General features: G+C 68.7%; 43 protein-coding genes, 1 tRNA gene and 4 pseudogenes. 18 read left to right on the top strand and 30 right to left on the bottom strand.

Annotated elements, in window-relative coordinates:
- Positions 1-120: 120 nt before the first annotated feature.
- The 4 genes from ACIQHQ_RS35835 to ACIQHQ_RS35820 form a co-directional block, all read right to left on the bottom strand.
- Positions 121-936, bottom strand: a complete 816-nt coding sequence (locus tag ACIQHQ_RS35835) for an SRPBCC domain-containing protein (RefSeq protein WP_402620500.1) — start codon at positions 934-936, stop codon at positions 121-123.
- A 110-nt stretch (positions 937-1,046) separates the two neighbouring features.
- Positions 1,047-2,702 carry a polyamine aminopropyltransferase gene (locus tag ACIQHQ_RS35830; protein WP_402620497.1) on the bottom strand — a complete coding sequence of 552 codons (1,656 nt, stop codon included), beginning with the start codon at positions 2,700-2,702 and terminating at the stop codon, positions 1,047-1,049.
- A 131-nt stretch (positions 2,703-2,833) separates the two neighbouring features.
- The gene (locus ACIQHQ_RS35825; RefSeq protein ID WP_402620494.1) at positions 2,834-3,361 is read right to left on the bottom strand and encodes a DUF2617 family protein; all 528 of its coding nucleotides are present in this window, start codon (positions 3,359-3,361) and stop codon (positions 2,834-2,836) included.
- A 575-nt stretch (positions 3,362-3,936) separates the two neighbouring features.
- A complete protein-coding gene (locus ACIQHQ_RS35820; RefSeq protein ID WP_402620491.1) occupies positions 3,937-4,188 on the bottom strand; it encodes a hypothetical protein in 252 nt (83 codons plus the stop codon).
- Positions 4,189-4,316: 128 nt separating this feature from the next.
- On the opposite strand from ACIQHQ_RS35820, the gene ACIQHQ_RS35815 reads away from it, so the two are divergent.
- Positions 4,317-5,555: a pyridoxal phosphate-dependent aminotransferase gene (locus ACIQHQ_RS35815; protein WP_402620488.1), complete on the top strand. Its 1,239-nt coding sequence runs from the start codon at positions 4,317-4,319 to the stop codon at positions 5,553-5,555.
- A gap of 11 nt (positions 5,556-5,566) precedes the next feature.
- On the opposite strand, the pseudogene ACIQHQ_RS35810 reads toward ACIQHQ_RS35815, so the two are convergent.
- From ACIQHQ_RS35810 to ACIQHQ_RS35780, 7 genes and pseudogenes are all read right to left on the bottom strand, one after another.
- Positions 5,567-6,436 (bottom strand): annotated as a pseudogene (locus ACIQHQ_RS35810) (hypothetical protein).
- Positions 6,437-6,533: 97 nt separating this feature from the next.
- Positions 6,534-6,644 (bottom strand): annotated as a pseudogene (locus ACIQHQ_RS35805) (transcriptional regulator); the annotation flags it as partial.
- 45 nt (positions 6,645-6,689) lie between these two features.
- Positions 6,690-7,151: a hypothetical protein gene (locus ACIQHQ_RS35800; RefSeq protein ID WP_402620486.1), complete on the bottom strand. Its 462-nt coding sequence runs from the start codon at positions 7,149-7,151 to the stop codon at positions 6,690-6,692.
- A 17-nt stretch (positions 7,152-7,168) separates the two neighbouring features.
- Complete coding sequence (locus tag ACIQHQ_RS35795; RefSeq protein ID WP_402620484.1) at positions 7,169-8,014, bottom strand: serine hydrolase domain-containing protein; 846 nt, start codon at positions 8,012-8,014, stop codon at positions 7,169-7,171.
- A gap of 5 nt (positions 8,015-8,019) precedes the next feature.
- Complete coding sequence (locus ACIQHQ_RS35790; protein WP_402620675.1) at positions 8,020-9,033, bottom strand: HTTM domain-containing protein; 1,014 nt, start codon at positions 9,031-9,033, stop codon at positions 8,020-8,022.
- Between the two features lie 5 nt (positions 9,034-9,038).
- Positions 9,039-9,707 carry a DUF5819 family protein gene (locus tag ACIQHQ_RS35785; RefSeq protein WP_402620482.1) on the bottom strand — a complete coding sequence of 223 codons (669 nt, stop codon included), beginning with the start codon at positions 9,705-9,707 and terminating at the stop codon, positions 9,039-9,041.
- A 2-nt stretch (positions 9,708-9,709) separates the two neighbouring features.
- Positions 9,710-10,072 carry a hypothetical protein gene (locus ACIQHQ_RS35780; protein WP_402620479.1) on the bottom strand — a complete coding sequence of 121 codons (363 nt, stop codon included), beginning with the start codon at positions 10,070-10,072 and terminating at the stop codon, positions 9,710-9,712.
- Positions 10,073-10,541: 469 nt separating this feature from the next.
- Between ACIQHQ_RS35780 and ACIQHQ_RS35775 the strand changes: the two genes are divergently transcribed.
- Entirely contained in the window at positions 10,542-11,993 is a 1,452-nt protein-coding gene (locus tag ACIQHQ_RS35775) for a phytoene desaturase family protein (RefSeq protein WP_402620476.1), read from the top strand.
- Between the two features lie 470 nt (positions 11,994-12,463).
- Here ACIQHQ_RS35775 and ACIQHQ_RS35770 read toward each other — a convergent pair whose 3' ends face one another.
- The gene (locus tag ACIQHQ_RS35770; RefSeq protein WP_114254409.1) at positions 12,464-12,991 is read right to left on the bottom strand and encodes a YbjN domain-containing protein; all 528 of its coding nucleotides are present in this window, start codon (positions 12,989-12,991) and stop codon (positions 12,464-12,466) included.
- Between the two features lie 165 nt (positions 12,992-13,156).
- Here ACIQHQ_RS35770 and ACIQHQ_RS35765 point away from each other — a divergent pair, with 165 nt between their 5' ends.
- Positions 13,157-13,621, top strand: coding sequence for a hypothetical protein (locus ACIQHQ_RS35765; protein ID WP_402620472.1), 465 nt, complete (start codon positions 13,157-13,159; stop codon positions 13,619-13,621).
- 12 nt (positions 13,622-13,633) lie between these two features.
- On the opposite strand, the gene clpB is transcribed toward ACIQHQ_RS35765, so the two are convergent.
- Complete coding sequence (clpB, locus tag ACIQHQ_RS35760; protein WP_402620468.1) at positions 13,634-16,231, bottom strand: ATP-dependent chaperone ClpB; 2,598 nt, start codon at positions 16,229-16,231, stop codon at positions 13,634-13,636.
- Positions 16,232-16,334: 103 nt separating this feature from the next.
- Between clpB and ACIQHQ_RS35755 the strand changes: the two genes are divergently transcribed.
- Positions 16,335-16,751 (top strand): pyridoxamine 5'-phosphate oxidase family protein, encoded by a 417-nt coding sequence (locus ACIQHQ_RS35755; protein WP_402620465.1) that lies wholly within the window; start codon positions 16,335-16,337, stop codon positions 16,749-16,751.
- A 167-nt stretch (positions 16,752-16,918) separates the two neighbouring features.
- Here ACIQHQ_RS35755 and ACIQHQ_RS35750 read toward each other — a convergent pair whose 3' ends face one another.
- Positions 16,919-17,254, bottom strand: a complete 336-nt coding sequence (locus tag ACIQHQ_RS35750) for a hypothetical protein (protein WP_283968140.1) — start codon at positions 17,252-17,254, stop codon at positions 16,919-16,921.
- Positions 17,255-17,624: 370 nt separating this feature from the next.
- Here ACIQHQ_RS35750 and ACIQHQ_RS35745 point away from each other — a divergent pair, with 370 nt between their 5' ends.
- Positions 17,625-18,584, top strand: a complete 960-nt coding sequence (locus ACIQHQ_RS35745; RefSeq protein WP_402620461.1) for a helix-turn-helix transcriptional regulator — start codon at positions 17,625-17,627, stop codon at positions 18,582-18,584.
- Positions 18,585-18,614: 30 nt separating this feature from the next.
- Here ACIQHQ_RS35745 and ACIQHQ_RS35740 read toward each other — a convergent pair whose 3' ends face one another.
- From ACIQHQ_RS35740 to dnaK, 7 genes are all read right to left on the bottom strand, one after another.
- Positions 18,615-19,658, bottom strand: coding sequence for a LuxR C-terminal-related transcriptional regulator (locus ACIQHQ_RS35740; protein WP_402620458.1), 1,044 nt, complete (start codon positions 19,656-19,658; stop codon positions 18,615-18,617).
- Positions 19,659-20,193: 535 nt separating this feature from the next.
- A complete protein-coding gene (locus ACIQHQ_RS35735) occupies positions 20,194-20,574 on the bottom strand; it encodes a DUF4288 domain-containing protein (protein WP_402620455.1) in 381 nt (126 codons plus the stop codon).
- A 536-nt stretch (positions 20,575-21,110) separates the two neighbouring features.
- Positions 21,111-22,217 carry a sugar ABC transporter substrate-binding protein gene (locus ACIQHQ_RS35730; RefSeq protein ID WP_402620452.1) on the bottom strand — a complete coding sequence of 369 codons (1,107 nt, stop codon included), beginning with the start codon at positions 22,215-22,217 and terminating at the stop codon, positions 21,111-21,113.
- A gap of 269 nt (positions 22,218-22,486) precedes the next feature.
- A complete protein-coding gene (locus ACIQHQ_RS35725) occupies positions 22,487-22,939 on the bottom strand; it encodes a heat shock protein transcriptional repressor HspR (RefSeq protein WP_402620672.1) in 453 nt (150 codons plus the stop codon).
- A gap of 5 nt (positions 22,940-22,944) precedes the next feature.
- A complete protein-coding gene (gene dnaJ / locus ACIQHQ_RS35720) occupies positions 22,945-24,132 on the bottom strand; it encodes a molecular chaperone DnaJ (RefSeq protein WP_402620450.1) in 1,188 nt (395 codons plus the stop codon).
- A 33-nt stretch (positions 24,133-24,165) separates the two neighbouring features.
- Positions 24,166-24,831: a nucleotide exchange factor GrpE gene (gene grpE, locus ACIQHQ_RS35715; protein WP_402620448.1), complete on the bottom strand. Its 666-nt coding sequence runs from the start codon at positions 24,829-24,831 to the stop codon at positions 24,166-24,168.
- Complete coding sequence (dnaK, locus tag ACIQHQ_RS35710; protein ID WP_402620446.1) at positions 24,828-26,684, bottom strand: molecular chaperone DnaK; 1,857 nt, start codon at positions 26,682-26,684, stop codon at positions 24,828-24,830. Before dnaK ends, grpE begins: the two co-directional genes overlap by 4 nt.
- Before the next feature lie 1,251 nt (positions 26,685-27,935).
- Between dnaK and ACIQHQ_RS35705 the strand changes: the two genes are divergently transcribed.
- Positions 27,936-30,254: a (Fe-S)-binding protein gene (locus tag ACIQHQ_RS35705; RefSeq protein ID WP_402620443.1), complete on the top strand. Its 2,319-nt coding sequence runs from the start codon at positions 27,936-27,938 to the stop codon at positions 30,252-30,254.
- Between the two features lie 448 nt (positions 30,255-30,702).
- Entirely contained in the window at positions 30,703-31,056 is a 354-nt protein-coding gene (locus ACIQHQ_RS35700) for a cupin domain-containing protein (protein WP_402620440.1), read from the top strand.
- A gap of 436 nt (positions 31,057-31,492) precedes the next feature.
- On the opposite strand, the gene ACIQHQ_RS35695 is transcribed toward ACIQHQ_RS35700, so the two are convergent.
- Positions 31,493-31,687, bottom strand: a complete 195-nt coding sequence (locus ACIQHQ_RS35695) for a hypothetical protein (RefSeq protein WP_402620437.1) — start codon at positions 31,685-31,687, stop codon at positions 31,493-31,495.
- Positions 31,688-32,079: 392 nt separating this feature from the next.
- Between ACIQHQ_RS35695 and ACIQHQ_RS35690 the strand changes: the two genes are divergently transcribed.
- The 5 genes and pseudogenes from ACIQHQ_RS35690 (at position 32,080) to ACIQHQ_RS35670 (ending at position 36,620) form a co-directional block, all read left to right on the top strand.
- On the top strand, positions 32,080-33,528 hold the full coding sequence (locus tag ACIQHQ_RS35690) for an FG-GAP repeat protein (protein ID WP_402620669.1): 1,449 nt from the start codon (positions 32,080-32,082) through the stop codon (positions 33,526-33,528).
- Positions 33,525-34,988, top strand: a complete 1,464-nt coding sequence (locus ACIQHQ_RS35685; protein WP_402620434.1) for a hypothetical protein — start codon at positions 33,525-33,527, stop codon at positions 34,986-34,988. The genes ACIQHQ_RS35690 and ACIQHQ_RS35685 overlap by 4 nt, the downstream gene beginning before the upstream one ends.
- Positions 34,985-35,194: pseudogene (locus tag ACIQHQ_RS35680) on the top strand (FG-GAP repeat protein); the annotation flags it as partial. The gene ACIQHQ_RS35685 and the pseudogene ACIQHQ_RS35680, both read left to right, overlap by 4 nt.
- A gap of 75 nt (positions 35,195-35,269) precedes the next feature.
- On the top strand, positions 35,270-35,461 hold the full coding sequence (locus tag ACIQHQ_RS35675) for an FG-GAP repeat protein (protein ID WP_402620431.1): 192 nt from the start codon (positions 35,270-35,272) through the stop codon (positions 35,459-35,461).
- A 142-nt stretch (positions 35,462-35,603) separates the two neighbouring features.
- On the top strand, positions 35,604-36,620 hold the full coding sequence (locus ACIQHQ_RS35670) for a Yip1 family protein (protein ID WP_402620428.1): 1,017 nt from the start codon (positions 35,604-35,606) through the stop codon (positions 36,618-36,620).
- Between the two features lie 166 nt (positions 36,621-36,786).
- Here the strand turns inward: ACIQHQ_RS35670 and ACIQHQ_RS35665 are convergent, their stop codons facing one another.
- The 3 genes from ACIQHQ_RS35665 to dcd all read right to left on the bottom strand — a co-directional run bounded on the left by ACIQHQ_RS35665 (position 36,787) and on the right by dcd (position 38,857).
- A complete protein-coding gene (locus ACIQHQ_RS35665) occupies positions 36,787-37,596 on the bottom strand; it encodes a hypothetical protein (protein ID WP_402620426.1) in 810 nt (269 codons plus the stop codon).
- Between the two features lie 164 nt (positions 37,597-37,760).
- A complete protein-coding gene (locus tag ACIQHQ_RS35660; protein ID WP_402620423.1) occupies positions 37,761-38,270 on the bottom strand; it encodes a phosphoribosyltransferase in 510 nt (169 codons plus the stop codon).
- A gap of 11 nt (positions 38,271-38,281) precedes the next feature.
- A complete protein-coding gene (gene dcd / locus ACIQHQ_RS35655) occupies positions 38,282-38,857 on the bottom strand; it encodes a dCTP deaminase (protein WP_402620421.1) in 576 nt (191 codons plus the stop codon).
- Between the two features lie 534 nt (positions 38,858-39,391).
- Here dcd and ACIQHQ_RS35650 point away from each other — a divergent pair.
- Positions 39,392-39,465: transfer RNA gene (locus ACIQHQ_RS35650), tRNA-Gly, on the top strand.
- Positions 39,466-39,544: 79 nt separating this feature from the next.
- Here the strand turns inward: ACIQHQ_RS35650 and ACIQHQ_RS35645 are convergent.
- Positions 39,545-40,176 (bottom strand): annotated as a pseudogene (locus ACIQHQ_RS35645) (tyrosine-type recombinase/integrase); the annotation flags it as partial.
- 182 nt (positions 40,177-40,358) lie between these two features.
- Between ACIQHQ_RS35645 and ACIQHQ_RS35640 the strand changes: the two are divergent.
- Positions 40,359-41,183 (top strand): M55 family metallopeptidase, encoded by an 825-nt coding sequence (locus tag ACIQHQ_RS35640; RefSeq protein WP_402620418.1) that lies wholly within the window; start codon positions 40,359-40,361, stop codon positions 41,181-41,183.
- Between the two features lie 489 nt (positions 41,184-41,672).
- On the opposite strand, the gene ACIQHQ_RS35635 is transcribed toward ACIQHQ_RS35640, so the two are convergent.
- Positions 41,673-43,463 carry a DUF262 domain-containing protein gene (locus ACIQHQ_RS35635; RefSeq protein ID WP_402620416.1) on the bottom strand — a complete coding sequence of 597 codons (1,791 nt, stop codon included), beginning with the start codon at positions 43,461-43,463 and terminating at the stop codon, positions 41,673-41,675.
- Between the two features lie 616 nt (positions 43,464-44,079).
- On the opposite strand from ACIQHQ_RS35635, the gene ACIQHQ_RS35630 reads away from it, so the two are divergent.
- Positions 44,080-44,253: a hypothetical protein gene (locus tag ACIQHQ_RS35630; RefSeq protein ID WP_402620413.1), complete on the top strand. Its 174-nt coding sequence runs from the start codon at positions 44,080-44,082 to the stop codon at positions 44,251-44,253.
- A 3-nt stretch (positions 44,254-44,256) separates the two neighbouring features.
- Entirely contained in the window at positions 44,257-44,523 is a 267-nt protein-coding gene (locus ACIQHQ_RS35625) for a hypothetical protein (protein ID WP_402620410.1), read from the top strand.
- A gap of 670 nt (positions 44,524-45,193) precedes the next feature.
- Here ACIQHQ_RS35625 and ACIQHQ_RS35620 read toward each other — a convergent pair.
- Positions 45,194-45,952, bottom strand: coding sequence for a DUF6338 family protein (locus ACIQHQ_RS35620; RefSeq protein ID WP_402620407.1), 759 nt, complete (start codon positions 45,950-45,952; stop codon positions 45,194-45,196).
- A gap of 480 nt (positions 45,953-46,432) precedes the next feature.
- On the opposite strand from ACIQHQ_RS35620, the gene ACIQHQ_RS35615 reads away from it, so the two are divergent.
- Positions 46,433-47,230, top strand: a complete 798-nt coding sequence (locus ACIQHQ_RS35615) for a hypothetical protein (protein ID WP_402620404.1) — start codon at positions 46,433-46,435, stop codon at positions 47,228-47,230.
- A 204-nt stretch (positions 47,231-47,434) separates the two neighbouring features.
- Here ACIQHQ_RS35615 and ACIQHQ_RS35610 read toward each other — a convergent pair whose 3' ends face one another.
- Entirely contained in the window at positions 47,435-48,037 is a 603-nt protein-coding gene (locus tag ACIQHQ_RS35610) for a hypothetical protein (RefSeq protein WP_402620401.1), read from the bottom strand.
- A gap of 328 nt (positions 48,038-48,365) precedes the next feature.
- On the opposite strand from ACIQHQ_RS35610, the gene ACIQHQ_RS35605 reads away from it, so the two are divergent.
- Positions 48,366-48,542 carry an HGGxSTG domain-containing protein gene (locus ACIQHQ_RS35605; RefSeq protein WP_402620398.1) on the top strand — a complete coding sequence of 59 codons (177 nt, stop codon included), beginning with the start codon at positions 48,366-48,368 and terminating at the stop codon, positions 48,540-48,542.
- 188 nt (positions 48,543-48,730) lie between these two features.
- On the opposite strand, the gene ACIQHQ_RS35600 is transcribed toward ACIQHQ_RS35605, so the two are convergent.
- Positions 48,731-49,393, bottom strand: coding sequence for a formylglycine-generating enzyme family protein (locus ACIQHQ_RS35600; protein WP_402620396.1), 663 nt, complete (start codon positions 49,391-49,393; stop codon positions 48,731-48,733).
- Positions 49,394-49,591 lie beyond the last annotated feature (198 nt).

Below are 49,591 nucleotides of genomic sequence, written 5' to 3'. Positions count from 1 at the left end.
CCCGTCCGACTGCCGAACGGCTCAGCGGCGCCTGCGCAGCGCCCGAACCGCCACGACGGCCGACGCCAGCGCCGCCGCCGGGGCCACCCAGCACGCGGGCCCGTCCGACTACCGAACGGCTCAGCGGCGCCTGCGCAGCGCCCGAACCGCCACGACGGCCGACGCCAGCGCCAGCGCCGCCGCCGGGGCCGCCCAGCGCAGGGGGGCCGCGGGCGTCACGGTCTGCGGCGCCGGCACGGGAGCGTACCGGCCGCGCGGCGGCGCGTGGTCCACCTCCTCGGCACTGCGCCCGATCATGGTCCGCCGCGCGTGCGCCGCCTCGGCGACGTCCTCCTCGTCGTCCTCGTCGTCCTCGTCCGCGGGTCCGGGCGGGGAGGGCGGGACATCGGCGCCGAAGACGGAGGGGCGCTCCGGGGCCGGGGGTTCCTCGGTGAGACCGGCACCGGCAGGGGCCTGCGCCCCTTCCCCCGCGTCGGCCCCGGCCGGGGGCCGCGGCGCCCGGTCGTCCGCGTCCGCGGCCGTCGCGGCCAGCTGCTCCGCGAAACGGTTCAGCAGCCGGACGACGGCCCCTTCCACCGCGTCCGCGGGGAGGTCCGTGATCCGGCCGTCCGCGGAGGCGGTGGCGTCGTACACGAGGGTGCAGCCGTCCGCCGCCTCGCGCAGGGCGATCCGCAGGGCGAACCGGACCGAGCCGCTGCCGCGCGCCTCCTGCACCTCGCCCTCGACGGCGTACGCGTCGTCGTCCCGCCGGAGCACCCGTACGGCACCCCGATACGTGACGGAGTGGCTGCCGACCCGGATCTTCAGCCGCCCGGCGACGGGCTCGGCGCCGGCGTCCTGCTGGAGCCCGGGAACGGCCCGGGCGACCCGCGCGGGGTCGTCCAGCACCTCCCTGAGCCGCTCCGCCGGAACCGGAACGAACACCTCGTGCTCCATGTCGACGGACTCTACCCAGCGGAGCCCGAAACGCACCCCCGCCTGAGGGATTCGCCCCCGATCCACCCCCGCCAGGCGTATCCTCGCGGCCCCTTGCGGGCGCGGCTTCCTCAGTACCGCGGATGCACCAGCGTCGACGCCGGCAACCCCTCGATCCGCGTCGCCCGCGCCGCCCGCTCCCCCGCCGCCAGCAGCTCCTCCGTGAGGACGCTCGGCCGTGGACCGTCCGGGTCGAGCCGCGGCCGCGGGTCCGTGCGGGCGGCCAGGACGAAACCCCAGTCCCGGGGCGCCCGGGAGCGGCCGGCGGGGGTGCGGTCGGGGCCGGTGGCGAAACCGGTGCGGCGGCCGCCGGTGCCGTAGGGGGCGGTGTCGAAACCGGCCGCGCGCAGCGTCGCCTCGACCGTCCAGTACACCCGGGGGCCGGACGCGACCGGCCCTGCGTGCACCACCAGCCTCCCGCGGGGGGCCAGCACCCGCCGGGCGAGGCCGTAGAACTCCTGCGAGTACAGCTTCGTGCTCGCGGTCATGCCCGGGTCCGGCAGATCCGAGACGACCACGTCGTACGTCGCCGGGTCCGCTCCGCGCAGCCGGCCGAAGGCGTCCTCGGTCGTCACCCGCACCCGCGGGTCGCCGAACGCGTGCTGGTTGAGCGCGGACAGGCCCGGGTCGGTGCGCGCCAGCCGGACCACCTCCGCGTCCGGTTCGACGACGTCGACCCGGTCCACGCCGGGGTGGCGCAACACCTCGCGTGCGGCCAGGCCGTCGCCGCCGCCGAGAATCAGCACACGTGCGTGCGGCCCGCTCATCGCGGGGTGGACGAGGGCCTCGTGGTAGCGCGGTTCGTCGCGTCCGCTGACCCGCAGGCGGCCGTCGAGGAACAGGTCGAGGGGCCTGCCGTGCGTGCCCCCGGTGAGGACGACCTCCTGCGCCCCGCTCCGGAGCGCCACGCGGACGTCCCCGCCGTACACCGCCCGCCGCGCGGCCTGTTCGAAGTCGTCGACGAGGACGGCCGCCGAGGCGAGGATCGCGAGGACGAGGGCGTTGCCGAGCAGCAGCAGCCACCGGGCACGCCGGGTCAGGTCCCGGCGGAACAGGCCGAGCACCAGCGCACCGCCGACGACCGCGTTGACCGCGCCGGTGAGCAGCGCGCCGGTCAACTGACCGAAGAAGGGCAGCAGAAGGAAGGGAAAGGCGAGGCCGCCGACGAGGGCACCGACATAGTCGGCGGCGAACAGGTCGGCGACCGCGCCGCCGGCGTCCTGGCGCCGGATGCGCTGGATCAGCTCCATCAGCAGCGGGACCTCGGCGCCGATGAGCAGGCCGGTGGCCAGGGAGAAGGCGACGAGCAGGCAGCGCGGCCCGCTGGCCCACATGCCGCCCCAGTCGCCGGACCAGGCGAACACGGCGTACAGGGCCATCGCGCTGCACCCGCCGACGAGCGCGAGGGTGGCCTCGACGGCGCCGAAGCCGGCCGCGGCGAGCCGGCGCAGCCGCTTCGCGGCGAGGGAGCCGATGCCCATCGCGAAGACCATGACGGAGAGCACGACGGACGCCTGTGTGACGGAGTCGCCCATCAAGTACGAGGCGAGCGCGACGAGTTCCAGCTCGTACACGAGTCCGCAGGCCGCGCAGACGAACACCCCCGCGAGGACCATGAACCGTCCGGTGCCGGGCCGGACGGGCAGTCGCGCCGGGCCGCCGGGACCGCCCGGCGCGCTCCGGGGCGGCGGGCAACCGGGCGGGGCGGGCGCGTGCGGCTCGATCACGCTGTGACGTTACGTCACACCTCGAGCGCGGTTCGTCACCCACACGTGTGGTGCTGGTTTACAGACGCCGGACATCGGTGCGAGATTCGGCTCGCCGCCCGCGGTTCGACCGGCCGGGCAGCGGTCGGCCGTCAGTCGGCGGAGGTAACCGCGGGAACCCGCATGCCCACCTTGGTGCGTGTCGCCACCAACTGCCCGTCCTGCGGATAGGCGTGCCAGGTCCGCCAGTGCACCTGCCCCTCGTGGTACTGGGCGAGCAGGGCCGTGAAAGCGTACGGGCTGCCGGGGAAGACGCCGACGAGGCCGTGCGGATGGTCGGAGACGAGGGCCAGCAACTCCTGGGCGCGGCCCGCGAAGGAGCCGGGCGAGAGCACCTCGACACGGGCCGCGAACTCGTAGTCCCAGTCGCCCACCCGTTCGGCGACGCCGAGCGGCAACGGAGTGCTGCTGCCGGCGATGCACGCCACCGTTTCCGAGCAGACCCCCCGCTCCTCTTCCAGCAGGACTTGGTGGGACGCACCGAGGAGCCGCAACTGCACTTTGATGCCCGCCAGTTCGAGATCGAGCGTGGCCAGCGCGGGGAGCGGCTCGCGCCCCAGGGCCCAGGCGAGATCGGCCGCGCGCGTGTCGGTGTAGGAGGTGTTCAGGGTCGTGAGCATGGATCGGCTCCGCAAGCACACAAAAGGAGAGGGAGAGGGAGAGGGGTCCGCTGCGCCCCGGTCGCACTGGGGGATGTCGGCCCGGGTCAGCCCGGTCGGCCGGTTACAGGAAGGTGTCCGCAGGACGTCCGAGGGGCTGCGTCGGTGACTTAGAGGGAATCATGAACGGTGGCGCCGCCACAGCGTTTTTACCCAAGTTCGTAGGGTTTCCATCCCTCAGAGGGCTCCACAGCTCAACTGTTCAACTACGGCGTGCGCTGGCACCGGGGAGGCGTGCGCCGGTGCGCCGTGGTTCACGCCCGGCGCCGCGACGGACGCGAGCCCGGGATGGGGCCGGCCCCCCGAAGGGGCCGCGCGACGCGCGCAGTTGCCGGGTCACCCCCGAACCGGCCACCACACGACGCGAGTTGTCCTACAGGCAGGGAACGTTGCCGGGATCCACCGGAGCCACTCGACAGACATTCGAGCGGCCACCCGTCCGAGGCGGCACCGATCCGCACATGACAACGCGGGGTCCGGGTGCGGACCCCGCGTTCGGTGGATGCGGCTTCCCGTCGTGAGACGGCCGACGTGGGTCAGCTGCCTCCGCCGCCGCAGCCACCGCCGCCGCCCCCGCAGGACGATCCGCCGCCGCAGGAGTGCCCGCCGCCGGAGGAGCCGGAGTCTCCCCCGCCGGCCCACCAGCTGTTGTGGCTGCTGCCGCTCGAACCGGTGGAAGCCCACGCCCCGCGACGCGCCGTCCGTCCGGAAGAGCCCCTGCGGGCCTTGGAGACCAGCGCCCCGACCAGGACGACTCCGACCACCGCCAGGATGATGCCGACGATCATGGCGTCACCCCTCCTTTCATTCCCCCGAAGCGGCCCCCCGTGGGCGCCTCGCTCTTGCGTGAAGCGGTGATGCCCTCCCCGCGCGCGGCTGAAAGCGGAGTTGAGGAACTCCAGAGCTTCGGCGCAGGATGACCGGCATGACCTCCAGCGCGCGCCCCCTCCTGAACCGCCGGCTCGCCGAGTTCGGGACGACGATCTTCGCCGAGATGTCCGCCCTGGCCCTGAGCACCGGTGCCATCAACCTCGGGCAGGGCTTCCCCGACACCGACGGCCCCGAGGAGATCCGGGAGGCCGCCGTACGGGCTCTGCGGGACGGCCGTGGCAACCAGTACCCGCCGGGCCCCGGCGTCCCCGAGCTGCGCACGGCGATCACCGCCCACCAGCAGCGCCGCTACGGCCTGTCCTACGACCCCGACACGGAGGTCCTGGTCACCGCGGGCGCCACGGAGGCCATCGCCGCCGCTCTGCTGGCCCTGGTGGAGCCCGGGGACGAGGTGATCGCCTTCGAGCCGTACTACGACTCCTACGCGGCGTGCATCGCCATGGCCGGCGGGCGCCGGGTGCCGGTCACCCTGCGGGCGCACGAGGAGGAGGGCCGGTTCCGTCTCGACCTCGACGAGCTGCGCGACGCCGTCACCGACCGCACCCGGCTGCTGCTGATCAACACCCCGCACAATCCGACCGGCACCGTCCTCACCCGTGAGGAACTGGCCGCGATCGCCGAGCTGGCGGTGGAGCGCGATCTGCTGGTGGTGACGGACGAGGTGTACGAACACCTGGTCTTCGACGACGCCGAGCACGTGCCGCTCGCGACGTTCCCGGGGATGCGCGAGCGCACGGTCACCATTTCGAGCAGCGGCAAGACCTTCTCGTTCACCGGCTGGAAGGTCGGGTGGGTGACGGCGACCCCGGAGCTGGTCACGGCGGTGCGCTCGGCGAAGCAGTACCTGACGTACGTCTCGGCGGGCCCGTTCCAGTACGCGGTCGCCGAGGCCCTGTCCCTCCCCGACTCGTACTTCACGGACTTCCGCGCCGACATGCTCACCAAACGGAACCTGCTGGCGGCGGGCCTCGCGGAAGCCGGGTTCCGGGTCTTCCACCCCTCGGGCACCTACTTCATCACCACCGACATCCGCCCCCTCGGCGAAACCGACGGCGTCGCCTTCTGCCGGAGCCTGCCGGAACGCGCCGGAGTCGTCGCCATCCCCAACGCGGTCTTCTACGACCACCGTGAGCAGGGCGCGCCCTTCGTACGGTTCGCGTTCTGCAAGCGGACGGGAGTGCTGGAGGAGGCGGCGAAACGCATGTCAATCGGCCTCGGACGACCCAGCCCCCATCTCGGGGGTCACTCACCTACTCATCCATGAGCCCCACCGGCTCAGCCCGCCGCACGCAGACGTTGCCCGGCGAGACGGTCCGGGCAGCTCCGGCAGTGTCCGGGCTGCGGGGCGCGGAAGCCACGCTCGCAGCCGTCGCAGGTCTGGAAGGGCAGCAAGCCCGGGCGCTCGACCGCCGGGGGCAGCGGGGGAGGCGTCGGCAGCGGAGTTTCCCTGAGCCGGAAGGCGAGGTCGCTTGCCGGCCGGGCCCTGAAAATGGTCGGGGAGCCGTACGGTCAGCAGCTCCGTGATCTCCCGCGGCCCGACTCCGGCCCCCAGCCACTCGGCGACCGCCGGTGCCAGGCGGGCGGCCTCCTGGGCGGACAGGACGAGGCGGGGGTCCACCCGGCGCAGGGCGGTGAGTACGGCGACCGCCTCGGGGTCGGCGTCGGCGAGTGCGGGTGCCTGGCCGCCGGGCTCCTCAGGAGCGGGCGCGGGCGCCGCCGCCCGCCGGGTCTCCGGGACGGTGGGCTGCTTCCGTGGCCGGGGCTTTGGCGGCTCGGGCGGGTCGTCCGGGCCTTCGCTCCGGGGCACGTGTAGAAGTACGTCCGGGTACGCACCGCCCCGGTGGGCGTCCGTTCGCGGCGGCGCTCCAGGTGCCCGGCCGCTTCGAGGTCCCTGAGCGCTCGCGAGATAAGGATCTCGCCCTCGCTGAAGTGCTCGCACAGGGCGGTGATGGTCACGGGGGAGCCGTCGGGCAGGGAGGCGATGTACGCCGTGACGCCGATCGTGACCGCGCTGCCTCGTCGCTGGGCGAGGGCGTTGGAGATCACCGTGAAGTCGGCCGTGAGGCGGGTGCGTACGTGGATCACGCCGGAAGTCGGAGCTCCGGCGTCGGCACGCAGGAGCGCGTGAGACTGCGGGTCAGCCATCGGGAAGGGCCTACTTCCGTCCGGATCCTCGATGACTTGACTGTATTGCGCGCCCTCGGTGTAGACGATCTCCGAGCCGTCCGGCATGGTGAGCAGCGAGCAGATCCTCCGCACCGAGCGCCACATCCAGCGCACGCGCCAGCTCCAGCGTCGGCTTCGCTCCGGACGCCCGCTCGATCTGCGTGATCCGCGTGCTCACCACATGCGTGTCTCGACGCTTCGACTCCCAGCCGCGTTCAGCGTCTCGCTGACGTCACCCAGTCGGCTTGGTGACAGGCCATGAGGTCACACTCTGCCAGGGGCCGCACTGACTGGTGTTCTGTGTGCCCTTGCACACGGTGAGGCTGCCGGTGGTCGTGAACGAGTAGGACCGTCGCACCTCGACAGGGACACTGCCCGGACCGCACAGCTCTGCCTGCTTGCGTGGAACGCCCGGCACGAGGTCGGCATTGAACTTCGTCCACAGCGAGTAGCAGCCCTCGGCGGAGTTCGACAGCTTCCCTTTGATCACCAGGGTCGGCGTGGGGCCTGTCCCTTCGGTCCACCGCTCACCCGAGGCGGAAGCGGTGGCGTACGCGGCCGACCAAGGGACAGGGCCCGACGCTCTGGCGCTCTGCGCGGCGACAGCCGTGGCCGCCGTGGCCGCCGTGGCCGCCGTGCCGAGCAGAACGGCGCTGATGCCCGTGATGACAGCGGATCGGATACGTGCATGCATCGTGACCCCTTCTCGATTCACTGGGAATGCGCTGTGCGCAGGTATTCCAGGCCGGTGCGGTCCGTCGCGTCGGGCGAGCCGCTCAGACGGTGGACCACCGTCCAGCGGCCGTCAGGCACGGCGCCGGCGAAGCAAGACGCCGTACCTGTCGCTCCGTTGTGCCAGATCAGGGGCAGTGGCCCCGAACGTTGCCATCCGAGGCCTGGTTCCCCGAGCGTACGGTCGAGTACGAGACCGGTCAGCACACGTGACAGCGTGCGAGGGCTCGCCCACAGGCCGCCTGCGGGCAAGATGGCTCCCGTCATGGTCCACGGTTTCACCCTGCGGCCGAACCATCCGGTCGGCAGCAAGCTGCTGTGCTGTGGCGGTCGGGCCGTCATGGCCTCTCGCGGCAGGCCGAGCGGGGACAGCACGTGCACGGCGACGAGTTCGTCGTATTCCTGGCCCGTTGCTGCGGTCAGTGCCGCCCCGAGCACCGCGTAGCCGAAGTTGGAGTACTCCTCGTGCGCGCCGGCGGGGCCATCGGCGAGCCGGTCGAAACCGGCGAGCAGTTGGCGCAGCCGGTCAGCGGTGAAATTCCGGTACGGGTCGAGACGAGAGGTACCCGGGGGCAGGCGAGGCAGACCCGAGGTGTGCTCGGCGAGGTGGCGCAGGGTGATGCCGGTTCCTGACGGGACGTCGAGCCATCGTTCGACGGGGTCGTCAACCGTGAGGACACCTTGCTTGGCCAGCTGCTGCAGGATGGTTCCGGTGATGACCTTGGTGAAGGAGCCCACCTCTGCGTACTTGTCGGGATCGTGTTTGCCGGTGACGATCGGAGCGGTGTGGGAGCTGCCGATGATGCAGGTGGGGACGCTGCGCATGGCCCTCACCTCGCAGCTTGGGGAACGGGGGCAGCGGCCGGGGTGTCACTTTCCGGTGCGTCCCGGTCGGTGACCGTCGGGATGCTCCCGGGCTGCTTCTGTGTCCAGCGTTCGCGGGTGGTCCGTGCCATCTGGCGAGCGCGGGACAGCGCAGAGGAGAGGAAGATGAGGTCGCAGGCGATCATCGTGAGGGCGAACGCGGTGAGGCCCATGAACACGCCGATGGACACATGGAACGCGATGGAGGCCGCCGCAGTCCACGGGCGCAAGCCGGGCACCAGGATCCCCATAGGGAAGTACACCAGGAACAAGGTGGTGCTGTAGGTGCCGAGGAAGACGAGCAGGTCGTTGTTGTAGACGAGGTTGGACAAACCTGGCAGCTCGAACTCGGGAACGCGCATGATGTAGAAGAGCGCGGTGCCGTCCTGCCACACCTCTCCCTGCACCTTGTACAGACCACTCACCACGTACACGAGACACATCTGTACGGCGATCGCCACTACGCCGAGGTTGTGCAGCGGCACACCGAGAGAGCGCACGCTCCCCGGGAGTCGTCCGATGACGCGGTCGGCGACTCCGCTCGAGAACGAGAAGTTCTGGTAGCAGTTCGTCAGGAGCAGCATCGGGATCACGAGTTGGGCGAGGTTGTCTCCCCCGTCCAGGAAGGCCGATTGCCGTTCGTAGAGCGACCAGATGAGGATCCCGTGCGCCGCGAGAACCGCTCTGCCCCCCACTCCTACGGTCACAGCCAGGGCGGCGAGCACGCCGAGGTGGAAGACCGCTTCGAACCAGACTTCGGACGTGCTCCAGGCGTAGAGGCTGAAGCTTCCCTTCTCCTGGATTTGTTCTAGGAAGAGGCGGTGCGGAAGGACCGAATCGGCTCCCGGGCCGAAGAGGTAGCTCCGATCGCCGTAGTGGCTCAGGTAGTACATGAGCCCGACGAAGCCGAGCAGGGCGCGGGCGCCTGAAACTCCCAGTGCGGCTACGGGGCGACTGGCAGCTGAGTCAATCGTTTTCATGATGCTCACTGCAGTTCAACCGCCTTTTTCCACGGCAAGTCGTAAATATCCAGCACGCTCTTTGCTTTTGAGTTGTTTCGCTGTGACCACGGGGGCAGTTTCTTGATGTACATGCGCGCCTGGACGGCGGTCGGGCTCGCGCCATCCGGGCAGACGTTGCGTATCTGGGTCAGCGCGAAACGGGACAAGGAGCGCTCTGCGTCCTTGTGCTGACTCTTCTCGTAGGGCGTCAGAGGGACGTCATGTTTTCCGTCTTTCGCCTCTGAGTCTTCGTCATTCTCTTCTTTCTGCTTCTGACGGAGACGCCACAGCAGGTCATCTGAATCGTTGAGTTGATTGAGTCCGTTGCTTACGAGCCGTACCGTACGAGAAGGGAAGAATCGATCTTCCTGAGTCTCCTTGATCAAGGGGCCCGTCACATCGTAGTAACGCGTGACCGCACCGTCGGCGCACTTCGCGCGCGCGACTATCCCTTGGTCGTCTTTGGTCGGATCCGGAGCGAACAGACTCCAGTTCTGCGTGAAGTACGGCTCCAGATAGCCGCTGATAACTCCATGCAGCTGAATTTTGGCTGGGCTGAGTGGCGCCTGAGAAAACGCCGCGATAGAGAAGTGGGCGCCCAGGAGGGCGGCACCAGCCAGCAGTGCCGCCCTCTGGATGCGCCGATGGCGCATTGTCACCTGTCGAAAACAGTCGCCGCAGCGGAGGCGCCGTCACCCGACACCTTCGCAGGCGGGGCGAACAGGCTGAAGTTGTTGGCAACCTGTCCCGCCTGGCTCGCGACCGATCCCGCAGCGGCCCGCGCGTGAACGCCGGCCCGAGCGGCAGCTCGGCCGACGGCCCGGCCGGCCGCCACGGCAGCCCGGCCGGCAGCGCGGGCCTGAGGCGCCTTCGGAGCGTCCTCGGTAGTGGCCTGAGCGCTCAGGGCCGCGGTCGCCTGCGGCGGCGTGGAGGCCTGAGCGGAACCCTGCATCGACACGGTCAGGAACGTGCCGGCGACGGCCACGCCGATGACGGCAGCGGCATTCTTCTTCTTCATGTTTTCCCCTCTATTGTTTACTGCCTGATCGCCTGAGGGGAGAGCAGCGACGCACCCGAGATGTTGGTCAGACATCAACAGCGGCATGTTTGAAGATACTGGTCAGGCATCTTCGACCGCTCGTCCCCCGTAGACGAATCAGCCTTCCGACGAAGTCGGAAGATTTCTTGCGACACGCGCTCCGTAAGTCAACTTGTTTTTGTAAGTTGATTCCTCACGCCCGTCGCGATTCCTGATGATCTTATGGAGATTGGCGCAGGCATCTCAAGGAGTAGGCGCGTGATGATCATCACAGCGATATGGAATTAAACATTCCGGAAGTTCCCGCTCCGGCGGTCGCCGCGGTCTGCACCGGGTGGCCACTGCGACATATCGCCAAGCGCCCGCATAAAGTCGCCGTCGATGACTTCCGGCGTCGGGCGGCTCCCATTTGCCGCCGGCCCCGAGTGGCAAAACTTACGGAGGATGCATGGAACCCGATGCGATTGTGGTAGGAACCGGCCCGAACGGCCTTGCCGCTGCGGTCACTCTGGGGAGGGCAGGCCTCAAGGTCGCCTTGTACGAAGCCCGCACAACCATCGGAGGCGGGCTGCGGACGGAACCACTCTTTGATGCCGAAATAGGACACGACATCTGTTCCGCCGTTCACCCTATGGCCGTTGTGTCCCCTTTTTTTCGTCAGTTCGACCTGGCGTCCCGAGGGGTGAACATGGTGTACCCATCCGTCAGCTACGCTCACCCCCTGAAAAACGGACTCGCCGGCCTTGCTTACCGGGATCTGGAAGCGACCTGCGCCCATCTCGGTCCGGACGGTGAGCGCTGGCGTCGTCTCATGCAGCCGTTGGTCGACCACTCCCAGGAACTGGTGGACTTCGTCCTGTCGGGGCAAAGAAGACTCCCGCGAAGCCTTGCCGTCCCAGCTCTCCTGGGTTCCCGCTTGCTTGCCCACGGCACTGCGCTGGCGCCCCACCGCTTCAGCACCGAGGTAGCCCGCTCGCTCCTCACCGGGGTGGCGGCGCACGCAGTCGGCAGACTTCCGTCCCTTGCCTCGGGCGCAGTCGCCATGCTCCTCGGACACCTCGCGCACGCCAGCGGCTGGCCGATCCCGGAGGGAGGCAGCGCTCGCATCGCCGACGCGCTCGCCGACGACATCACCGCCCACGGCGGAACCTTCCACACGGATCACCATGTGACCAGCCTCGATGAACTCCCCCGGGCGAAGCTGGTGCTTCTCGACACAAGCCCCAAGACGTTCACGGAGGTCGCAGGTGACCGGCTTCCGGCCGGTTACCGGCGAGGCCTGGCACGATTCCGGTACGGGCCGGCAGCAGCCAAGGTGGACTTCCTCGTCTCAGAGCCGATCCCCTGGGCCAACCCTGCCGTAGGGAAAGCCGCAACCGTTCATCTGGGGGGAACCCAGGCAGAGATGTTCGAAGCCGAGACCAAGACTGCCGCCGGCATTCGACCTGAGGAACCGTTCGTTCTGCTGGTCGACCCCGCCTCGGCCGATCCGGGCCGCGCCAAACCGGGGCGACGTCCTGTGTGGGCCTACGCGCACGTCCCCAACGGTGACGCGATGGACCCGACCGCGATGGTCACGGCGTGCATCGAGCGCTACGCGCCCGGATTCGCCGACACGGTGATCCATCGACGCGGGATCAGCGGTGCCGAGTACCAGGCATACAACGCGAACTATGTGGGCGGGGACATCGGGGCAGGTGCTATGACTCTCTGGCAGTCCGTGATGCGCCCTGTTCCACGTTTCGATCCATACCGCACACCGCTGACCGGTGTCTACATGTGCTCTGCGTCCACGCCGCCCGGCCCGAGCGTTCACGGCATGTCGGGTTACCTTGCCGCGCTGTCAGCTCTCCGCCGTGAGTTCGGCATCCGTACTCCTCCGCACCTCGGGCCACGGTGAGGAGCCGCCGGGGTGGTGAGCGGGTCTCCCGCTCGCCGACGCCGGCCATTTCGTCCGGCCAGGACAACACCCGTCTGGGCCTGCATCCTGGCCGGTGTACGGGATTACCCTGCGACCTCGGTCGGCTCGTCCTTGGATTTGTCGGGGTAGATCAACCGCACGCCACCGCCGATCACCAGGAAGCAGCTCAGCAAGAGGGCGAAGCGCACGAACCTCACGCCGCCCTCCCAGTCAGCGGAAGGACCCAAGACCAACCAGAACGCGACACCCATCCCCGCAATCACAACCGCTACGCCCAGTAACCGGCGCACCCTTGCTCCCTTCTTTGCGATCTTCAGTCAGCCGTTCACTCTACTCATCGGAAACAACGGCGCAGGGTTGGGTACGCCCGTGTGCGAAAAGGCAAACGGCGCGTACAGCACGTACCTGCTCGTACGCGCCGACGCGCCGTGCGAGGCCCTGCGGAGGGCCTACTCGTCGTCCTCGGGCTTCTCCGCCTCGTTGATCTCCTCCTCGAGGCCGAGCTGCTCGATGAGCCACTTGTCGAACTCGATCGCGGCGCGCACCCAGCTGACCGTGGAGGAGACGAAGTGCTCCAGGCTCACGCCCATGCCGATCAGCATCTGGGCCTCGCCGATGAGGCGGACCGTGCCGTCGTCGTGGGTGTGGCTGTAGACCTTCGGCCACAGGGTGCGGCGGTTCCAGTCGTCGATGGACTCGAGGATCTGCGGCTTGGCCTCGATCTCGTGGGGCCGGTCGTAGAACGTCCGCACGGAGAAGACCTGCTGGTCTCCCTCTCCACGGAACATGAAGTAGGTGCGGAACTGCTCCCACGGCGCCGCGAGGTCTCCCTCGTCGTCGACGACGTACTTGAGCTCCATCTGGTCGAGGAGCTGCTTCACGAGGTCCTGATCCGGGACGACGGGGCCCGCCGGTCCTTGCGGCTGCGGCTCGGGCTGGCCCCCGAAGTTCGGAATCGAGGACGGGTCGATGGTCACCGTGATTTTCCCTTCGTACGGATCCCGCCATCCTCCCCCATGCGGGGAGGGGGGTGGCAAGCCCCGACTACCCCGCTAAGCCCATGGCTGACACGATCCGGTCAATCGCAACCCCCGGGTGCCCCGAACCGTCCTCCTGAACAGCGACCGGAGGGGGCGACGGACATGCGGGAAGCAGACAGGGGCCGTACCCGGTGGGGGCTCGTAGCCGCGCCGGTGCTGGTCCTCGGTCTCCTGATTGTCGGTCTCGCCCTGTGGGCCCACTCGGACGAGGAGGAACCTCGCGCGGGCGCGGCGGCGACCGTGCCCTGCGCCGAGGCCCTGGCTTTCGGCGCCGCCGGGCGCCCCGCGACCGCCGGCACCGGCGACTGCGCCGTGCAGCGGGGCATCGACATCGCGTACACGGCGGTGCTGCGGATGCCGCGCGAGGACGTGCGCGGCTGGCTGCGCGAGACGTACCCGGACGCTCCGGAGCCGCGCACGGGCGGCGGCTCCTGCGGGGCGCTGTGCCTCGACGTGACGCACGAGAACGGACTGCCCGGCACGGCGGAGGCACACGTGGTGCAGGTGAGGGTGGAGTACGTGAACGCCGAGACGGCGCTGGTGCGCTTCTCGGCGTTCACGATGTGACCGGGGACGGTCCTACAGCGTCTTGCCCGGCGCCGGTCCCACCAGCAATCCGTCCTCGAAGCGGTCCACCCGGACCGTGTCGCCGTCCTTGATCTCCCCGGACAGGATCTCCTTGGCGAGCCGGTCGCCGATGGCGGACTGGACGAGCCGCCGCAGCGGCCGGGCGCCGTACGCCGGGTCCAGGCCCTCCTCGGCGAGCCAGGCCAAGGCCTCGGGCGTGATGTCCAGGGCGAGGCGCCGCTCGGCGAGCCGCTTGGCCAGGCGGTCCAGCTGGAGCTTCGCGATGCGCTCCAGCTCGGGCTTGGTCAGCGCGGCGAAGACGACCAGGTCGTCCAGGCGGTTGAGGAACTCCGGCTTGAAGGAGCTGCGTACCACCTCCAGGACCTGTTCCTTCTTCTCCTGCTCGCTGGTCACCGGGTCGACCAGGTACTGGCTGCCCAGGTTCGACGTCAGCACCAGGATGGTGTTGCGGAAGTCGACCGTACGGCCCTGTCCGTCGGTCAGGCGCCCGTCGTCCAGCACTTGGAGGAGGATGTCGAAGACCTCGGGGTGCGCCTTCTCCACCTCGTCCAGCAGGACGACGGAGTACGGCCGCCTGCGCACGGCCTCCGTGAGCTGGCCGCCCTCCTCGTAGCCGACGTATCCGGGCGGGGCGCCGACCAGCCGGGCCACGCTGTGCTTCTCGCTGTACTCCGACATGTCGATGCGGACCATCGCCCGCTCGTCGTCGAAGAGGAAGTCGGCGAGGGCCTTGGCCAGCTCGGTCTTGCCGACGCCGGTCGGGCCGAGGAAGAGGAAGGATCCGGTGGGCCGGTCGGGGTCGGCGATCCCGGCTCGGCTGCGGCGTACCGCGTCGGACACCGCGCGCACGGCCTCGGTCTGGCCGATGAGCCGCTTGCCCAGCTCGTCCTCCATGCGCAGCAGCTTCTGCGTCTCACCCTCCAGCAGCCGCCCGGCGGGGATGCCCGTCCAGGAGGCGACGACGTCGGCGATGTCGTCGGCGCCGACCTCCTCCTTGACCATGGTGTCCTTGGCGACCTCCTCCTCGGCCTCGGAGGCGGCCTCCAGTTCCTTCTCCAGGGCCGGGATCTCGCCGTAGAGGAGCTTGGAGGCGGTGTCGAAGTCGCCGTCGCGCTGGGCGCGTTCGGCCTGGCCGCGGATCTCGTCGAGGCGTTCCTTCAGTTCACCCACGCGGTTGAGGGACTGCTTCTCCTTCTCCCAGCGGGCGGTGAGGCCGCGCAGCTCCTCCTCCTTGTCGGCGAGGTCGCGGCGCAGCTTCTCCAGGCGCTCGCGGGAGGCCGCGTCGGTCTCCTTGCCGATCGCCAGCTCCTCCATCTTGAGCCGGTCGACGGCGCGCTGGAGTTCGTCGATCTCGACGGGCGAGGAGTCGATCTCCATGCGCAGCCGCGAGGCGGCCTCGTCGACGAGGTCGATGGCCTTGTCGGGCAGGAAGCGGGAGGTGATGTACCGGTCGGACAGGGTCGCCGCCGCGACCAGGGCGCTGTCGGCGATCTGCACCTTGTGGTGGGCCTCGTAGCGGCCCTTGAGCCCGCGCAGGATCGCGATGGAGTCCTCGACGGTCGGCTCGGCGACCAGCACCTGCTGGAAGCGCCGCTCCAGGGCCGGGTCCTTCTCGATCCGCTCGCGGTACTCGTCGAGCGTGGTCGCACCGACCATGCGCAGCTCACCGCGGGCCAGCATCGGTTTCAGCATGTTGCCGGCGTCCATGGCGGAGTCGCCGCCGGCACCGGCCCCGACGACGGTGTGCAGCTCGTCGATGAAGGTGATGATCTGCCCGTCGGAGTCCTTGATCTCGGCGAGGACGGTCTTGAGCCGCTCCTCGAACTCGCCCCGGTACTTGGCGCCCGCGACCATGGCTCCCAGGTCGAGCGCGACGAGCCGCTTGTCCTTCAGCGATTCGGGCACGTCACCCTTGACGATCCGCTGGGCGAGCCCTTCGACGACGGCGGTCTTGCCGACGCCGGGTTCGCCGATCAGCACCGGGTTGTTCTTGGTCCGCCGGGACAGCACCTGCACCACGCGCCGGATTTCCTGGTCCCGGCCGATGACGGGGTCGAGCTTCCCCTCCCGCGCGGCGGCGGTGAAGTCGGTCCCGAACTTCTCCAGGGCCTTGTACTGGCCCTCGGGGTCGGCGGTGGTCACGCGTCGCTGTCCTCGTGTCTTCTGGAAGGCGGCCTGGAGCTTCTTGGCGTCGGCCCCCTGCTGGGACAGCACCTCGCCGGCCGCGCCGCCCTTCGCGGCCAGGGCGATGAGGAGGTGCTCGGTGGAGAGGTACTCGTCCCCCAGCTCCTTGGCGCGGGCCTGCGCGTCCGCGACGACGGCGAGCATCTCGCGGTTGGGCTGGGGCGGCGCGACGGTCGACCCGGTCACGCTCGGCAGCCCGGCGAGCACGCGCTCGGCTCCGGCGCGTACGGCCGCCTGGTCGGCGTCGACCGCGGCGAGCAGGTCGGTGATGTTCTCGTTGTCCTGTCCCTGGAGCAGCGCGAGCAGCAGATGGGCCGGGGTGAGGTCGGGGTGCCCCTCGGTCACGGCCCGGTTGCTGGCAGCGTTGATCGCGTCCCGGCTCCGGTTGGTCAGCTCGGCGTCCACGTTCGCGTTCTCCTCCTTGCACTGACCCGAACGGCTTGCACAAAGTTGAGTCTAGTGCACTCAAGGACGGTTCCGGGAGGGCCGGAGGGTCTAAGTTCCGAGCATGGCGACCAAGTACTCCGTGGATCCGGGCGCTCCGGACCCGTCGTTTCTCGGCTTCTGGCGGGAGCGGCACCTGTGCACCCTGACGACTCCCCGCCCGGACGGCACTCCGCATCTGGTACCCGTCGGGGTCACCTACGATCCCGAGGCCCGTCTGGCTCGGGTGATCACCAACCGGGCGAGCGCGAAGGTGCGGTACGTGCGGGCCGCCGGGGACCAGGGGGCGGCCGTGGCCGTGTGCCAGCTGGAGGGCCGCCGCTGGGCGACACTGGAGGGCCGGGCCTTCGTGAGCGAGGAGCCGGACCGGGTCGCCGAGGCGGTGCGGCGCTACGCGGAGCGCTACGGCAGGACTCCGTCGCCGAACCCCGCGCGCGTGGTGATCGAGATCCACCTGACGCGGGCCATGGGGCGGGGTTGAGCGAAGTGAATATCCACACCGGTGATCGATTGAATCCGGCCACCCCCGAACTCGGACGATGCCCGGAAATATCCCGGAAAACTGCAGCGGCGTCACCGTGTTCAGGTCACGGTGACGCCGCTGCGGGGGGAAGCGCCTGAGCGATCTGTTACGACGGGGGAATCGCGTCAGGCACTGCGGGGGGTGGCAGAGATGGTCCGCGGGACAGGGGAGTCGGCCTCCACCTGCTGATGGTCCCGCTGGTCCAGGTTCACGAAGATCATTCCGTACCGTACGGCACATCGCACTGGCTGCGGCGCCCCCCGAGGCCGCCGCAGACACCGGTACGCCCGTACGTCCTCGTCGTCGTCCCGCGTGACGACCACCGGCTCGCCGAAAACAGTCACCATCAACGAGTCACCGCTGTGGGGGATGGCGGTGACCAGGTCGATGAAGTGCCAGCCCGACCGGTAGGCGGTGGCCATTTCACGACGGAAGGAGCGGTCGTCGGGTGGAGTGGTCACGGTCAGCTCCCGGATCCGGCTGCTCCGGGGCTCGGCCAGCTGCTGTTCTCCGCTCCGTGAGCGCTGTTCACGGCGACGGACGGCCAGCTGCTGTTCGCCCGAACATCGTCCTTCACATCGGAGAAGCCACTCAGCGTACCGAGGGCCACAACGGCGGAGAAGGCGGCGACAAGCACCGAGCGAAGCATTCTGTTACGCATAGTCGGCTTCGTCCTCACTTGAAAGTCCCCTTTTCCCCCGTCGAGTACGACGATGGCTCATTCGGGCACGTCATGGCCACACAATCGATGCATCATGTTCCTGCATGTTCAGGACCCTGGGGGGTGGAGATTTGACATCAAATCAGACAAAGGAGACACATCCCCATGCGATGACCGAGTGGTGCGATGAGGGCGGCCGTCTGTATGCCGCCGCACTGCGCGCCGGACGCATCGCACGTGAGGACGTGGAGCCCGCTCCGTGCCTGATGGACTTCGCCCTGCTCCACCCCGACCCGGACGACCCCGGCTGGCTGCGGCCGGTGCCGCCCGCGGTCGCCCTGTCCCGGCGGCTCAACCCCCTGGAGCAGGAGATAGCCGACCGCCGGCGCCTGGCAACCGGTCTCGCCGAGACCTTCGAGCCGTTCATGACCCTGGGCACCCAGCTGGCCGCGACCAGTGACGCCATCACTGTGCTGGAAGGCGGCGAGCGAATCAATGCCGCACTCAACATGGCCACTTTGCAGTGCCAGGCGGAGATGCTCACCGTCCAGCCCACCGACCGGATGTCCGAACGCAGCCTTCTGCGCGGTCTGGAACGCGACCGGCCGCTGATCGAACGCGGTGTGCGCATCCGGACTCTGTATCAGCACACCGCCCGCTACAACCCCGAACAGCTCGCCTACGCCGCCCAGCTCTCCAACGGCAAAGCGGAGTACCGCACGATCGACGAACTCGTCGAGCGCCTGATCATCTGCGACGAGTCCGTCGCCTTCATCCCCGCCCGCGACGATCAGCAGGTGGCCCTGGAACTGCGCCATCCCGGCCTGGTCCGCTACCTCATCAAGCTCTTCGAGTACCTGTGGGACCGGTCGGTTCCGCTCAGCACCGGCACCCCGTACGAGACCGCCCGCGACGGCATCACCGAGATCCAGTACTCCATAGCCAAGCTCCTGGTCGAGGGCCACGTCGACGAGGCCATCGCCCGGCGTCTCGGCATGAACGTGCGCACCTGCCGGGCCCACATAGCCAAGCTCGCGTCCGCTCTGGGCAGCGGCAGCCGCGCCCAACTGGGTTACCTCATCGCCCAGTCCGGCATCCTGAAGCAGGATCAGGAAGGGGCCTCTGGTTGACCTCGCGGCCCCAGGGCGCAGCTCGGCGCCTCATCGGGCGGTCCGGGATCCTTGATCAGGGACGCTGAGGGGCGGGGTCACGGCCGAGGGGGGCGGGCCGTCCAGGCCCGCCTGGGCGATGCGTACGCCGAGTTGCGTACGGCTCGCCGCCCCCAGCGTCTCCGAGAGGCGCGCGATGTGCGCCCGGCACGTCCGGACGCTTATGCCCAGCCGTTCCGCGATGACGGCGTCCTGATGCCCTTCCGCCAGCAGCGCGGCGATCGACTGCTCCCGGTGCGAGATGCCCTCGATGCCGGTGTCGGGGAGCGGGGCCTTGAGGGGGATGGCCAGGCGCCACAGCCGGTCGAAGACCGTGACGAGGTACTCGACGATCGCCGGGTGCCGTAGCTCGAGGGCCATCGTGCGGTCGGTGTTGGCGGGGATGAACGCCACCGTCCGGTCGAAGAGGATCAGCCGGTCGATCACCTCGTCCAGCGTGCGTGCCTCCACCGCGTCGCCCATCAGCTCCAGGTAGGTCAGCAACCCCTGCCCGTGCCGGGCGACATGCGTGTACAGGTCCCGCATCCGCACCCCGCGCCCCCGCAGGGCCAGCGCCCGGTGCAGGCCCTCGGAGAGCTCCGCCTCGCGGCGGATGCCGCCGGGCTGGACCGTGAGCACCTCGGTGGTGCACGCCTGGGTCGCCTCGTCCATCGCGGCCTGGATGCGCGCGAGTCCGTCCAGGACCCGGATCGCCGGGCCCTCCGCCGCCGACGCGGCCGGCCGCACCTGGCGGCCCAGTCCGGCGTACCACTCGACGGCCGTGACGGCCGAGCCCAGCCGCCGCTGACTGGCACTGACCTCGTCGTACATCCCGCGCAGCAGCCGGGTCATGACCTCCTGCGGGGAGGTCGGCACCAGCCAGTCCATGTCGTCGGGGTCCGGGTGCAGCAGGGCGAGTTCCAGCAGGCAGGGCACCGGTTCCGCGTCCCGGCGCGGCACCCGGCCGCGCCGTACGGCCCGGGAGTACACGCGGTCCCCGGTCTCGCACAGTCGGTCGGCACCATGGGGATGCTCATCCGCCCCGTGCCCGGCCATCGCCCATCCCACCCCCGGTTTCGCCGTCTTTCCGCAGCGCAACTATGCGCGGACCGGCCGTGCTCCGCAACACGGCTCGACCACAACCGAGCCGCCTTTCGGCCCACTTGGAACCGGTATGCGCGGGGTGCCGCGTGGCCGGTGACCGCACGCCGGGGTGACGTGCGTGCAGGTCGTGCGACCGGCCGGTCTGTGCTGGGGCCGACGTGGCGTCGCAGGAACCGCCGAGAAGGTGGGCGTACGTCTTAGCGCCCGTCGGGCCGGACGGTCGCTCCGGCCGGTGCGGCCACCGCTCCGTGGGCTCCCCGGGCACGGGGCGACGGGTCCCGGCCCCGCGTATCGACCGGGTCCGTGGCGGGACCGCGACGGCTTTGTCGCGTTCCACGGCGTCGGGGCGGCGACCGTCGTGGCGTGTCGCAGGCCCGGTACGCGGCCGCGCGCCGGGCTCCGGTTCACGACGGGACGCGCAACGCGCCCGGGCCGAGCACGGGAGACGGTGGCCGGTCCCATGCCCCGCCCCGGCGGCCGGCCGCGGCTAGGCGCCGTCGTCCTCGCGGGCGAGCAGTGGCTCCACTCGCTCGTACGCCGCCCCGTCGCGGAAGTGACGCGTGTACAGGCCGGCGTCACCGCCGAGGCCGGCGTCCTCGGCTTCCTTCACGTCGACGATCGTCTTCAGTCGCCAGGTGCCCGTCTCCTGCCGGTCGTTCAGGGAGCCGGTCTCCGCCGCGCGCGCCCACCGCTCGACCCGCTCTCTGGCGGACCGCTCGTCGACCGCGTGCACCAGGACGAAGTTCTCCTGGTACAGGAGCTGCTCCGGTTCCCCGGCCGGGGCCGGGCCGGAGGTGGTCGCCTCCCTCACCACCTGGGCGACGTAGGGCTGCGGGGCGGGCTGCCCGGCACCGGTTCGGCCGGTCACACTCACTCCCGTCCGCACGTCGGTCAACGCGCCGCCCGCCCGCCGCCACGTGTCGAAGCGGCGGTCGTTCAGCAGCTTCCACGCCTGGACATCATCCCCGTCGGTGGGCAACCCCCGCCGGACGGAGCGCTTCTCACAGCGGGAGACGAACCGGGCGGCGGCCAGGCCGTCCGCGGCGAGACGGTCACCTACCCGGACACCGGTGCCGGTGCGGTGCCGGTGCCGGTGCCGGTGCGGTGCCGGTGCCGGTGCCAGTGCCGGTCCCGCCGGTTCCGGTGCCGGTCCCGTTGCCGGTGCCGTTGCCGGTTCCGGTGCCGACTCCAGTGTCCGTCTTGGTCCCGGTGTCGGTGCCGGTCCCGGTCCCGGCTCCAGTCCCGGTCCCGGTCCCGGTCCCGGCTCCAGTCTCGGTGCCGGTCCCTGTGTCGGTCCCGGTACCGGCTCCAGTGCCGCGAACGCGGGCGGGCACCCGTCAGACGCCGGTCGAGAGGCGAGTTGCGCGGGCGCCAGGACAGTCCCGCGTCAGCCCCCGCCGGTGGCTACTTCAGGCCGATGGCCCGGCACGCCGCCTTGTACTCGGCCGTGCAGATGTCCGCCAGCTTGTAGATGTCGTCCGCGATCACCGTGTCCTTGATGTTCTCCTTGGTGAGCGCGACCACGGGCACGAGCTGCGCCGGGATGCCCTTGTGCGTGGGGCTGTCGACCTTGTCGCGGGCCAGGGAGGCGAACTGGATGTCGCGGCCCTGGACCTTGGCGACGGCCATCTCCGCGGCGTTCTCCGCCTCCTGCGGGTACGACTTGTACACGCTCATGTACTGCTCGCCGCTGATGATCCGCTGCACGGCCGGCAGCTCCGCGTCCTGCCCGGTGATCGGCGGCAGTTCGGTCACGCCCGCTGCCTGAAGTGCCTTGATGATGCCGCCGGCCATGCCGTCGTTGGCGGAGTACACCGCGGCGATGTTGCCCTTGCCGATCTTCTCGATCGCCAGGGCCATGTTGGCCTCGGCGTTCTCCGGCTTCCAGTCCTTGGTGTCGAAGGACTCGGCGATCGTCACGTTGCCGTTCAGCTCGGACATGGCCCCGGCCTTGAACTGCTTGGCGTTCGGGTCCGTGGGCGAGCCGTTCATCATGACGATCTTGTCGGAGAGGCTCGCCTTCTCGCCGATGGCCTCCAGCAGGGTGCGGCCCTGGACCTCGCCGACCAGCTCGTTGTCGAAGGAGATGTAGGCGTCGATCGGGCCCTCGGCCAGCCGGTCGTAGGCGATGACCGGAATGCCGGCCTCCTTCGCCTTCTTCACGCCGCTCGCGATGGCCTTCGAGTCGACGGCGTCCAGCAGGATCACGTCGACCCGGTCGTCGATCATCTGCTGCAGCTGGTCCGCCTGCTTGTCCGCGCTCGCCTCCGCGTTGGCGTACGCGACGCGGCCCTTGTCGTTGGTGAGCGACTCGACCTTCGTCTTGATGATCGGGTAGTCGAAGTTCTCGTACCGCGTGTTCGCCTTCTCCGGCAGCAGCAGTCCGACGGTGATGTCGTTGCCCTTCGCCGGGCTCGCGTCGTCACTGCTCCCGGTCGCGTTGAGCACGCCGCAGCCGGCGAGCGTGACGGACATCGTGGCGGCTGCCACGGATATGGCGATACGACGCATGCGGGAGCTCACTTCGCGTGTGATTCGGACGTGGGCACAGCTTTCCGCCCATGTGACTGAAAAGCCAACGCGGACGCGACCCCCAGCGTCAAGCGGAACCACTTAACGAGATGACAACACCACGCTCCGCAGCAGTTGTGAAGACTCTGCGGAAGCACCTCCAAGCGCCGCGCACGTGCAGGTCACCCACCGAAGAGCGGGTGAAACCGGCCCAAGGCATACGAAAAGGGCCGGGAGTCAACTCCCGGCCCTTTCGCGTCGCCTGCGCGTCAGTCGGACTGCTGCTGCCGTTTCGGCCGCCACACCACCAGCGCGCTGGTCTGTTGCATCTCCTGGTACGGCACCAGATCGCGGCGGTACGACGCGTGCACCGCCGCCTCGCGCTGGCGCATCGCCGCCGCCGCGCCGTCGAGCGCGTCCTCCAGCTCGGCGACCCGGGCCTGGAGCGCGGCGACTTGGTTCTCCAGTTCGATGATGCGCTTGATTCCGGCCAGGTTGATGCCCTCGTCCTGCGACAACTGCTGGACCGTGCGCAGCAGTTCGATGTCGCGCGCCGAGTAGCGGCGGCCCCGGCCCGCGGTGCGGTCGGGGGACACCAAACCCAGCCGGTCGTACTGGCGCAGGGTCTGGGGGTGCAGGCCGGACAGCTGGGCCGCCACCGAGATGACGTAGACCGGGGTTTCCTCGGTCAGTTCATACGGGTTGCGCCGACGACCGTCCATCTGACTCATGCTCCCTTCGCGGCCTGGAACAGATCCGCCCGCGGATCCTCATCCGCGGTCACCTCGCGATACGCCTCGAGTGCGTCACGAGCTTTCCCCGTCAGGTCCTTCGGAACACTCACCTCGACGGTGACCAGGAGGTCCCCGCGGGTGCCGTCCTTGCGGACCGCGCCCTTGCCCCGGGCACGCATGGTGCGCCCGTTGGGCGTGCCCGGAGGCAGCTTCAGGGTGACGGGCGGGCCGCCCAGGGTGGGTACCCGCACCTCGCCGCCGAGGGCCGCCTCGACGAAGGTCACGGGGACGGTGACCGTGAGGTTGTCCTCCTTGCGGCCGAACACCGGGTGGGAGTCGACGTGCACGACCACGTACAGGTCGCCCGCCGGGCCGCCGCGCTCGCCCGGCGCCCCCTTGCCGCGCAGCCGGATCCGCTGGCCGTCGCTGACGCCCGCGGGGATGCGCACCTGCATGGTCCGCGAGGACTTGGCCCGGCCGCTGCCCTTGCAGACCTCGCAGGCGTTCTCCGCGATCAGGCCGCGGCCTTTGCAGTCCGGGCAGGGGTCGGTGAGGGAGAAGCCGCCGCCGCTGCCCCGGGCGACCTGCCCGGTGCCCACACAGGTCGGGCACACGCGGGGTGTGCCGTTCTTGTCGCCGGTGCCCGAACAGGCCTTGCAGGGGGACTGCGAGGACATCCGCAGCGGGACGGTCGCACCCTCGATCGCCTCGGTGAAACTGAGCGTGACCTCGGACTCGATGTCCTGGCCGCGCCGGGCGTGCGCGCGCGTCCCCGGTCCGCCCGCACCGCCGCGGTTGAACAGGCCCCCGAAGACGTCACCGAGTCCGCCGCCGAAGCCGCCGGCTCCCTGACCGCCGCCTTGGGCGCCGCCTCCGAAGAGGTCGCCCAGGTCGAAGTTGAAGGAGCCGCCCGCGCCGCCCGGCCCCGGGCGGAAACCGCCGTTGCCGAAGAGGGCGCGCGCGTCGTCGTACTCCTTGCGCTTCTTGGGGTCGCCGAGGATGTCGTTGGCCTCGGAGATCTCCTTGAAGCGCTCCTCCGCCTTGACGTTGCCCTTGTTGGCGTCCGGGTGGAACTCGCGGGCGAGCTTCCGGTACGCCTTCTTGATCTCGGCCTCGGTGGCGTCCTTGGGGACGCCGAGGACCTTGTAGTAGTCCTTCTCGATGAAGTCCTTGGTGCTCATCCTCGACGCCCCTCCTTCCCTTCGTCTGTGACGTCAGCCCTCGTCCGGGCCACCGTTCTCCTTGTCGTCGGCGTCGGCGGACTCGTCCGCCTTGACCGTCTGCGCCCCCGGCTGCGGCTCGGCCACCGCCACCCGCGCGGGGCGGATGGTGCGCTCGCCGATCCGGTACCCGGGCTGCAGGATCGCGACGCACGTCGTCTCGGTGACGTCCGGTGCGTAGCTGTGCATCAGGGCTTCGTGGATCGTCGGGTCGAAGGGCTCGCCCTCCTTGCCGAACTGCTGCAGGCCCATCTTCGCCGCGGTGCTCTCCAGCGACTCGGCGACGGACTTGAAGCCGCCGACCAGTTCGCCGTGTTCACGCGCGCGGCCGATGTCGTCGAGCACGGGCAGGAGCTCGGTCAGGAGGTTCGCGATGGCGATCTCCTTGACCGCGATCCGGTCACGCTCGACCCGGCGGCGGTAGTTCTGGAACTCGGCCTGGAGGCGCTGGAGGTCCGCCGTGCGCTCGTTGAGCGCGGTGCGGGCCTGGTCCAGCTGGGCCACCAGAGCCACGTCCTGGCCCGTGTCCCCGGCCGGGGCCGCCCCCTCCTCCGGGGAGGGGGAGTCGGCCTTCGGCTCGGCGTCGTCGGAGGTGGCGCCGGAAGGGACGTCGGGCTGCTGCGACTGCTGCTCGTCGAAGCCCGGGGTCTCCTCCGTCACGCGGCACCGTCCTTCCGCTCGTCGTCGACGATCTCGGCGTCGACGACGTCGTCGTCGGCGGACTTGGCGCCACCGGCCGCACCGGCGTCACCGGCGGGGCCACCGGCGGCCTGGGCCGCGCCCGCGTCCGCGTACATGGCCTGGCCGAGCTTCTGGGAGACGGCCGCGACCTTCTCCGTGGCCGTGCGGATCTCGGTGGAGTCCTCGCCCTTGAGCTTCTCCTTCAGCTCGGCGACGGCTTCCTCGACCTCGGTCTTGATGTCGCCCGGGACCTTGTCCTCGTTGTCCTTGAGGAACTTCTCGGTCTGGTAGACGAGCTGCTCGCCCTGGTTGCGGGACTCGGCGGCCTCGCGGCGCTTGTGGTCCTCCTCCGCGTACTGCTCGGCCTCCTGGCGCATGCGGTCGACCTCGTCCTTCGGCAGCGAGGAGCCGCCGGTGACGGTCATCTTCTGCTCCTTGCCCGTGCCCAGGTCCTTGGCGGTCACGTGCATGATGCCGTTGGCGTCGATGTCGAAGGACACCTCGATCTGCGGGACGCCGCGGGGCGCCGGCGGCAGACCGGTCAGCTCGAACATCCCGAGCTTCTTGTTGTACGCCGCGATCTCGCGCTCGCCCTGGTAGACCTGGATCTGCACGGACGGCTGGTTGTCCTCGGCCGTGGTGAAGATCTCGGACCGCTTGGTCGGGATCGTGGTGTTGCGCTCGATGAGCTTGGTCATGATGCCGCCCTTGGTCTCGATGCCGAGGGACAGCGGGGTGACGTCGAGGAGCAGAACGTCCTTGACCTCGCCCTTGAGGACACCGGCCTGGAGGGCGGCGCCGATGGCGACGACCTCGTCCGGGTTGACGCCCTTGTTGGCGTCCTTGCCGCCGGTCAGCTCCCTGACGAGCTCGGCGACGGCGGGCATACGGGTCGAGCCGCCGACCAGGACGACGTGGTCGATCTCGCTGATGGAGATGCCGGCGTCCTTGATGACGTTGTGGAACGGCGTCTTGCAGCGCTCCAGCAGGTCCGCGGTCAGCTGCTGGAACTGGGCGCGGGTGAGCTTCTCGTCGAGGTGCAGGGGGCCCTCGGCGGAGGCGGTGATGTAGGGCAGGTTGATCGAGGTCTCGGTGGACGAGGACAGCTCGATCTTCGCCTTCTCGGCGGCCTCGCGCAGACGCTGCAGGGCCATCTTGTCCTTGCCCAGGTCCACGCCGTGGCCGGACTGGAACTGCTGGACGAGGTAGTCGACGACGCGCTGGTCCCAGTCGTCACCACCGAGGTGGTTGTCACCGTTGGTGGCCTTCACCTCGACGACGCCGTCGCCGATCTCCAGCAGCGAGACGTCGAACGTACCGCCACCGAGGTCGAAGACCAGGATGGTCTGGTCGTCCTTGTCGAGGCCGTACGCGAGCGCGGCCGCGGTCGGCTCGTTGACGATGCGCAGGACGTTCAGACCGGCGATCTCACCGGCCTCCTTGGTGGCCTGACGCTCGGAGTCGTTGAAGTACGCCGGGACGGTGATGACCGCGTCGGTCACCTTCTCGCCCAGGTAGGCCTCGGCGTCGCGCTTGAGCTTCTGGAGCACGAAGGCGCTGATCTGCTGCGGGTTGAAGGGCTTCCCGTCGAGCTCGATCTTCCAGTCGGTGCCCATGTGCCGCTTGACCGACCGAATGGTCCGGTCCACGTTGGTGACCGCCTGACGCTTGGCCACCTCTCCGACGAGCACCTCACCGTTCTTGGCGAAGGCGACGACGGACGGCGTGGTCCTGGCGCCCTCGGCGTTGGTGATGACGGTGGGCTCGCCGCCCTCCAGAACGCTGACGACGGAGTTAGTCGTGCCCAGGTCGATGCCGACCGCACGTGCCATTGTGATTCCTCCAGCTGACTTGAGTGGAACGGACTCAAGTGTGCACGACGGCCCCCGACCGGTCAACAGAGCTGAGTCGAGCAGACTCAACTCTTATCCGTTCCTTACACGCAATGACGCTCTGACCTGCGGGGATACGCTGCGTCGAGGTCCGCACACAGGGACACGCGCGGGCGAAACACCCTGAGGAGCACCCCTCCCACCACCCACCACAGGGCGCCGGACCCGATCCGGCCGATATGCGCGAGTACCCCGACGGGCACCGGCGGACGCGGTGCCTGACACGCGCCTCTGCGGTGTATGGACGTGACGCCCCGCCCCCCCCCCCCCCCGCAGCAGAACCGCCTCCGGCACGGTCAGCCCGAGCCGCCGCAGCCGGCGCCCGAGATGATCGGGCCCACCGCGGAACACCGCCCGGCCGGCCGGCCGACCACCGCGTCCCCGCCACGAGGACGCCATCGGCAGCGGCCACCGCGGTCGGCGCCAACAGCACCCCCCCCTCCCGGCCCCGAACCCGGCCCCGGCGTACCCGCGCACGCACCCTCCGGCCCCGAACCCGGCCCAGGCGTACACGCGCACGCACCCTCCGGCCCCGCACCCGGCCCGGGCGTACCCGCGCACGCACCCTCCGGCCCCGCACCCGGCCCGGGCGTACACGCGCAGCGCCATACAGCCCGAGCAGGGGGACCGCACCCGAGGCGACGAGCACCCCCCGCGCCTCATCGGCGGGTGGCCCGCCCTCCACCCCGCCACATCCCCCCGCCCCACGACCAGCCCCGTGACGAGCACGACGGCCACGCCCCGGACAACGGCACGTCACGCTGCCGCCGCGCTCGATCAGCCACAGCCGCAGGGCGGGCCCCGCAGGACGGCCGCGAGCAGGGCGGCGAGGGGGAGGACCGCGAGGAGGAGGGGCTGCGAGGAGGAGAGCCGCGAGGAGGAGAGCTGTGGCGGCGGCGGTCGTCCCGCAGAGCACGCATATAAAGTAGGCGGATCACGACAATTCGGCATGAATGACGTGAGGGGATCACGGCCGGGTCCCGCCGCCACGCGCGACGGAATCCACGCCGAAACCGGCCCGTTTCTGAGGCAACCCTCAGCGATTCAGATCACTGCCCACCCGGCTACAGTGCGGCGGAGGATGAGGGTAGTCTCAGACGGACTGCATAAGTTACCGCTTAGTAATTTCGGGGAAGCCTGAAGAACGACAGGCCACCCCGACGAAACCCCTCGCAGGCCCGAGGAGCCCCCATGCAACTCGCCGCGATCATCGTGTCGCTGGTTCTGACCGTGGTCGGCGTCGCGCTGCTCGCACGCGCGATCGGCCAGTTCGTCCGGTACTTCAAGCTGGGCCAGCCGGTCCCGGCCGGTACCCGGACCGACAACCCCTACCAGCGCAGCGTGACCCTGGTGAAGGAGTTCCTCGGCCACACGCGCATGAACCGGTGGGGCATCGTCGGTGTCGCCCACTGGTTCGTCGCCGTCGGCTTCCTGACGCTCCCGCCGACCCTCGCCCAGGCCTTCGGCCAGCTGTTCCAGGCCGACTGGGTGCTGCCGGTCATCGGTACGTTCCTGCCGTTCGAGCTGTACATCGAGTTCATCGGCGTGATGACGATCCTGGGCATCGCGGTGCTCATCGTGATCCGCCTGCTGAACCTGCCCAGCCGCCCGGGCCGCAAGTCCCGCTTCGCCGGTTCCAAGGCCGGCCAGGCGTACTTCGTCGAGTACGTCATCCTCACCATCGGTCTGGCCATCTACGTGCTGCGGGGCCTGGAGGGCGCGCTCCACCACGTCGACCACTACGAGGCCTCGTACTTCGCCTCGTACCCCCTGGTCCTCGCCTTCAAGGGCCTGTCGGTCACGGCGCTGCAGAACCTGGTCTACCTGGTCGCGATGATCAAGATCGGTACCTCGTTCATCTGGATGATCGTGGTGTCGCTCAACACCAACATGGGTGTCGCCTGGCACCGCTTCCTCGCCTTCCCGAACATCTGGTTCAAGCGCGAGGCGTCGGGCGGGACGGCTCTCGGGGCGTTGCAGCCCATGACGTCGGGCGGCAAGCCGATCGACTTCACCGACCCGGGCGACGACGACGTCTTCGGCGTCTCCCAGGTCGAGCAGTTCTCCTGGAAGGGCCTGCTTGACTTCTCCACCTGCACCGAGTGCGGCCGCTGCCAGTCGCAGTGCCCCGCCTGGAACACGGGCAAGCCCCTCTCCCCCAAGCTGCTGATCATGTCCCTGCGGGACCACGCGCACGCCAAGGCGCCGTACCTGCTGGCCGGCGGCGGCAAGACGATGGAGGGCGAGGAGAAGGCGTCGCCCGAGGCGCTCAAGGACGTCCCGGCGTCCGCGCTGGCGGAGGCCGAGCGCCCGCTGATCGGCACCGCCGAGGAGAACGGCGTCATCGACCCGGACGTCCTGTGGTCCTGCACCACCTGCGGCGCCTGTGTCGAGCAGTGCCCCGTGGACATCGAGCACGTCGACCACATCGTCGACATGCGCCGCTACCAGGTGATGATCGAGTCCTCGTTCCCGTCCGAGGCGGGCACGATGCTCAAGAACCTGGAGAAGAAGGGCAACCCCTGGGGCCTGGCGAAGAAGCAGCGCCTGGAGTGGCTCAAGGAGGTCGACTTCGAGGTCCCGGTCGTCGGCAAGGACATCGAGGACCTGTCCGAGGTCGAGTACCTGTACTGGGTCGGCTGCGCCGGCGCCCTGGAGGACCGCGCCAAGAAGACCACGAAGGCCTTCGCGGAACTCCTCCACATCGCGGGCGTCAAGTTCGCCATCATGGGCGGCGACGAGAAGTGCACCGGTGACTCCGCCCGGCGCCTGGGCAACGAGCCCTTGTTCCAGGAGCTCGGCATGGAGAACGTCATGGCGCTGAACATGGCGTTCGGCGAGGAGATGGACGACGAGGGCAAGGTGACGCCCGAGTCGGCGAAGCCGAAGTCGTCGAAGAAGATCGTCGCCACCTGCCCGCACTGCCTCAACACGCTGGGCAACGAGTACCCCCAGCTCGGCGGCGACTACGAGGTCATCCACCACACGCAGCTGCTGCAGCACCTCGTCGACGAGGGCAAGCTCATCCCGGTCACCCCGGTCGAGGGCATCATCACCTACCACGACCCGTGCTACCTGGGCCGTCACAACAAGATCTACACGCCGCCGCGCGAGATCATCGCCAGCGTCCCCGGCATCCGCAACGAGGAGATGCACCGCCACAAGGAGCGGGGCTTCTGCTGCGGCGCGGGTGGCGCCCGGATGTGGATGGAAGAGCGCATCGGCAAGCGCATCAACAACGAGCGCGTCGACGAGGCGCTGTCGGTCAACCCCGACATCGTGTCGACGGCCTGCCCGTTCTGCCTGGTCATGCTCACCGACTCCGTTAACGGCAAGAAGAACGACGGCAAGGCGAAGGAGTCCATCCAGGTCGTGGACGTCGCCCAGCTGCTGCTGGACTCGGTCAAGACACCGGTCCAGGCGGAAGCCGACGACGACAGCGACGACGGCGAGCCGCCGGCCGGCACGGCGGACTCGGAGAACGCACCGGAGCCGGAGCCGGTGAAGTAGACGCACCCCGCCGGTCGTCCGGACGCCCCCTGCCCTGAGTCACCGGGCAGGGGGCGTCGGCGTTCCGGCGCCGCCCACCCGTGGCAAGTCCCCGCTGTTCCCGTGGTTCCCCGCAGGGCCGCTACGCGCGTGGCACGCCTTCCCCCCTCTACGTCCCCGGCGGCCCCGGGGGCCGGTGCGGTTGACACTACGTCCGGGTACGGCGCCCCGGCTGGACGGATCACGTATTGGCGCCGTACGGAGCCATGGAGATGCTCAGGGGACCGCGGAGACCGCGGAGACCGCCGCAGACGGACGACGCAGGCCCAGGAGGCGAACATGACCCCGCTGTCGCCGCGCCTTCGCCCGGCCGCCCCGTGGCGGCCCGAGGCCATGGCAGGCCGGGGCCAGGCCCTGGCCTGACATGCCGGGCGCACCGGCTGCTCAAGCACCCAGGAAAGGCGAGACCATGTCGCTTCTGAAGACCATCGACACCGACCCCTCCTTCGCTCCGAGCGAGTCCGGGCCGCTGCCGGACCGCCTGATCTCGGGCAACCCGGCCTACAAGACCTGGCCTCAGGACGTCGCCTGCGGGGAGACGATCAAAACCGGCATCTGGGAAGCGACGCCCGGCGAGACCCGCTCGATCAAGGGCGACACCTTCGAGTTCTGCCACATCCTCTCCGGCGTCGTCGAACTCACGCCGGAAGGCGGCGAGCCGGTGATCTACAAGGCAGGCGACAGCTTTGTGATGAAGCCCGGCTATGTCGGTGTCTGGAAGACCATCGAAACCGTGCGGAAGATCTACGTGACCGTGAACTGATGCCGATACCGCGCGACTCCGCCGCCGCGGAGACCTCGCGCGGGACTGCCTGCACGCTCTGCCGGCTCCGGTGTGACGCAGGAACAGCCGACGGCTCGCCGAGGACGCGGGTCATCGCGGACCGGCCGGCTTCCGGCATCGGCTGAACGGTGCGACCGCGACGCCGGCGCGTCCGGGACGACCTGCGACAGTACGTCGAGCCCGGAAGGCTCGTTTCGAGCGCGTCGAGGACTGCGCCGGCGCGCGGCAGCCCAGGGACGTCAGCGCCACCCTCACGGCCTCCGACGTCACCGCCCGGAACGACTCCGTCTCGTCGGACGAGCGCGGTGACGAACGGTCGCGGTAGGGGCCCGCCGCCCGTCGGCGATCTCCGCCGGAAAGGCGTGGCCCTCACCGGACCACCCGGCCTGCGCCGTCCTCACCACACTCGGTCGGGTCATGCGTCGCCCTCGATGTCCTGCATGACGACGCAGGACTCGTTCTCGTCGTCGGCGGGCGGCAGCCACTCACGCACCGCGCCGAGCCCGACCAGTCCAGTCCAGTCCAGTCCACTCCAGCCGAAAGGCCGCTCGCACCCCCACGGCCGACAGCTCCTGGAGCGCGGGCTGATCGACGAGACCGACCTGCACATCGCTCCCGCGCTGCTCGGCGACGGGATCCGGCTGTTCGACAACCCGTTGCGGTGCGCCCGTACGGCTGGAGCTGTTCGGTGGGGAGGACCACAGGGCCGCGGTCGACGTGCGGTACCGCCCGGCGCCCGTCGAGTGACCAGTCCGCACACCCGTCGTGCCGCCCGACCGTGCCGGACCGTCACCGCGCCCCGCACACTCACCGAACTCACGTACAACCCTTACGTCACTCCAGGGGTCTCTTGATCGCCGAACACCCGTGAAGGCCCGGACGACTCCCGGCGGACACGGACAGTCCGGCCCTTCATCGACTGTGGATGTCCGCCAGACATTCCCCGCATGCAGCAGGAGACCCCGCATGCAGCAGCACGAGCGTCCCTCGGGGCGCCGGCCCATGTCCGCCCACCCGTCCCGGCGCCCCCGCCTGCGGCTCGCCCTGGCGGCCGCCGCGGCGGCCGCGCTGACCGGCACGTTGCTCTCGGCCCCGGCCGGCCCGGCGACGGCCGCGGACGGCACGCACGCCCCGCGGACCGACTTCAACGGTGACGGGTACCGGGACATCGCCGCCGGCGCCGCGTGCGCCGATGTCGGTTCCGCCTCCTGCGCAGGCGCCGTCGTCGTGCTGTACGGCTCGGCGTCCGGTGTGTCGGCCGCCCGCAGGGCCGTCATCACCCAGAACTCCGCGGGTGTGCCCGGCACCGCCGAGTCCGGCGACCTGTTCGGCTCCGCCCTGGCCGGCGGCGACCTGGACCAAGACGGCTACTCCGACCTCGTCGTGGGCGCCGGCAACGAGAGCATCGGCGACCGGGACGGCGTCGGCTCCGGCACCATCCTGTGGGGCAGCAAGTCGGGCCTGACCAGCGGCAAGGGCCTGCCACAGCCGTCGACGCTCTCCGAGTACGGCAACTTCTCCCGGGGCATCGCGACCGGCGACTTCGACGGGGACGGCGACACCGACGTCACGCTCACCGGGCAGAGCCACACCCGCATCTACCACGGCCCCTTCACCCGCACCGGCGGTCCGCTGAACCACCTCCGCGTCGGCGAGGTCGGCACCACGTTCGAGGTGTTCGCGGGCGACCTCACCGGCGACGGCGCAGCCGAACGCGTGTACCCGTTCAACGTGGACGGCGACACCGGCGGCGAGATCAACTACTTCCGCTGGACCGGCACGACGTACAAGATGGCCGAACTGCCGAACGCCGACGGCTACCCCGGTTCCATCAGCGACATCAACCGCGACGGCTACGGCGACCTCGTCCTCGGCGACTACGCGGACCCGTACGACCTCAAGCCCGGCGGCCACAAGGGCGGCCAGATCACCGTCTGGTACGGCGGCCCGAACGGCCCCGACCCGGCGCAGCAGCCGACCGTCGTCCACCAGGACACCGAGGGCGTGCCCGGCGCGGGCGAGGCCGAGGACGGCTTCGGCGGCGCGGTGAGCACCGGCGACATCAACGGCGACGGGTACGCCGACGTCGTGGTCTCCGCCCCGGGCGAGGACATCGGCTCGGCGACGGACGCGGGCTCGGTGACCGTGCTGTTCGGCTCCGCCTCCGGCCTGAAGACCACCGGCGCGAAGTCGTACACCCAGGACACCGCCGGAGTGCCCGGATCCGCCGAGTCCGCGGACCGTTTCGGTTCCTCGGTCGGCCTGCACGATGTGACCAAGGACGGCAAGGCGGACCTGGTCGTCGGCGTCTCCGGCGAGAACTCCACGGGCGGCCTGTGGACCCTGCGCGGCTCCGCCTCCGGCCTGACCACGAGCGGCGCACAGGGCATCACCACCACCGCCGTCTCCCTCAAGGGCAGCGTCAACCTCGGCTCGGCGGTGGCCCAGTGACGACCCGACGGCTCCGCCGTGGGGCACGTACGCCCCGGCGCACCCGCATCACCACCGCCGTCCTCGCCGCGGCCCTGACCCCGCTCGCCCTCACCCTCTCCGTTCCCACCGCGCACGCCGCGACGGCCGCCGCCCCCTACGACTTCAACGGCGACGGCCGCACCGACCTCGCCATCGGCGCGCCGGGCGCCACGGTGTCGGGGCAGGCGAAGGCGGGTGCCGTGGCCGTCGTCTACGGCAGCACGAGCGGCCCGAAGAGCTCCACGCGCACGCTCCTGACGCAGAACACCGTCGGCATGCCGGGCACGGCCGAGGCCGACGACGCCTTCGGCTCCGCGCTCACCTCCGCGGACCTGAACACCGACGGCTACGCCGACCTGCTGATCGGCACGCCCGGCGAGGACGGCGGCGACAGCAACGACGGCACGGTCACCATCGTCTGGGGCTCGGCGTCCGGTCTGTCCGGCGCCCGTTCCCTGTTCAGCTTCTTCAGCACCGACTACGACCGGTACGGCCGGGCACTGGCCGCCGGCGACTTCGACGGCGACGGGGACATCGACGTCGCCGTCGGCTCCACCGGCCCGATCACCCTCTCCCTCGTGGACGGCCCAATCACCAGGACCGGTGGGTCCAACGGCGGTTCGGGCTCGGGCAACGACTGGTGGTCGTCCTCCAGCGGCGTCACCCACCTCTCCTCCGGCGACGTCACCGGCGACGGCCACCCCCGTGTGGTCCTGCACGGCCGCGCCGCGCACAACGGCGCCGCCGCCACCTCCCTCGCCGACCTGCGGATCGGCAACTACGTCGACTGGCTGCAGAAGCTTCCCGCCGGGTTCGTCTCCGCCGTGGGCGACATCGACGGCGACGGCCACGACGACATCGCCGTGGGAAACGACCGGGAGGCGTCCGCCGATCCCGAGGGCGCCCTCGGCGGCAAGGTCACCGTCGTCTACGGCGGACCCGACGGCCGCGACAGCAGCCGCGCCCCGCTCGTCCTCACCCAGGACACCGCCGGTGTGCCCGGTGCCGCCGAGAGGGGCGACCGGTTCGGCAGCGGCGTCTCCCTCGGTGACGTCAACGGTGACGGGTTCGCCGACCTCGCGATCGGTACCGCGGGCGAGAACGGCTCCGCCGGTGCCGTCACCGTGCTGTACGGCTCGGCGTCCGGCCTGACCACCCAGGGCGCCACGTCGTACACCCAGAACACCGCCGGGGTGCCCGGCACCTCGGAGCAGGGCGACCGGTTCGGCGAACGCGTCATGCTCACCGACCACACCGGCGACCGCCGCGCCGACCTGTCCGTCTCCGCGCCGGGCGAGAACGCCGGCGACGGCGCCATCTGGTCCCTGCGCGCCACGGCGACCGGCCCGACGGCCTCCGGCTCGACGAGCTTCGGCCCGGGCACGACGGGCATCTCGACGGCCGGCGCCCCGGGCTACGGCACCGCACTCAACTCCTGATCACCCCTCTCGACCCAACCGGGACTCCGATACGCAAACGCCCCCTCCTCCTGGCCACGGCCCTGACCACCGGCCTGCTCACCGCCCTGCCCGCCACAGCGGCCACCGCCGCGCCCGGCACCGGCCCGACCGCCGACTCCAACGGCGACGGCTACCCGGACCTCGCGGTCGGCGTCCCGCACGAGGACGTCGCGGGCGGCCGGGACCAGGGCGGAGTCAACGTCTTCCGCGGCGGCTCCGGCGGCCTCAGCGGCGCACGCTCCTCGTGGATCGCCCAGACGGTGCTCTGCCCGGCCGACTCCCACGCCGCCTTCGGCTACACCCTGCGCCTGCGCGACCTGACCGCCGACGGCAAGGCGGACCTGGCCGTCGGCGCGGCGAACGGCGCGCTGCTCATGCCGGGCACGGGCACGGTGCCGACGAAGACCGGCGCGATCGTCCTGCCGGAACCGGGCGGCACGCTTCCCGACTGACGCAGGCCGAGCGGGCCGGCCCCGGGTGATGGATCGGGGCCGGCCCCGGGGCGAGGCCCCGGTGCGCTCGGCGGGCACGGGCAGGCCCGTACGGCCGAACCCTGACACCCCACCGACCCCCAAGGCCCCTGTCCCTTAAGGGATGTCACAGCTCGGCCGCAAAGCCGGGCCCGGAAGCCCGGGCCCGGCACGCCACCGCCGGGGACCAGGTACGTTCGAAGACGTGGCTGGATTCAGGATCGGACGCGGCCGGAACAACGGCGCTCCTCAGACGCGACCGCACAACCCTCCGAACGGGCAGCAGACGCCGCAGGGGCCGTCGTACGGCTACCCGCAGGCGCCTCAGCCGTACCCGCAGGCGCCGCAGCCCTACGGCAACGGCGGCGGCCCCGCCTGGCCGCCGCAGCCGAATGCCGGGCACGGCGGGGGCTACGGCGGCCAGGGCGAGCCGGAGTACTTCGGCGACGGCGCGTACCCGCCCGGCCCGCAGGGCCCGCCCGACCCGTACGCGGCGAACAACCCCGGCCACACCCAGGCCTTCTCGGTCGGCGAGGACCCCTACACCCAGGGCGACACCTACCGGGCCGGCGCGGCCGCCCCGCCGCCCGGCCCCATCGGCCCGCGCCTGCACTGGAAGGCCCTGCTCCGGGGGATCGTCCTCGCCCCCCACCAGACGTTCCTCCAGATGCGGGACTACTCGATGTGGGGCCCGGCCCTCGTCGTCACGTTCCTCTACGGCCTGCTCGCCGTCTTCGGCTTCGACGGCGCCCGCGCGGACGCCATAAACGCCACCCTGTCGAACGCGGTGCCGATCGTCCTGACGACGGCCGTCGCGATGGTGCTGAGCGCCTTCGTCCTGGGCGTGGTCACCCACACCCTGGCCCGCCAGCTCGGCGGTGACGGCGCCTGGCAGCCCACGGTCGGCCTGTCCATGCTGATCATGTCCCTCTCGGACGCGCCCCGGCTGGTCTTCGCGATGTTCGCGGGCGGCGACGCGATGTTCGTCCAGCTGCTGGGCTGGGCCACCTGGGTCGCGGGCGGCGTGCTGCTGACCCTCATGGTCAGCCGCTCCCACGACCTGCCCTGGCCGAAGGCGCTCGGCGCGTCGGCGATCCAGTTGATCGCCCTGCTGTCAATCGTGAAGCTGGGCACGGTCTGAGGTCCCCGCCGAGCACGAGAGAGGGGCTCCCCACCGGGGAGCCCCTCTTCTTCTCACGCCGGTCAGGCGTCGAGCACCTGGCCGGCCCGCCGCACCACGGGCGGTTCCACACTCCAGGCCGAGGTCGCCAACGCGCTACGACGCGAGATCGCCGGGTACGGAGAATTCACTGAGCGGCGAGGACCTCTCGTGCCATCCGCAGCTCCGAGACCGCCCCGGACGGTGCGACCACTCGGAAAGGCTTGCCGAAATCGCTGAACGACTCATCGAGGTCCGTGGCCGGGTAGGTGACTCGCAGGAGGAGCGGGCTGCCCTCAGCGGCGATGCAGAACTCCAGCGGTCCCCCCGCACGCTCATACGTGATTTTGGTGGCGGACCGTTCTCGCACCTTCACGGACTGCTGCCTGGGCTTTTCTTCGGCAAGACGCCCCAGGGAAGGAATGCGCTCCTCCAGCCAGGTCCGGCGGGTCGTTGCCTCGCACATTTCACCCGCGGCCTCGGACACGGCGGCGCCACGCTTGACCCACCGGTCAGCCATGACCTTCACCCGTACAGGGTCTGCTTTGCCCTCGGGTGACAGTTCGAGGGCCTCTTTACTGCCTCGCGAATAGAGCGCGGATGCAGTGACGATGAAGTCGAGGGAGGCGGAACCCTTTCGAGAACGTGCCTCGCATGCCGCCCTGCCCCCGCCCGGGGCAATACGCAGCGTGGTCGTCCCCTCGGTCTTGGTTCGCCGAGTCGACCTCAGGTATTCCTGATCGAAGGTCGCGTCGATCGCCCTGTGAACAAGCGCGGCGGCACGCGATGCGTCCCCACTGTCGGGCGAGGCGCCGGCTGCCGCCGACTTCGCATCGCGCGCAGTGCCGCTCGCCTTCGTGTCACTCGCGCCAGAGCCGCACCCGGCCAGTGCAATAAGCGCGACGGCCGTCGTCGCTCTTGGGGGGCGTCGCCCCGGCATGCTGTCGATAGCGGGCATGCGGATGATCTCCCTTGGAGGCGCCACGAAGGATGGGCCAATGATGCACCCACCCGGTGGCTCGCATTCCAGGGGGTATCCGCTCCCGCCTCGGTGGCCTTACGCCTGGTGCGGGGTCAGCGCCCCGAGCAGACCTCACCGAGCCCTGAACGGGCGGCCACAGCTCAGAGCGCTTCCTTGTTCTCCTTCGGCGCCTCACCCGACTTGTGGACCGGAGGCAATACACTCCACGGGAAGTTGATCCAGTCGTCGGTCCGCTTCCACACGTACTCGCACTTCACCAGCGACTGCGACTTCTCGTAGACGACGGCGCTGCGCACCTCGGCGACGGTGTCGAGGCAGAAGTCGCGCACCAGCTTGAGCGTCTTGCCGGTGTCGGCGACGTCGTCGGTGATCAGCACCTTCTTCCTCGAGAAGTCGATCACGTTCGGCACGGGCGCGAGCATGACCGGCATTTCGAGCGTCGTCCCCACACCGGTGTAGAACTCCACGTTCACCAGGTGGATGTTCTTGCAGTCGAGGGCGTAGGCGAGCCCGCCGGCCACGAAGACGCCGCCGCGGGCGATGCTGAGGACTATGTCGGGCTCGTACCCGTCGTCGGCGATGGCCTGCGCGAGCTCGCGCACGGCGACGCCGAACTTCTCGTAGGTCAGGTTCTCCCGTACGTCGCTCATGCTCGTGCCGCTCACACCCGGGACCGGTGGAAGTTGAGGAAGGACCGCGAGGCGGTCGGCCCGCGCTGCCCCTGGTACCGGGACCCGTACCGCTCGCTCCCGTACGGGAAGTCGGCGGGCGAGCTCAGCCTGAACATGCACAGCTGCCCGATCTTCATGCCCGGCCACAGCTTGATGGGCAGGGTGGCGAGGTTGGACAGCTCCAGGGTCACGTGCCCGCTGAACCCGGGATCGATGAACCCGGCGGTCGAGTGCGTGACCAGCCCCAGTCGCCCCAGCGAACTCTTCCCCTCCAGCCGGGAAGCGAGATCGTCGGGCAGCGTGATGACCTCGTAGGTGCTGGCCAGGACGAACTCACCGGGGTGCAGGATGAACGGCTCGTCCCCCTCCGGCTCCACGAGCCGGGTCAGGTCGGACTGCTCGACGGCGGGGTCGATGTGGGGGTACCGGTGATTCTCGAACACCCGGAAGTAGCGGTCGAGGCGCACGTCGATGCTCGACGGCTGCACCATCGATTCGTCATACGGATCGATGCGTACGCGTCCGGCGTCGATCTCGGCCCGGATGTCCTTGTCTGAGAGAAGCACGCCCCGAGGATACGCAAGGCGCGCGGAGCGACCACAACCGGACGTCTCCGCGCGCCGTATGCCTGTTGCCTCCAGCTTTGTCCGTTGCCGCTGCTCCGGCCGCTGCTACCGCTTCTGATAGCTGACGGGCACCACGCTCCGGAGCCGCGCACATCGCGGACACCGAAGCAGCCGCCCGGGGCCGAGCCGCTCGGCCTGCTGCATCGGGAACGAAGCGGTGCTGAACACGTGCCCATCGGCACAACGGACGACGGTGCGCTCCATCAAGTCCAAGAGTCCCTTCCCCAAGAGCCGCGTCTGGCTGCTGCTCGCCTGACGACAAAAGCCACAGTACGGGATCAAAGGAACGGCCCTCCAGGCGGCACTCCGGTCCCGCCCGGCCCCCTCAGGCCCCTCCACCGTACGCCCCAACTCCGTTCCCCCGCAGCCGCATCCCACCCCTGAAACACCCTCAGGCCCCGCGGCGCGAACACCGGGGGCCTGGCATGAGGTAAAGTGGCGAGCGTTCGGACACCGACTCCGTCGGCGTCTTACGCGGGTGTAGTTTAATGGTAGAACATCAGCTTCCCAAGCTGAGAGCGCGAGTTCGATTCTCGTCACCCGCTCCATGTGAAACCCCCAGGTCAGAGACCCGGGGGTTCTTTGTTGTCTAGACCGGTAACCCGGTCGCGCACCATAACCGCACCATTAGCGTTCGGCAGCCTCCTCGCCGTGGTGCGCGGGGTCGTCCTTGTGGCACTTCGCACGCTCGGCGCGCACCAGGTCGTCGAGCCCGGCTGCCACCTCCCGCTGCCGCTCCTCGTTGGAGTGCTGGTAGATCAGCGCGGCCTTCTCGGAGGACTGCCCGGCCCGGACCATCGTGTCCTTGAGGGTGGCGCCGGAGCGGGTGGAGAGCGTGTGGACGGTATGCCGGAGATCGTAGAACCGGAAGCCGTCCGGGAGACCGACGACCGCGCGAGCCCGACGCCACTTCCGACCGAAGGAGGTACGCCGGAAAGGCGCACCCTTCTCCCCTACGAAGACCAGACCGTCCGGCCCCTTCTCGGCGTACCAAGGTGCCGCTTCACCTCCTTGTGCAGGAAGGCCGGGAGGACGACCGTGCGAACGTCCGCCTCGGACTTGGTCTCGCCGGGAGCGCGTCTGCCATTCGTTCGCTCGGGCTCGGCGACGCGGTGGCGGACGCGGGTGACGAGGTTGTCCAGGTCGACGTCTCGGCGGCGAAGGCCGGCCAGCTCCTCAGGTCGCATCGGACCGTACGCGCCCAGGTAGACCATGAGGCGCCAGCGGATACCGATCGCGTCGGCGAGAGCGTCGACCTGGGTGGCTTCGTTCACGTTCAGCAGCAGCGTTTTGTTCACTACGGGCAGCATCTGGTGATCGACAAGGTTCTGGATGTTCACGAGAAATAGCGTCAGTGCCTGGGGGACGGCGTGGCCGACAGAATTACGGGTTCTGTCGTGCGTGTCAGCCTGGTGCGCAGAACACGTAGGCTCCCAAAGTTATGAAGATATTGATCTCTGTTGACATGGAGGGCATCTCGGGGATCGTGCATCCCACCGAGACGAACCCGGATGGCTACGACTACGCGCGTGGTCGGGCGTTAATGACGGCTGAGGCGAACGCCGTGATCGCTGGTGTCCTGGACACCGAACCCACGGCCGAGGTGCGGATCGCCGACGCGCACGGCCCTTTCCGTAACCTGCTGCCCGAGGAACTCGACCGTCGGGCGCACCTGGTCCGTGGCAAGCCGCGGCCCCTGGGCATGCTCGGCGGACTCGACGAACAGACCGACGCCGTCCTGCTAGTCGGCTACCACGCCCGTGCCGGCGGCGGACCGGCCGTGCTGGCACACACCGTGAACGACGGCATCCTCGACGTGCGCGTGGCGGGACGTTCTATGGGCGAGATCGGCCTCAACGCCGCCATGGCCGGATATCTGGACATACCGGTCGTGCTGCTCAGTGGTGACGACAGCGCCTGCGCTGAACTGCAAGATCTGCTCCCTTCCGCCGTCACCGTCGCGGTCAAGCAAGCCCTCGGGCAGGGCGCTGCCGTCGCCCTGCACCCCGAAGAAGCTCGGGAGCGGTTGCGCCATGCGGCCGCCGAGGCCATCACGCGGCGCGCCCAGGTTTCACCGCTGTCCCTTGCCGGACCGCTCGATGTCGAGGTCGATCTTTCCGCGCCGTTCATGGTCGACCTGGCGACCCTCGCGCCAGGGGTCTCACGTGAAGGTGGCCGGACAGTCACCTTCACCGCCGCTGACTTTGCCGACGCCTATCGGCTGGTCCTGCTACTCGCGCAGCTCGCCACCATCAAACCTGGCTAGGTTCAACGACGTTCCGCCGCATCACAGAGGCCCTGAACCTCAACGGCTCCCTGCGCAAGGACCTGCGCCAACTGCTCATCAACAGCCATCCGAAGCAGTACGACGCTCCCTTGTGGCGCATCACAGCCAATACTGAGTAACGACCTTCTTCACGAGTTCGAGTTCAAGGCGGCTCGCTCCGCTCACCGCGCGCGGCCCGCCTCCCCGGCCGGGCCTGCGCTCCTGTCTCCGCCCCGCTCCAGCCCGGCCGACGCCCGTGCCGCGCTCAGAGCAATCAGCCGCCTGACGCCAGAGAGGGCGCGTCGTGGCTGGGCGGTCGGCTCCACGGCTTTAGGCAGCCACTTTGGCGTGAGCCTCAAAGATCATGGCCCCAACGTCGTGCTTTAGCGGGCAGGTCCACAGACTGCCCGACGCGCCAGAAGCTTACGGGGCCATGATCACTCGCGCCAAAGCAGCTCCCGCCCAAAGCCGCTCCACCGACCTTTATCTCTACGGGAACCGCTTGAACAACATCCCGATGTCACGGGCAGGCACTTCGATGGTGCTAGACCCTTGACGTTCGTACCACTTGTCGAGGTAAGGGACCGGGCGCCCAACAGACTTCACCGTAAGGAGTAATACTGGCTTGCCATGATAATTAGCAGGCCGCATATCACGCAAAACCTGGGACTTTAGGTCGGATTCCAGACCCGATGCCCTCACCTTTTCGGTGAAGAAGCTCATGTAGCCGTCGAGTGATCCACCATGTTGTGAAAACTCGTGCTCAACCCCAGTGATCCAGAAGTCTCCATCACGAACCGCAGGGGCTCCGTACAGACTCCGAACCCTGTCGGCATCGCCCCTAGTATCAGCGATTCCAATGACGACATAGCCCACCGCTCCATCACCATCATTCGCGATGGCCGAAATCGCCTTCATGATTCGCTCGAAGCCCCGAGAGTCGAACTTGCCACTACCGTCAAGAGAGTGCAGCCCCTGCTTCAATTCGAATAGGCTGTGCTCTGCCAGAGCAGCACGGAGGAGTCGATGAATCCTAGCCTCATTTGCTTCGAATAGGACGTCACGCTGATTTACCTCCGGAACTGTAAGGTCCCTCAGAACCCCAGCCACGGCAGAAATGTTGTCTCTTTTGTTCTCCGCAGACCAGGTGCCTCCACCGGCAGTAATGTTAAGAACTCGATCACCGATGCCATCGAGAGCCTTCACCATCTTACCGATATCTCTGATTGACCGATTCTCTCGAATCAATAGCGTGTAAAGCGCCAGAAAGATGGTGGCATAGTAGCGCGGAACTCGCTGCCGAGGACTTTTAAACACAAGCTGAGAAAAGTTCTTCCCGGACTTCTTGAGGATGTCTTCCAGCACTCCATGGACATGCTCGAAACGCCCCTTGATCAGGTCTGCCCCTTCACGCTGCACCGAAGCTTCGATGCGGTCTCTCCGGCGCTCCTTTGAGTCACCAGGCTTGATGCCGTAGTACTCATCGAGAGTTTCTGATGCGTACCTCGGAACAGTGTCCAAGATCATCGTAGCCAACAGATCAGCGACGATCTCCTCATCGCGAGACTCACGAACCTGATCCTTCTCCAAGATCTTATGGCGCACCCAGAACACGTCCTCGATGAAGACGCCGGGCCCGTTCCGATCACTGGAGATACTAATGGCTGGCATTCCTGTAAGGGCAACCAGATCGCGCACCGAAGTATCTCCTCTGACGAAAGAAGATACCTCTCGTACCAGATCGGCAAAGTTCGAGATCGCTCCCGCTTGACGGATCTCCTGCCGTGAAAGATAGCGCCCATTAGAGTTAATTCGCCGGAAGACTTCTTCGACGATCTCTTCATCAGGCGCGCGATAAGTAGACATCGGGAGGACATAGTTAGCAATACTTACGCATTCACGACGATCAAGCACTGGAAGATGCTGCTGCAACTTCCCCTCATCTCGCCGGAGCTTTGTTTCGGCCAGAGTTTCGAGATCAAAGTAGTAGCCGTCAAGTGCGTATTGATTCTCGATGAAAGAAAATATAGCATTCAGACGCTGCAGTCCGTCGATGATTTCTAGTGTCGTTTTGCCGCCCAGAGTGCGCTCAGCGGTCAGTACCAGCGGAACGGGAAGTTGCTTGCGGAGAGAGTCAATGAAAGAAGCCTTCTCGCTAATCACCCAAACCAACTTTCGCTGGTAACGCCTATTGACGACAAACGATTGGTTCACATAGCTGTTGTAAAGCGTCTGAATGTTTTCTCCACGGACAATCAGATTGCTACTCAACTCGGCCATCGAATTCCCCGCTAGCTGCTAGTTGACCTAAACCTTTGCTGAATAGGCGGCTCGTTCAGCCCAAGGCCAGCCTCCTGGCTGGTGCGAGAACGCTACCAGCGCCACCACATGTAGATTCGGAGTTCACCCAAGTTCTCTGCCTTACCTCAGCCCGTGCGGGCTCTGAGGACGCTAGGCGGCTGACGAAATGTCGGACGCACGTGTCTGGCGGTCAAGAGCTGGAGCCGTCGGTGGTGCACCGTACTGACCGGTCGATGCGCCCACCGTCATAGCGACGTTGCCTCAAGCGGTCAACAGCGAAGTACGGGAACTGCCCTGATTTAAGTCAACCTCCAATGGCCGCCATCGACCCTCCGACCAGCCCATCGCCACTCGGTAGCCCTTTAGCCAGTAGATCGGGACGTAGAGGTCCGTGCCAGACGCGTGCCAGATCGTGCCGGGAACCACGGGGAACACAGGGGAACTAGCCGCCCCCCACCACCAAGCGCCAACGCTACTGCACCGCAGGTCAGCCCCGAGCGAGCCCCAAATGCCTTTACCTTCCCAAGCTCAGGGCGTGCAGGTGCTGGCGTGGTGAAGCATCGACCAAGCGAGCGGCGTCGCCGAGTATCCCGGTGTGACTGATGACGAACTCGTTCTGGCCATCCGCTCTCACGTTGCCGGCCGGAGGCTGCCCGACCCGGCATCCGCTGACGACGTCGCCGCCTTTGAGCGGGTGGTCGGGCACTCGATGCCCGAGATGTTGAGGCGGATGTATCTCGAAGTCGCCAACGGTGGCTTCGGACCGTGAGAAGTGGCATCCCTGACCGACACCGGCGGCTGGTTCAGCGACTGTGCGGACATCACGATGGCCTACCGCGGCTTCGCCGATCCCGATGTCCTTCCGCCGGGGATCGTCCCGCTTCTGGACCGGGGCTGTGCCATGTGGACGCTGATCGAATTCCGTACGGCGGATGGGCAACTGTGGGATTGGGACCCCAGCCTCTGCTGCATGCAGCATGCCCTTGCACCGCTCGGGCAGCCGCTCGCTCAGTGGCTCACTGACTGGGTGCACGGCTAAGCACACGAAGGCCCCTACCCATGCCGCGTGTTGGCCACCACGGGCTGTCGCAACCAGTGAGGCCTGAGAGTGACCTTGTCTCACTTTCCGTATCTCATTCAGCCTCGTTCACGACCATTCAGTCCTACGCACCAGACAGGGGCGGTGCGCGGTCGGTGCTGGCAGGTCACTGCTTGGCCATCAACGAAGCCCAGCCGTCGGTTGGGTCCCGGACGAGTCTCCGGGCCGCCCCCAGACAGGCCAGGGATGCAACCATTCCCTTCAGCGCTGGAACCCCCGGAAGCCGACCGCGCGCCAGAGACCGTAGCCGCTAGCACTGACAACGGACCCAACGGCGCCGACCGTCAGCTATGACCAGTTGGCCCCGCACTACGACTGCACCAGAACGAGCGAGGAAGTACGGGGAATCACGGTGAAATCGGCCGAGCCCGGCAGGGCTCGATCCAGACCGTTCACCCAGGTCAGCGCGCGAACCCGCTGCAAACGCCCGCAGCTTCCCAAGCTGAGGGCACGACCTCCATCACTTGAACAATCTCGCGCAAGACTGATCAAGTGCCGGCCGGTCGACCTTGAGACACCAAGAAGGACTCCGGCCGGGTGCTCGTCATCTGTACGCTGATGAGAAACGACAGGTCTGGAATCCGTACAGGGAGATCAGGTATGGCCAACCCTAAGCAGGGTCCCCGCCCGGCATCGCTGTCCCTGAGCTCGCCAACGGGTCCCCCTGACCCCCGAGATGGGCAGAAGCCGACGCTAGGGCCGGGTCGGCCCCCTGAGCCGCCGCCCCCGCCTCCGACGGAGTAATAGTGGGATAGGTGACAAACATGCTCATGATCCGGCGAGCTGAGATGCAAACACCGCTCGCCGGGTAGAGCCGCGCCTCTGTCCCGCCTGGAGCGCGGTACTTGATTGGCTCGACGAGTATCAGGTCTCGATCTGGCAAGTCGTCGGAGCCGACGTTGTAAGAGGCCTGACGACCCTCGATGTAGGAGCCGTCCTCGAGAATGCATCCCACGATGGGATTCTCACCCGGGAACCAGCGGTCGAACATGACCCACCAAGCAGACATGGCCGACGCATGCGGACGCCTGCCAAGAATCACGCCGCCAGTTGCGGCTATAAGGCAAGCGACGATCAGCAATGCCCCCGCCCACCAACCCAGTTCGGCGTAATGGGTGCTGACGTAGTTGTGCTGCTCGCGTACCACCCGACCGACATCAGGTGTAGCTCCCGGCCACAGCCCACGAATCAAGGCAAACATGACCAGGGTTACCAACTCTGCGACGACACTGGCGAAGACAACGGCACTGCTCTCACGAAATGGCGTAGGACGGCGGTCGGTGCCGGCACGTTCTCGCGCGACAATGAAGGAGAACCCGGGCAACAGCATGACGATGACCAGTGCAAATCCCGTAAGCGTCGTTGGCACCCATGGCCTCCTTGGTGAGTCGTTCAACCACGCACTGCCGGAGTACTGGGTGGCGCCCCCAGCTTTTCCCCTGGTCCCCCGTTGCAGCCTGTCCCCACAGTCGCCGCCCCAGAACCCAACTGGACGCCCCGAACGTAGGTCACCAACACATGCTGACGGCGTGACATCCAGCGGGTGCCTGGTTGTGCTACTGCCGATCCGATGAAGTCTGTCGGACACCAGTTCAGTGCACGCCATCAGCGTGTTGCCGTCCAGGCCGGAAGCGGTATGCAACGGCTCGCTCTCTTGTGTACTCCTTGGCTCGCGACCGTGGGCTGCCCGTGGACTCGTCCCGCCCAATCTGCGACGTGTAGGGACGTGACCTGCTGCGTCGCGCAGGAGCCAAGGGGTCTCCGGAGCCGTCTGAGCGCACGCGCATATCGTGGCCGCTGCCGTCGCGGCGTGCCACGATGTCCTGTCAAGCAGGGAGGGGGCGTTTCCATGAGGTTTGACCAGAACCTGGCAGACCAGCTCGACGCGACGATGTACGCACAGCTGCTGCCGGAAGACGCAGTGAAGTCACTGGGCAGGTGGCTGACCGACCCGGAGAAAGGGCAGCGGTACAGACACGGAAGCGGAGCTCACACCAGTCCGTATTTGCCTTCCAGTTGGATCGCCGTAGCCCCCTGGCCCAACGCTTTCGCCGACCGGGCAGCGGTTGCATCGGCCTCCGTAAGTCGGGCCGACGTCGTGGCCACAGTCCGAGCCGCGGAACAATCTCAGAGTTGGGCCGAGGCTTTCGTGGCAACCCAGGTCTGGGGCTACGGCCTCACGGGCTACGGCCCCTACCGCACGGGGCAGGTGCTCGCCCAGCCAGGTGCTGAGGAAGCCTTCACAGAAGCCGTATCCCTGCTCGCTGACGAAGGTGCGTCCGCAGGCTACGAGAGGCTGCAGGTGTTGGATGGCCTTGGGCCGGCGTTCCTCACGAAGTTCCTCTACTTTGCTGGTCAGGCGTTGCCAGAGGTGAAGGGGCTGCGCCCACTCATCCTCGACAGCGTGCTCGCTGGGGTTCTCCGTCGGCATGCTACGAAGATCGGGGCGTTGGCTGGCTACGATTGGGCAGCGCCGATCGCCAATCGCATCTGGCGTGACAGCAACTGGACCTCCCACCGCTATCACATCTACCTCCAGTGGATGCACGCTGCCAGCGAGCAGTTGACAGCTGCATCGATCGAGTGGCCCGCAGCGCCGGACGTCCTCGAACTGGCCCTCTTCAGCGCGGCCTGGGACCCCGCATAATCAGACCACCAGGGTCGTGGACAGAGATGCCGTGCCATACGCGTGCCAGATCGTGCGGGGAACCACGGGAAACAGCGGGGACTGACCCCGGATGCGGTCGGGCTCCGACACCACTCCGCCGCAGGTCAGTGCAACAACCGCCGCCAAAGAACCCAAGCTTCCCAAGCTGAGAGCGTCCACCGCCTGCCCGGGCTCCCCGAAGAGTCAGAGAAGGTCCCGCCAGAAGAGGGCCGTCGCTCGCGGGTTCCAGCTGTCGCCGACCTCGCCCCGCGCCTCGTCGAACTCCTGGTGCATGTAGTCGGCCAGGTCCAGGCCGTAATAGATGATGTCGGTCTGCCACATCGAGAGCACCGGATGCCCGAAGCTTCCCCGGCCGACAGGCAGGTATCGGTGGGCATACACGGGCACCATCACTGGCGCCTCTGCCAGATGACGCCGCGCCGTATCCAGTGCCGCCGTTCCGTCGGCTGGACGCTCACCCCAACCCTCGTACCAGAACGCGTTGTACTCAACGTCGAGGAGGACACCCTCGACCGGCCAGTCGAGCTGTCGACGCAAGCTGTCCAGATCGCCGCCACGCCACTCCGGCCAGGGCCTGGACCAGGTCTGCCCGTCCTCGGGAGGGACATTGACCGGGAGCCCGGCCGCAAGGAATGCTCGGTGATCGTCCGCGAACTCGAAGCCGTACTCGCGCTCGATGCGCGTGAACTCGGCCTCCGTCAGCCCCGCCTCGAACTCATAGAGGCCTGTCTGTGCCAGGCGATGTGCGGCCTCCGCGCCCAGGCGTACTCCCTCATTGCTGATCACGGCCGCACGCTAGCGCCGACCGCGGCCAACCGTCACCCGAGTTATGCGCGGGCTGGGTCTCAGCTTCCGTGTCGTTCAGCCCCGTTCACGGCCATTCAGGCGAGACCACGAGTCGGCTGCAATCCGCGAGCGGGCCGCTCATGAACGCAGGTGAACGACCCTGTACGCGACACTGCGAGGCACCAACACAGTCGGAAAGCGTGCGCCCCCGAGCAACCTCCTTGGGCCGCCGTGCACCGCTGCGCGGAGCAGTGCGCCTTCCACAGAGGACATGTGCCCGGCAATCCTGCACTGGTCCGCACGACGGTCGAGAGCGGGGGTGGGAGACGTGGCTCGTACGCAGTCCAGGTGTGGAGCGCTCACGGAGAAGGGCACTCGGTGCCGGCGGCTGGCGATGTTCGGTGCGTCGCGATGCGACCTGCACCGTGGCGAGTGGTCGTCGTACACCATCGAGAAGCGCAAGGAAGCCGAACGCAAGGCGAAGACACGCAAGCGGCGCAAGTGATCCCAGCCGGTGTGAGGTGACACCCATGGCTGACATCAACGACAGCGGACAACTGCGGCGCCGTGTGGTCTGACACGGCCACGGCCGCCCCGCGCAGCACGGGTGGACGGGCGGTCAGACCGAACTCCTAGAGCGGGCGTCGCAGGTTCGCATCCTGCCGGGCCCCCTCTGACATCCAGATCTTGCCCCTAACTGGTTGGCACGGGTGCGACCGGGCGGACCGCGGTGAAGTCCTGGGACTCGTCGCGGGTGGCGGAGAGCAACAGCAGCCACTCGTCGCAGCCCTGCCACGGGGAGAGGTCGCCGCCACCTCCACGCACCACCCGCGGTCCGTCGCCGGTGCGGGGGCGTGCGTCCGCCGGCGCGTCCGTGAAATGCGGGATCCACACATCGGCGCAGATCTCGTTCGCCGACCCCATCGCCGCCAGCCCGAAGGCGTTCTCAGCCGCGGCAGTGCGCTCCTCGTCGGCAAAGTCGTCCAACACCTGGTCCTCGTCCGGCCTCCCGTCCCCCCGGAAGGTCAGGGTGGTCGTACCCGCCCGGGCCGCGTACTCCCACTCCGCCTCGCTGGGCAGCCGGAAGGGCAACGCCCCGAGCAGGTCGTCCAAATCGTCCTCGAAGCGGGCCGTGCTCGAATCCGATTCGGCGAAACTGTCCTCGTACTCGGGCAGCCAGTGCCGTGCTTGCGCCACCGTCAGCGGATGGCGGGCGATCAAGAACGGCTCGACCCGCACTTCTCGTACCGGTCGGGCTTGGACAGCACCGGCGAAGAACGCTTCGAGGTCGTCATCGGCGCCGTCGGACCGCTCAATGGCACGAACCGCGTCCAGTTCCGCGTCGGACAGACCCATCAGGAACGTCCCACCGGGGACAGCCCGGAAGACCACTCCGGAAGGGGTGTGCCGCCACGCCGGTCGATCGGCCACTATCTCGTGAGCCCACATGGTGCCGGACGCTAGCTGTACTGACCCGTGAGGTTGGGGACGCGGCTGGCGGGTGGTTGGCCTTTCAGCGCGGTGTGTCCGCGGTGGTGATTGTAGGTGTGCAGC

This window comes from Streptomyces sp. NPDC092370 (assembly GCF_044755265.1).
Taxonomy (GTDB): Bacteria; Actinomycetota; Actinomycetes; order Streptomycetales; family Streptomycetaceae; genus Streptomyces.
Note: the sequence above shows the minus strand (reverse complement) of the source record. Positions and strands in the feature narration are given on the sequence as shown.

Bases quoted from the DNA above. Each gene is read 5' to 3' on its own strand.
- ACIQHQ_RS35665 (WP_402620426.1), bottom strand. From the start codon at position 37,596: ATGCCCGCTATCGACAGCATGCCGGGGCGACGCCCCCCAAGAGCGACG.
- ACIQHQ_RS35795 (WP_402620484.1), bottom strand. From the start codon at position 8,014: ATGCGCAGCGTCCCCACCTGCATCATCGGCAGCTCCCACACCGCTCCG.
- ACIQHQ_RS35640 (WP_402620418.1), top strand. From the start codon at position 40,359: ATGAAGATATTGATCTCTGTTGACATGGAGGGCATCTCGGGGATCGTG.
- ACIQHQ_RS35780 (WP_402620479.1), bottom strand. From the start codon at position 10,072: ATGAAGAAGAAGAATGCCGCTGCCGTCATCGGCGTGGCCGTCGCCGGC.
- ACIQHQ_RS35740 (WP_402620458.1), bottom strand. From the start codon at position 19,658: ATGGCCGGGCACGGGGCGGATGAGCATCCCCATGGTGCCGACCGACTG.
- ACIQHQ_RS35660 (WP_402620423.1), bottom strand. From the start codon at position 38,270: ATGAGCGACGTACGGGAGAACCTGACCTACGAGAAGTTCGGCGTCGCC.
- ACIQHQ_RS35600 (WP_402620396.1), bottom strand. From the start codon at position 49,393: ATGGGTCTGTCCGACGCGGAACTGGACGCGGTTCGTGCCATTGAGCGG.
- ACIQHQ_RS35815 (WP_402620488.1), top strand. From the start codon at position 4,317: ATGACCGGCATGACCTCCAGCGCGCGCCCCCTCCTGAACCGCCGGCTC.
- ACIQHQ_RS35835 (WP_402620500.1), bottom strand. From the start codon at position 936: ATGGAGCACGAGGTGTTCGTTCCGGTTCCGGCGGAGCGGCTCAGGGAG.
- ACIQHQ_RS35690 (WP_402620669.1), top strand. From the start codon at position 32,080: ATGTCCGCCCACCCGTCCCGGCGCCCCCGCCTGCGGCTCGCCCTGGCG.
- ACIQHQ_RS35775 (WP_402620476.1), top strand. From the start codon at position 10,542: ATGGAACCCGATGCGATTGTGGTAGGAACCGGCCCGAACGGCCTTGCC.
- ACIQHQ_RS35615 (WP_402620404.1), top strand. From the start codon at position 46,433: ATGAGGTTTGACCAGAACCTGGCAGACCAGCTCGACGCGACGATGTAC.
- ACIQHQ_RS35820 (WP_402620491.1), bottom strand. From the start codon at position 4,188: ATGATCGTCGGCATCATCCTGGCGGTGGTCGGAGTCGTCCTGGTCGGG.
- ACIQHQ_RS35730 (WP_402620452.1), bottom strand. From the start codon at position 22,217: ATGCGTCGTATCGCCATATCCGTGGCAGCCGCCACGATGTCCGTCACG.
- ACIQHQ_RS35745 (WP_402620461.1), top strand. From the start codon at position 17,625: ATGACCGAGTGGTGCGATGAGGGCGGCCGTCTGTATGCCGCCGCACTG.
- ACIQHQ_RS35785 (WP_402620482.1), bottom strand. From the start codon at position 9,707: ATGCGCCATCGGCGCATCCAGAGGGCGGCACTGCTGGCTGGTGCCGCC.
- ACIQHQ_RS35725 (WP_402620672.1), bottom strand. From the start codon at position 22,939: ATGGACGGTCGTCGGCGCAACCCGTATGAACTGACCGAGGAAACCCCG.
- dnaK (WP_402620446.1), bottom strand. From the start codon at position 26,684: ATGGCACGTGCGGTCGGCATCGACCTGGGCACGACTAACTCCGTCGTC.
- ACIQHQ_RS35765 (WP_402620472.1), top strand. From the start codon at position 13,157: ATGCGGGAAGCAGACAGGGGCCGTACCCGGTGGGGGCTCGTAGCCGCG.
- ACIQHQ_RS35790 (WP_402620675.1), bottom strand. From the start codon at position 9,033: ATGAAAACGATTGACTCAGCTGCCAGTCGCCCCGTAGCCGCACTGGGA.
- ACIQHQ_RS35635 (WP_402620416.1), bottom strand. From the start codon at position 43,463: ATGGCCGAGTTGAGTAGCAATCTGATTGTCCGTGGAGAAAACATTCAG.
- dnaJ (WP_402620450.1), bottom strand. From the start codon at position 24,132: ATGAGCACCAAGGACTTCATCGAGAAGGACTACTACAAGGTCCTCGGC.
- ACIQHQ_RS35695 (WP_402620437.1), bottom strand. From the start codon at position 31,687: ATGTGCAGGTCGGTCTCGTCGATCAGCCCGCGCTCCAGGAGCTGTCGG.
- ACIQHQ_RS35700 (WP_402620440.1), top strand. From the start codon at position 30,703: ATGTCGCTTCTGAAGACCATCGACACCGACCCCTCCTTCGCTCCGAGC.
- ACIQHQ_RS35670 (WP_402620428.1), top strand. From the start codon at position 35,604: ATGTCACAGCTCGGCCGCAAAGCCGGGCCCGGAAGCCCGGGCCCGGCA.
- ACIQHQ_RS35705 (WP_402620443.1), top strand. From the start codon at position 27,936: ATGCAACTCGCCGCGATCATCGTGTCGCTGGTTCTGACCGTGGTCGGC.
- ACIQHQ_RS35825 (WP_402620494.1), bottom strand. From the start codon at position 3,361: ATGCTCACGACCCTGAACACCTCCTACACCGACACGCGCGCGGCCGAT.
- ACIQHQ_RS35755 (WP_402620465.1), top strand. From the start codon at position 16,335: ATGGCGACCAAGTACTCCGTGGATCCGGGCGCTCCGGACCCGTCGTTT.
- ACIQHQ_RS35800 (WP_402620486.1), bottom strand. From the start codon at position 7,151: ATGCATGCACGTATCCGATCCGCTGTCATCACGGGCATCAGCGCCGTT.